Genomic DNA, 57,096 nt, shown 5'->3' with positions numbered 1-57,096 from the left:
TCTGCAGTTCCTCGGAACTGCCCACTTCACCGGCCACTGGGGCATGATGAATATCACCATCAAGGATCCACGCATTGAGCTGACCTCAGGCCATGGAGTTCTCTCCATTGCACAAGGTGGAATTCTCTCTCCTGAGGCCCACGTTCCTTTTGTGAACGTGAATGTGGTTCCGGGTTCTCACCCGCTCATGCTCACCACAGCACTCACGGCAGGGGGACGCGGCGTCATGGGCGAGCAATACACCGTGGGTCAGGAACTCAGCCCACTCACCTTGAACTGAAAATAACCCTTGCGAACAGGGTTATTTTTCTGAGAAACTCAAATTCTTCGGGTGGGCCCCTGCGATGGGACCTGCTCGAAGCTATTTAAGCCGGCTTCTCACCCTCGGTTGTTGCTTTGAACTCAGCAGTCCCGGTCTTGCCAATGAGGTTCTCTTGGTAAGAATCAGCAGCCGCAACGAGGGGTTCGGCAACGGCTCTGAGTCGTTTGCCTTTCATAGCGCGGACGAAACGCACGACGAGGCCGACAATGATGGCAGCCCAAAAGGCACCAATCAGAATTGCAATGAATTGATCCATGGTTCCCCCGAACCAGGTTTAGCCGAAGTACTTGGGCAGTGTCTCGTTGCTGCGCTGACGAATCTCGTCAACAGAAACTTCGAACAGTCCCTGAACGTCGAGCTTGGCATCTGATCCACCCTGGTCGGTCACACCGATACGCAGGACGGGGTAGTTGCGAGCTTCGCACAGACCTAAGAAGCGAACGTCATCTTCGCGAGGAACAGAGACGATCACACGACCGGTTGATTCAGAGAACAACGCAGTAGCGGCGTCCACACCGTCACGCTCGATGATTTCATCGAGCCAGACGCGTGCGCCAACGCCGAAGCGCATCACGGACTCAGCCAGTGCCTGTCCCAGGCCACCATCGCTGAGGTCGTGAGCAGAAAGAATAAGGCTCTCAATTGCAGCACCATGAAGCAGGTCTGCGAGTTCCTTTTCCTGACCCAGGTCAACCATGGGAGGAACACCACCAAGGTGGTTGTGGATGGTGCCAGCCCAGGCTGAACCATCTAGTTCGGTGCGGGTGTAGCCAAGGAGGTAGATGTTGTTGCCTTCGTCCTGCCAGGAGGAAGGAATACGACGAGCAACGTCATCAATGACACCCAGCACACCCACAACAGGAGTGGGGTGAATAGGTGCATCACCGGTCTGGTTATAGAAGGAGACGTTTCCACCGGTGACGGGGATCTCAAGCTCCAAGCAACCGTCAGCAAGACCAGCAACAGCTTCCTTGAACTGCCACATCACTTCGGGGTTCTCAGGAGAGCCGAAGTTGAGGCAGTCAGTGACAGCTGCAGGAACAGCACCAGAAACAGCTACGTTGCGGTAAGCCTCTGCGAGTGCAAGGCGAGCACCGTTGTAGGGGTCAAGCTGGCAGTAACGGCCGTTCGCGTCGGTGGCGATAGCGAAGCCGAGACCGGATTCTTCATCCACGCGGATCATGCCGGCGTCGTCGGGGAAGCTCAGCGCAGTATTACCCATGACGAAGTAGTCATACTGGGTGGTGATGAGGGACTTGTCAGCCAAGTTAGGGCTGGCAACGAGCTTCAGGAACTGATCCTTGAGGTCTGCTCCCGAGCTGGGGCGAGCCAGTTTGTCAGCTGAGTCAGCCTGCAGAGCATCAATCCAGGTGGGGTAAGCGACGGGACGTTCGTAGACAGGGCCGTCGATAGCGACGGTGCGAGGGTCGACGTTCACGATTTCTTCGCCACCGTGGTGGATCACGAGGCGACCGGTGTCGGTTACTTCACCGAGAACACTGGTTTCTACGTCCCACTTGTTCACGACAGCCATGAACTGATCCAACAGCTCAGGCTTGACCACTGCCATCATGCGCTCCTGGCTCTCCGACATGAGGATTTCCTCAGCAGTGAGGGTGGGGTCGCGCAAGAGTACGTGGTCGAGTTCGACGAACATACCGCCGTCACCGTTGGAAGCAAGCTCACTCGTTGCACAGGAAATACCGGCAGCACCGAGGTCCTGAATACCTTCAACCAGGCCTTCGCGATACAGCTCGAGGCAGCACTCAATAAGCACCTTCTCAGCGAAGGGGTCACCCACCTGCACAGCAGGACGCTTGGTGGGGCCGGTGGAATCGAAGGAGTCTGAAGCAAGGATCGATGCTCCACCGATGCCGTCGCCACCGGTGCGTGCACCGAAGAGAACAATCTTGTTGCCCACACCCGAAGCGTTAGCCAGGTGAAGGTCTTCGTGGCGGAGAACACCGACAGAGAGTGCGTTCACTAAGGGGTTGCCCTGGTAGCAGGAGTCGAAGTAGGTCTCGCCACCAATGTTGGGAAGGCCGAGGCAGTTGCCGTAGAAGCTAATACCGCCGACCACACCGTGGAGTACACGAGGAGTGTCGGGGTGGTCAATGGCACCGAAGCGCAGCTGGTCCATCACAGCAACCGGACGGGCACCCATCGAGATGATGTCACGGACGATTCCACCCACACCGGTGGCAGCGCCCTGGAAAGGTTCAATGTAGCTGGGGTGGTTGTGGCTCTCCACCTTGAAGGTGACAGCCCAACCCTCGCCGACGTCCACAACACCAGCGTTCTCGCCCATGCCGACCATGAGCTTTTCTTTCATCTTCTCGCTGACCTTCTGGCCAAACTGACGAAGGTAAATCTTTGATGACTTGTACGAGCAGTGCTCACTCCACATCACGGAGTACATCGCCAGCTCGCCCGAGGTGGGGCGGCGGCCGAGGATCTTGCGAATCTCTGCGTACTCGTCATCCTTGAGGCCAAGGGCGCCGTAGGGCTGAACCTTGTCGGGAGTTGCGATGGCGTTTTCTACGGTGTCGGCGACGTGGGTGCTCACGCGTCGGTCCCTTCGTTGTGGGTGATGTGGAGAGAGTACGTGCTCATCGGCTTAGCGTCCTCCGGGAGGGCCAAGGAAAAGCAAAGTAGAGAAGACAGCGACAATTGCCAGCACAATGACAAGAATCAACAGCACGGGGCGGGCAAGGAACCAGCGGAAGAGTCGATCCAGTGCCTTTGCATCACGAGGGTCATCAGTAGCCTGGGTGCGCCAAGGACCTTCGAGTGCTCCACGCTTGGCCTGAACCAACTCGAAAGGGATAGTCGCGTAGGGGAGAATCGCGGTGATCACCGCGAGCAGACCCAGCCAGAAACCCCAACGCTGGTTGAACGCAATCAAAATTGAGGTTGCGCTGTAGCTAATGAACACCAGACCGTGTAAACCACCAATGGTGGTGAACAGGGTCTGGTCAATACCTGTGGTGGCACGAAGAATCAGGCCCGTGATGAGCAAGGTCCAGGTGCAGGCCTCGGCGATAGCCAGCACAAAGTAAAGCTTGCGAGGGGTGAACCCTGACTTCGTAGAAGTGCTCATGCTGCTTATGCCTTAGAAAGGATGGTGCTCTGAATAACTGAGGTAAAGAACTTGAGGCCATCAAGACCTGAACGCATAGCAACTGCGGTGTCTGGACCAAAGCCTGGCTCGACTGCGTGCTCGGGGTGAGGCATGAGCCCAACCACGTTGCCCGCTTCGTTAGAAACACCCGCAATGTCATCGAGGGAACCGTTGGGGTTCATGCCGACGTAACGGAAGGTGACCTGACCTTTGTCTTCAATGCGCTTGATGGTGTCTGCGTCTGCGACGAAACGGCCATCAGCGTTCTTGAGGGGAATGATGATCTCTTCACCCTGGGCAAAGTCTTTAGTCCAGGCGGTGTTGTTGTTCTCTACGATCAGCTTCTGGTCGCGACGAACAAAGGTGCCACAGTCATTACGGCCGTGAGCACCGGGAACCAGGCGGGCTTCTGCCAGCATTTGGAAACCGTTACATATACCCAAGACAGGCATACCCTTGTGAGCTGCGTCAATGACCTCAGCCATGATGGGGGCGTGGCTGGCAATAGAACCTGCACGCAGATAGTCGCCGTAGCTAAAGCCACCGGGAAGAATGATGGCTTCGACGCCTTCGAGATCGTGTGCACCGTGCCAGAGGGCAACGGGGGTTCCACCCGCGAGCTTTACCGCACGCTGAGCGTCACGCTCATCGAGTGAGCCGGGGAAGGTGATGACTCCGACGCGCATTACTTGGCCTCGGAGATGCTGACGACATCTTCGATGACCGAGTTCGAGAGGATGTCCTCTGCGATGGTCTTGGCTGCTGCGAGAGTCTCAGCGGTGACGGGGCCGTCAACGGTGAGCTCGAAGCGCTTGCCGATGCGAACACCGGAGAACTGGTTGTGACCAAGGCGGGTAAGCGCACCAGCGACTGCCTTGCCCTGAGGGTCAAGAATTTCAGCCTTGGGCATTACCTCGACGACGATGGTGGGCATGGGGGTAACTCCAGCGGTTTCGCGAGCAGGGAATACCTCAATCCTACCCGAGGGAGAGCAGTGTCTCTTTGACCCTTTCCATGCCAATGAAGACTTCTTCGAAAGAAGTTGTCAGCGGAGACAAGCCAATGCGCAAACCGTGTGGATCACGGTAGTCAGGAATGATGTCTTCCTTCCACAACAGCGCATTCAATTCACGCATGTGTGGGTGGTTCAGCGTGACGTGACCACCGCGATGGGCGGGATCGCGAGGCGTAGCCACGGTCACGCCCAGAGGTGCCAGCACTTCGTCCGTGTAGTCGATCACGAACTGGGTCAACAGCAGAGACTTGGCGCGAACTGCTTCGATGCTGACCTCGCCGATGAGCTCAACGGGATCAATCATGGCCTGCATGCCCACGACCGGTGTGGTACCGGTAATGAACCGGCGCAGGTCGTTCTCGGGGTCATAGCCAGGTCCCATGAGGAACATGTTCTTGGTGCCCCACCAACCCTGGATCGGCTGTTCAATGACGGTCTGCAGATCCTTGCGCACATAGGCCCAGGCCGGAGCACCGGGACCACCACACAGGTACTTATAGGAACAGCCCACAGCAATGTCGACGTTCCACTTGTCCAACTCGACCACGACAGAGCCCACGGAGTGGCTCAAGTCCCAGACGATCAATGCGCCGGCATCGTGCGTGATCTTTGTAATTGCGGGAGCATCTGCCATAAAGCCCGAGCGGTAGGCAACGTGGCTGAGCAGTACCAAAGCGGTGTTGGAGTTCACCACAGCAGCGACCTGTTCTGGAGTCACCCCTGAGGAAGTATCAACTTCAATCCAACGCAAAGTCATGTTGAGCTCATCCGCAATACCTTCGAGCAGGTAACGGTCGGTGGGGAAGTTGTCGGTATCGAGCACAATCTCGGTGCGACCAGGACGGGCGCCAATGGCAGCACGTGCCATCTTGTAAAGCAGCACACTGGTGGAGTCACCGACAAAGGTCTGCCCAGGTGCAGCACCCAGAGCAGCGGCACCGATTTTGTTTCCAAGTTCGAGGGGTAGGTCCAACCATTGCTCATCCCAGCTGCGAATGAGGCGGGTGCCCCAGTCGTGACGCAGGAATGCTTCAATACGGTCAAAGCTGGCACTCATGGGACGGCCCAGAGAGTTGCCATCGAAGTAGGCCAGGGGCATTCCGGGAGTTGAAGATTGCGTTGCCTCATCGGTGCCAAAGAACTTCGCGCGGTGGGCAGCTAAAGGATCAGCTGCGTCGAGTTCGGCGGCACGGGTGTCAAAGTTGGTGGTCATAGGAACTCCAATGTGTTGTGTTCGACGATACGTGCCGTGGCAAGCCAAGAGGCAAAGTCCTCACAGCTGTTGTCTGAGATTTCAGAGATGAAACTTCGGGGTTCTTCCACAACACCACCATTAGGGACTGGACGACGCCTGTCCCACCATTCCGTCATGGAGTCAAGGAGTTCTTCATGCCCTAACCCACACCTGCCCAGTGCTCTCAGCTCCCGCACATTGATACCCACGGGCAGAGGCCCATTGCCAAGATCGGTGCCATAAAACACCGTTCCGCCTGCCTCAATAAACTTCGACAAGTTCGTGGATGCGATGGAAAAGGCCTCTGTTACTTCTCCATAACCATGGATGTCCAGAGTGCTCATCCAGCCGTAATTGTTCTTGGCGGCATAAGAAATGAGGTCATCGGAAAGGAGCTCTGTAAAAGGAGTGTGAGCAAGTGTCACGGCTGGGCCAGCCGTGATTGCTCGTTCGGCTTGGCCGGCACCCTCAGCATGAACGATCGGAAGCAGCCCTGCTCTAAGTGCTTCGGTGATGAGTGAGTGAAGAACCTCATCAGAGTGCACAGGCCCCGCATCAGAGTTCAATGTGATCTTGAGGGCAGAAGCTTCAGAGGAAACCTGTGCGGATATAGCTTCAGAGACATCCTCTACAAACAGTGTTGCTCCAGGAGGAGCCCACGAACGGTCCGAGGGATACCCACCCTCTGCCGCTAAAAAGTTTCCGGCCCATTCGATGTCGAGGCCTGGGAGCTCAGCAACAATGTTTCGAAGTTCTGGTGTTGACCACCCCAAATCCAGCACTCGGCCAATGCCTCCAGAACGCAACTCACTGCCATCGAATAGTCCTAGGTGAACGTGAGCATCTCCAAGGAGGGGAAGAACAGTTCCCCATTCCCCGGTTGTGAGTTGTGCACGCCCACCAACCCCATAGGGGTTGGTGCCTTCAGGGAAGAGAGGCCCACACATAAAGAAGCGCTACTTACCAATCTCGGTGCGCACAGCAAAGAGCTCGGGGAAGAAGGTGAGCTCGAGTGCCTTCTGCAAGAAAGGTGCACCAGAAGATCCACCGGTGCCCATCTTCATTCCGATGATGCGTTGCACGGTCCGCAGGTGACGGAAGCGCCAGAACTGGAAGTTCTCTTCCAAGTCGACGAGTTCTTCACACGTTTCGTAGGCTTCCCAGTGCTCATCGTGGTTGTTATAGATCTCGATGAAGACAGGCATGAGTTCGTCGGTGAAAGTCCAGGCTTTGGTCACATCGCGTTCCAGAATCGAGGCAGGAACGGCATAGCCCTTACGAGCGAGGTATCGCAGGAACTCGTCATAGATGCTGGGTGCATTGAGAGCTGCGACGAGCATTTCTTGGGCGGCAGGGTCTGCGTCGAAGACGCGGATCATCTTCTCGTTCTTATTGCCGAGCATGAACTCAATCGCACGGTATTGGAACGACTGGAAGCCACTGGAGTTTCCGAGCTTGTCGCGGAACTGCGCGTATTCACTGGGGGTGAGCGTGGCCAAAACAGCCCACTGTTCGGTCAGGGTCTTCTGAATGTGCTTGAGGCGTGCCATGCACTTCAGTGCTTGGCCGAGGTCATCGTTGCGGAGGTAATTGGCTGCACCAATGAGCTCGTGCACCATCAGCTTCATCCAAAGCTCAGTGGTCTGGTGCTGAATGATGAAGAGCAGTTCATCGTGGTGATCGCTCAGGGGCTTCTGTGCTGAGAGAAGAGTGTCGAGATCGAGATAACCGCCATAACTCATGCGGTCAGTGAAGTCGGTGACGACGGTTTCTTCGATGTCGCGGGTGTTGTTTTCTACGCCCATGGGTGGGACCTCCTTGTGGGAACTCATTCACCCTAGCCAGAAGAGGTGATTCTTCGTCAGAGCTGGTGAGAAAAAAGTTTCTGAACTCCCACACACCAATAAAGTTGTTAGTTGAGACAACAAGGAGACACATGAGCATCACTCTAGGTAAAGACGACTGGTGGAAGGGTGCCGTCGTGTACCAGATCTACCCTCGCTCGTTCGCTGACTCGAACGGCGACGGCATCGGGGACATCCCCGGCATTACCTCCAAGCTGGACTATCTGGCAGACCTGGGCGTGGACGTGCTCTGGCTTTCTCCCGTCTATAAGTCTCCTCAAGATGACAATGGCTATGACATCTCGGACTACCAGGACATCGATCCTCTCTTTGGCACGCTCGACGACATGCGTCACCTCATCAATGAGACTCATGCCCGTGGCATGAAGCTCGTGATGGACCTCGTAGTCAACCACACCTCGGACGAGCACCCTTGGTTTGTGGAGAGTTCATCATCACTGGATAACCCCAAGCGTGATTGGTATATCTGGCGTGACGCCGTGGACGGCCGCGAGCCCACCGATCACCAGGCTGCGTTTTCTGGCTCGGTCTGGCAGTGGAACGAAAACACTCAGCAATACTTCCTGCACATCTTCTCCAAGAAGCAGCCTGACCTGAACTGGGAAAACCCCGAGGTTCGTGCCGCCGTCTATTCGATGATGAATTGGTGGTTGGAGCAGGGCGTGGATGGTTTCCGCATGGACGTGATTAACCTCATCTCCAAGCACCAGGACTTCTCGGCAGGTGATGACCTGTTCGGTCCTTGGATGAATGGTCCACGTATTCACGAATTCCTGCAAGAAATGAACCGTGAGGTTCTGCGCGATAAGGGACTCATCACTGTTGGTGAGATGCCCGGCTGCACGGTTGAACTTGCCCAGCAATACACCGCTCCCGAACGCCATGAGCTCAACATGGTGTTCACCTTCGAACACATGGACCTCGACACCAACCCTGAAGGGTATGGAAAATGGGACCTGGTTCCCTTCACTGTGAAGGCACTCAAGGAGAACCTGAACAAGTGGCAGAAGGGGCTCGAGCAGGTTGGCTGGAACTCCCTGTATTGGAACAACCACGACCAGCCCCGCATTGTTTCGCGTTGGGGTAATGACTCTGCCGAACACCGTGTGAACTCTGCCAAGGCTTTCGGAACTGTGCTGCACTTGATGCGGGGAACGCCCTATGTGTATCAGGGCGAAGAATTCGGTATGACGAGTGCTCACTTCACGAAGCTGAGCCAATACCGCGACCTCGAAACTTTGAACTGGGCAGCAGAAGCTCCCGAGATGGGAATCTCTGAGGACTACGTCCTTAAGGCTGTCGGTTACAAGGGTCGCGATAATGCCCGCACGCCCGTGCAGTGGGATGACTCAGTAAACGCTGGTTTCACCAGCGGTGAACCCTGGATCTCGGTCAACACCAACTACCCCGAGATCAACGCGGCAGCGGCAGTTGCCGATGCCGACTCGGTCTTCCACCACTACCAAAAGCTCATCGCTATGCGTCACGGCATGGATGTGGTGGTCAATGGCTCATTCGACATGTTGTGGATTGAACACGAGCAGCTCTTTGCCTACACCCGTGAACTCAACGGCCGCATTCTGACCGTGGTGGCCAACCTGTCTAATGACACAGTTGAGCTTCCTGGATCAGTCTCTGGTGATGCTGTTCTCGGCGTGAAGGCTGACGTGCTTGCTCCGTGGCAGGCGTTCGTGACGTTGCAGAACTAATTTCCATTCATGTCTGATTCCTTTGTTTTGCTCTGGGGTGCAACATCCCTGAGTGAGCAGGAATCTGATGAGTTATATCCATTACTCACTTCTTCAGAGCGCGCTCGTGCTGCTTCCCTAGGGCATGTGCTGTCACAGCGTTATCTCTCGGGTAGGTATCTCGCCAGAAAAGTGGGCGGGCAAATCCTGGGACAGGCGTGGACTTCTGTAATTCCCGTGGCACACTGCTGTGAATGTGGGATGGATCATGGAGCCATCACCCTTGAAGGCACTGATGTTCACATCAGCTTGTCCTCGAGTGGCGGGGTAGTGGTTGCCGCTGGCATCCGTGGCAAACAAATTGGTGTCGATATTGAACAGGGAAACCTAGGAGACTCTCGAGAAGTTGCGGGCCGGACAGGAACGCACTCAGTCACCCTTGGTTCGTGGTGTGAATACGAAGCCGTCGTGAAAGCTATGAGGGTCGGAAATGCTGTCAGTATCGATGAGCTAGACCCAGCTGAGGTATCTGGGCGGTTCACCGTTCACCACGCAACTCAGCAGGACAGGCTCGTTGTAGCTGTCGCCGTGAGCCGCTAGTTCAGGGCGGGTAGCGCTTTCTGAAAAAGCCAGCGCTCAAACAGGGGCCCGAGATTCTCAGATGTGCTTTTCTGGCACAACTCAATGAAATCTTCCGTCGTACCTAAAGCGTGAGCGTGATCGGCAACCCACTTCTTCACGATGGCGAAGAAGGTCTTGTCTCCGACTGCACGTCGCAATGCGTGAAGTGTGAGTGCACCTCGCTTGTAAACCCGGTCGTCAAACATGAGGTCAGGGCCAGGATCGGCCAGTAGAAGGTCTTGATCGAGCTGGCGCAGCAGCACATGGTGTGACTCGGCCATACCTTGCGTGGTAATTCCACCTGCTTTTTCAGACCAGAGCCACTCGGCATAGCAGGCAAAACCTTCATTGAGCCAAATGTCACTCCACTGAGCAATCCCCACGCTGTTGCCAAACCACTGGTGGGCAAGCTCATGGGCAACGAGTCGCTCTTCCGGGTTGGTTCCGTTGAGGTGGTTAGCCCCAAAGATGGCCATGCCCTGGGCTTCGAGAGGAATCTCAAGTTCATCTGCGGTGACAACAACGGTGTAACTCTGGAAGGGGTACTCGCCGAACGTCTCGTTAAAGAAAGAAAGCATGTCTTCGAGTTTGGAGAGGTCAGAAGTGATTTTGCTTTGATTAGCTGGGGGGAAGAACGTGTGAACAGTCACGCCAGATAATTCTTCTTCACGTTGACGGTAGCGCCCAATTTGAATGGAGGCGAGGTAAGTGGGGGTAGGAATGTTTTGACGGAAGTTCCAGGTTGCGAGCCCGGACTTCTCCGAGGTACTCATCAACTCTCCTGTGGCTGCTACTGAGTAGCTGCGTTCGGTTGTGAGTGAAATCTCAAACGTTGATTTGTAGCGGGGGAGATCGTTGCATGGGAACCAGGTGGGTGCACCCGTTGGCTGTGCTGCTACAACAACACCATCGTTCAATTCTTCCCATCCGACTGTTCCCCAGCGAGAACTGCGAGGGCGTGGGGTGCCGGAGTAGTGAATTTCTAGTTCGAAAGTGGAACCCGCAGCTAACTCTTCACCGAGTTTGACAGTGAGCTTGGTTGGGCTTTGCTTGAAGTTTTTATTAGCTTTGCTTTCAACGGAGACCTTTCCCACGTGAAGGCCAGAGATGTCTAAAGAGATTTGACGAACTGCCCTCAGTAACCTCACATTGAGAGTGGCAACTGCCTTGAGGTGTCCTGACGACATTCTGTAATGCAGATTGAGTGCGTAGTGCTCAATGAAGAAATCTGCACTGCCTGAATCTGGGGTGTAAGAATCTACCGCCACAATCACACCGTCTTCACAGAAGCTGTGTCTGAAAAGTACTTCCGCACAGTAACTTCACGCCACGGCCCGATCGGGTTCCCGCTCCAGCGGCTTCCCTCTGGAACAGCTTCACCACGCATGACGAGAGAAGCCGGACCAACAGTGCTGTGGGCACCAATACGTGCGGCAGGAAGTATCACGCTGTGCGGGCCGAGGGTTCCGCCCGCTTCCACCGATACCGTGTCCATACTCATCACTCTGTCATGGAACAGATGTGTTTGCAGAACAGTGCCTCTGTTGACGGTGGCGCCGTCACCGAGGGTGACCAAATCCGCTTCAGGAAGCCAATACGTTTCACACCAGACCCCGCCACCAATTTTTGCGCCCAAACTGCGCAGCCACCAGACAAGTCCGAGCGTGCCATTCATGTAGTTGGCGAACCAGGGTGCGGCTACCATTTCGACGAAGGTGTCGGCCACTTCGTTGCGCCAAATAAAGGAAGACCACAGTGGCTTTTCTTGGGGCTTAATTTTGCCCACAAGAACCCACTTTGCAATGGTGCTGATGGCAGCTGCGATGATTCCGGCTGCCCACAACAAGGGACCACAGAGTAGGACGGCAGCCCACATTCCCCACAGGGAATCCGCAAGCAATATGCCACACACCACTGCGAAACCAATCAGGGCGGTAACAAGCACGGGTACAAACCTGGTCAGCTCCCACAAACTACGGGCAATCCGCAGCCAGATTGAAGGTTTATAGGTGCGCTCGCGGTCTCCCTCAGCGATCAGTCTGCGCAAGCGCATGGGCGGAGAACCCAACCAGGACGATCCTTCTTTCGCCTTTCGAGGAGCACTCGAAAGGACAGCTACCAGGGCATCTTTGGGAACCTTGCGCCCTGCTGGTGCCAAGCCAGAGTTGCCGATGAATGCGCGCTTACCAATCTCTACCGGCCCAATGAACATCCAACCGTTACCCAGTGCGTAGGGGGCAACCATGGTGTCATCAGCTAAGAAGACGTCGTCTCTGATGGTGGTCATCTTGGGAAGCATCAACACAGTTGATGCTTCGACGTTGTGTCCTACCTTGGCTCCCAGCAGGCGAAGCCAAATGGGTGTGAACAGACTCGAGTAGAGAGGAAAGAGGAATGTGCGGGCCAAATCGAGGATTCTCTCAACACTCCATGCTTGCCACCCGGCCCAGCTGTGAACCGGGAAGATGCCTTCCCTCATCGTGAGGCTGAGGAAGCGAACAGAGGCAAGAACGAGAACTGTGAAGATGAATCCGGCGAGCATTGTCGCAGGGATGAATCCCACCGCGACAATGCTCAGTACGTCAGAGACAGACTGATTCTGTTTCAATGCAACCAACACTAAGGTCGCACCTCCCAGCAAGGACAGCAGCGGGAAGAGGGCATAGAGGCCAGAAGATAACGCAAAGAGCGCACTCCAGGCTCGTGACTGCTTGGCGGCTACTTGAGGCCACCACGCCTTGACCTTGCCTTCTCGCTTAGCAGGTGATCCGCTCCAGAGCTGCCCTGCCGGAACCTTACCGAACACGCTCGAGCCAGGAGCAATTTCAGCAAACTTGCCAATACGAGTTCCCGGGGCGAGGGTGCTGCGTGCGCCAATGGTTGCGTGAGCGCCAATGCGGATTTCACCCACCCGAACAACATCGCCGTCGATCCAATAACCCGTAAGATCGACCTCTGGTTCAATCGATGCACCTGCACCAACCCAGAGCATCCCAGTGATGGGTGGGAGGGTGTGCATGGTGACACCCTTACCAATTCGTGCACCCAGTGCCCGTGCATACGCCGTGACCCAGGGCGCACCAGCCAATGTCACCGCACCGATATGTGAAGCTGCCTGTTCCGCGAACCACAAGCGCAAATGGGCGGAGCCACCACGGAGATAATTACCGGGTCGCAACCCAGCGAGAACTGTTCTGGAAATCGCAACGCTCAGCAACATTCGACCCCACGGGGAGCCAAACAACAAGATGCCTGGAATCAAAATGGCAAGCGGAGCAGACGGTAGAAAGTCAACAACGTCCAGCAAGCCCAACAACGTAGATGCAGTCAGGGCATAAAACAGCCAACGCAGTCCCGCCAAGGCAAATAAGGGGATGGAGAGCACTGCCTGGATGAGCTGGGGAGACTGAGGAACTTTTGGAGATTTGTGAAACGACCCGGTGGGAACAAGTTCTCCTGCTGTGCTGACATCAATGAAGTCAGACATGGATCCCAACCGAGGGTGGGCGTAGATATCTGCGACCGTCATGCTGGGGTACAGGGTGCGGAGCCTGCCAACAAGTTGGGCAGCGGCCAAAGAACCACCACCAATATCAAAGAAGTGAGTGTTGAGGTCCGTCACGGGAACACCGAGAACCTCAGCCCACTCGCTGGCGACGCGTCGCTCGATCTCTGTGAAATCGAGTTCGTCAAGGTCGGCGGTAGCGAGCGGCCAGGGAAGAGCCGCCTTATCGACTTTGCCGGAAGTCCTGACAGGAAGTTCAGCAAGAGGAACCAGTAGTGGAATGAGAGGCGCTGGGAGAGATTCACGCAAGGTCACCAGCGCTTCTGAAACAGAGAAAGCCTCAACGTCATTGACACTGATATAGCCGACAAGAGTCTTGTTGCCTGCTTGTGTTGTCTGCACAACCACAGCTCCTGCGGTGACATTCGGGAGAGCGCTCAAAGCACTTTCAATTTCACCCAATTCAATTCGGCGGCCACCGACCTTAACTTGGTCATCAACGCGACCGACAAAGATCAGTCCTTCAGCTTCATAGCGAACCATGTCGCCGCTGCGATAAGCACGATCCCACCCCAATGTGGGGAAGGGCGCATAAACGTGGGCGTCCTTCTCTTCGTCGAGGTATCTCGCAAGCCCCACTCCGCCGATGATCAGCTCACCGGTTTCGCCTTCTGTAACACGATGCCCATCGGCGTTCACCACAGCGAGGTCCCACCCGTCCAGGGGGAGGCCAATTCTCATCGGCCCGATGCCTGTGGTCTGAGCTCCGCAGGCAACCACGGTTGCCTCGGTGGGGCCGTAGGTGTTCCAGACTTCTCGGCCGGAAGAAGCCAACTTTTCTGCCAACTCGAGAGGGAAGGCTTCACCGCCAAAAATTAGCAAGCGAATGTTCTCGAGGGCATCCTCGGGCCACATCGCAGCCAGGGTAGGCACAGTCGAGACAATGGTGATGCCATTAGCCATAAGCCATGGTCCAAGGTCAGAACCTGATCTGACCAATGAACGAGGGGCTGGAACGAGACAGCCTCCGTGGCCCCAGGCAAGCCACATCTCTTCACAGGAGGCATCAAACGCAACGGAGAGACCAGCGAGCACTCGATCTTGGGCATTGATGGGTTCTGCTTGGAGGAACATCCGAGACTCGGCATCAACAAAAGCAGCAGCTGAGCGGTGGGAGACAGCCACACCCTTGGGTTTGCCGGTAGAACCAGACGTAAAGATTATCCACGCGTCATCGGTTTCTCGGGGAGCAAATTCTTCAGGAAAGAGGGTCTCGCGGTAGTCAAAATCAATCTGGCCAACTTGGCTGAGTTCCCCTCCGGGTATCTCAGATTGAAGGAACTTACCGCCGGTAGCGATAACTCCGTTGACTTCTGCTTCAGAAAAGACAACCCGCGCACGTTCATCAGGATCATCGGCATCAACAGGAACGTAGGCAGCACCCGCATGCAGAATTCCCAAAATTGCGATGTATAAATCAACACTGCCGGACTCAATGCGCACTCCCACACGATTTCCCCGCTTCACGCCATAGGAATGGAGTTGGTGGGCCACAGCCAGAGCCTGTTCAGTTAAGTCTCGATAGCTCAGACGAGTAGTCCCGTCGTCCAAAGCTGTTTCGTCAGCATTGAAATTGGTGATCTCGCGGAAGATGTCGATGAGTGTCCTAGGAGCCGGGGCACTACTCAGACGGGAGAGCACAGACTGTGCTTCAAGGCTCTGAGAGGGGGTTTCGGACATGTGGCACATTATTGCGTGTGCCAGTGAACGCTAAATGAACAAGTTGACGACACGGCACAAAGTCGGCGGTTTGTTAACCTTCGCCCCATAACTTTTTCTCGCAAGCAAGAGAAACGAAACCCCTGAAGGAATTCTCATGGCAAATGCTCAAGATAAGAAAGAGCTTAAGAAGAAGCTCTCCAAAAGACTGACTGAAGCTCGCAGCCTCGCAAAGAACCTCGAGACCAAGGCAAAGAAGTCAATCAAGAAGGCCGCTAACGAGGCAGAATCCCTCGCTAAGAAGGACCTAAAAAAGGCAACCAAGACCGCAAAGAAAGTTGTCGTCAAGGCCACAGCAAAGGTTGAAAAGGCCAAGAAGGCAACCAAGGCAGCTGCGAAGCCAGTTGCTGCAGCCACCGCGAAGTCCGCTGCGAAGCCCGCAACAAAGTCTGGTGCGAAGCCAGTAGTGAAAACTGCTGCGAAGCCCGCTTCAAAGCCGGCAGCCAAGAAAGCACCAGCGAAATCAGCGGCTAAGCCCGCCGCGAAGCCTGTCGCGGTCTCAACAACGCCTTCTGCGAGCTGGACAGTTGTTGCACTTCGTGACTACGCACGCACCAGGGGAATTGCCGGTTACACCGGCCTGACCAAAGCTGCGCTCCTGGCCAAGATCAAGGCGTCAGGAAAGTAAGACTGATTCAATAAGTAGAGGCGTCGGGGAACCGGCGCCTCTACTTATTTAAGGCCCTTGGTGTATTTCTTGAGCCACTTATTGAATGCAGGGCCAAGGTCTTCGCGTTCGCCAGCGAGCTGAACGATGGCTTTGAGATACGAGAGTTTGTCACCAGTATCGAAGCGGCGATATTCGTGAACTAAACCAAACACAGGTCCGGCCAGTGAGGTGTCCTGCGCCATCCGGTCAAGAGCATCAGAGAGTTGAATCTCGCCACCAAAGCCTGGCTCAAGTTTCTTGAGGACATCAAACACACCTGGTTGCAGAACATAGCGGCCGATGGCTACGAGGCGAGAGGGTGCTAATTCAACTTCCGGTTTTTCCACGAACCCCTTGATTCCAAAAATGTGTTCACTCTCGGTGGGGACCACATCCGCAACACCGTAACGGGAGAGATGTGATTGTGGAACTTCCATGAGCGCAATTACTGAAGCGCGTTCTGTATGAGCAATCCACATCATCTCGGCGAGAAGGTCATCGCCGTGTTCGATGATGTCATCACCCAGGAGCAACGCGAAAGGCTCTCCTGCAACAAATGTTTCTGCCTTGAGAACGGCATGACCAAGACCTAGAGGGTTGCCCTGTCTGACGTAGTGAAGATCAACATCCTCGGTGATGGTGGTGATTTGTTCTAGTTTTGCCACGTCGTTTCGGGCAGTGAGGATGGTCTCTAATTCCACATTGCGATCAAAGTGGTTTTCCAGAGCTTGTTTGTTTCGCCCGGTGATGAGGAGAAGGTGATTGAGGCCGCTGCCGATAGCTTCTTCAACAACATATTGAATTGCAGGCTTGTCAATGACGGGGAGCATTTCTTTAGGCATGGCCTTGGTAGCGGGAAGGAATCGTGTCCCCATTCCCGCTGCAGGAATGACTGCTTTAGTAATTGACGTGATCACGATGTTCGATTCTTGAGTCTGTTTCGGATGATTTCAATGGGAAGTGGCAACGAAGAAATTATGACGAAGCTGATCACCACTACTTCGATGTTGTGTCGAACCCAGGGAATTGTTCCTAAGAAATAGCCAGCTGTCATCAGGCCAGCAACCCACGCGACGGCGCCTGCAATGTTGTAAACCAAATAGCGACGCCAGCCAAAGTCGGACATCCCCACTGTCAAGGGCACAAGTGCTCGGAGAACCGGGACAAACCGGGCCAAGATAATCGCACGCGACCCGTAGTGGTGATAAAACTCTTTTGTTTTCTCAACGACTTTCTTGTTGAAAAACCAGGTGTCATCTCGGTTGAACACTCGAGGACCCAACTTGTGTCCTAACCAGTAACCAACCTCAGAACCTGCCACCGCGGCAAAGAAGACAAGCCCTATTGCGGGAATCAGTGGGATGCTGGTCAACACCGTCGACAGGGTCAGCCCCAGCAGAAAGAGTAATGAGTCTCCGGGGAGGAACGAACCCAGAATTGTGGCTGTTTCAGCAAAAATCAGCGCCGCTACTCCCACGACTGCGAGAGCCCCGAGAGCCTCAATGATTCCTTGGGCATCAAACCAGTTCAGAACTGGACTCCAACTCAGTGCCGGTGAAGGCTGCCGCTGCGCGGTAGGTCTTCAACAAGCTTTCGTTGTTAGCTTTCCATGACTTCTTCAGCACAGATCGTCGACCTGCTTCACCCATGCGGGCCGCAAGACGAGGGACAGACAAGATTTCGGTCACGGCATCGATAAAGCCAGTCTTGCTCTCGGGGTCAACCAGCCGGCCGTTTTCTCCATCTGCGATTAGAAATCGTTGGCCACCGATAGTAGGTGCGACCACTGGAACGCCACTTGCTTGCGCTTCTTGGATAGTTTGGCCGAAGGTTTCTTCGGTGCCATAGTGAACAAAAGTATCCAGCGCAGCATAGGCATTGGCAAGTTCCTTACCTCGGAGAGAGCCGGTAAAAGTAACAGGTTTTCCGGCAAATAGGGTTTCAAGTTTTTTTCTTTCAGGACCGTCACCCACGATGACCAGCGCTGTATCTGGAAGGTCCGCAAGCTCAAGCATTTTGTGTACTTGCTTTTCAGGCGCTAAGCGACCAACAAATCCGATGAGGTTCTTTCGGCCTTGAAGCAGCTGTGCTCGGAGTTCAATGGTGTGCTCGCGGGACTTGTTTCGGGGGTGAAACAGTTCGAGATCTACACCGCGCCCCCATACTCCTACGCGTTGCACGCCAAGCTTGAGGAGGTAAGCAGCTGATTCAGGAGTGGGGGCAAGGTTCATCGTCGCAGGTCCGTGAATCGCTGCAATAAATCGATCAACAACGGGTTTGGCGAAGTTCATACCGTAGCGCTGGAGATACCCCGCGATGTCTGTCTGATAGATCGCAACGGTCGGAATACCGAGTTTGTTAGCGATGGCTATGGCCTGACCACCCAAGAAGAACGGGGAAGCGACGTGGATGACGTCAGGCTTGAATTCTTCCAGTGTTGCTTGAAGAGCCAACGGAGGAAGTCCCACCTGGAATTGCATGAAGGGCAAGGCCAAGGTTCGGACTACCTTGAACCCCAAATACCGCTTGGTGGGGGCAGTGGGGGCAATGATGATGACCTCATGTCCTGCCTCTTTGAGAGTGTCAACGACTCGAAGTACGGAGTTGGTAACTCCGTTCAGTGAGGGGAGAAATGACTCTGTCACAATGGCAACCCGCATGCTCATGTCCCCAAGCTACATAGGCTTATTCGGCGAGAATCGACGCGGGGGGAAATGGCGAGTGAACGAGTGGTGAAGACTTTGAACGTCGCACCGTCCAGGGGTGATCGTGAACACGGGACATCACAGGTCTTTTGGGATTAATGCCGTCGCCGGCAGCAATCCCACGCAGTCTTCTGCCGACAAACGGAGTCACATGGGTGGCAATCCATGAGACATGTTCCAGTAGCGTCATGCTGTCTTTGAGGCGAGGCTGAAGGACAGGGGTTTCGATTCGGTAAGGCAAACCGAGAAGTTTTGCTGCCTTATTGGCAACGTGTGCATGACCGCGTGCGCCAAAGTGAACACAATCTGCGGACCAGACTCGTAAGCGACGTAACGTCGGGCTGCGGTAGACATCCACGACCAAGACATTCTGTTCGGATGCGACTTCTTCGATGAGTTTTGTGAGTTCTTTAGCCCGCAGTGCACCGCCACGAAAAGACCAGTGATGTACTGGATTGATGCAGTTAGCTAACACGACAGTGATGCCTGCTTCTTTGAGTAGGCGGACGGCTTCAGTGAACTGAGCCCTGACAAGGTCCCAACTTTTCCGTGGACGCCACAGGTCATTTGCCCCAGCCATGATGGTGACCAGGTCGGGCTCAAGTTGAAGAGCTTCGTGAACTTGTTCTGAGAGTATTTCGGAGGAATTCCTACTGCGCACGGCCAGATTGGCGTAGAGAAAATCTTCACCTGCAGCCATAGCATCCTCGTTGAGCAGAACAGCAAACCGATCAGCCCAACCGGCGAATATTCGATCCTGTTCGAAACGGTCGTCGCCGAGGCCCTCGGTAAGCGAATCACCCAGGGCTACATATCGTCGATAGACAGCTGTGGCCACACTTCAATCGTCGCGATGGGGATTAACTCGCGACCACCTGACACGAAACAGAAGGCAAACAGTGGGGGCTATTTTTTCTCCACTGCGGAGTAACCAGCCTTATCGATGGCAGTGATGACCTCATCCGCAGGGATGGGGGCATCGCTTTCCACCGTGACTTTTCCTGTGGGGAGGTCAACAGTGACTGAGGTGACGTGATCGAGCTCACTCACTTCTTTGGTGACGCTGGCAACACAGTGCTGGCAGGTCATTCCTGTTGCGGTGAAGGTTGCAGTCCTCATCATTTCTTCTTCCTATGCAGGGTTAGCTTCAATAATGCCCATCATTCCTTGATCTTCATGATCAAGAATGTGGCAGTGGTAAACCGCGTTGCCTTCGAATTTATCGAAGTGAACTCGAATCACGCTGCGAGAGTTTGCCGGAACATTCACAACGTCTTGGTATTCCACAGCGGTTACAACTAAACCTCCAATGGAGAGAACTTGCATGGGCCAGACGTGGAGATGGAAGGGGTGATCCATCGTGGTGTCATTAATAATGGTCCACTCCTCGACGGTGCCAAGCTTCACAGAGGTGTTAATCACATCCATATTGAAGGCTTGGCCATTAATGGTGAAGCCACCATTCATATTGCCCATGCCACCCATTCCGCCCATGTTGGGCATCTTGAGGGTGAAGGAGCGCGCATCGGCTATCGCTTCACTTCGCAGGTCTGGTCCTGCTGTCTGGGTTGGAAGAGCTCCAACTGTGGCTGCCGTGGTTGATCCTGGGATGAACTGAGCCAGAGGGTAGTTTGTGTAGGTCTGAGTCGAGCCCATCATCATGGCATCTGGATGGGGAACAGTTGTGTACGAGAGTGAAACTGGTTCTGATCCTAACTGCACGAGCAGGTCTGCGCGGTTTCCAGGCGCCAGGGTAAATTCGGTCACTTTTTGCGGTTGAGCATAGCGACCGGAATCCTTCCCCAACAAGGTTGCTGTTCCGCCAGGAACGCTGAGCTTCATGTAGCGGGAGGTGCATGAGTTCACAATGCGCCAGCGTTCGAGCGCGTTCTGATCGGAGGCATAGCTGGGCTGAACCTGCCCATTGAGAAGGAGAATGTCACCTTCGCGTCCCATCATCTTGCTCATCATGTTTGCTCCAGCGACATTGCCATCGGTTTGAAGAGAGATGTCTGAGAGAACAAGGACACGTTCTTTTGTGGCGGGAATGGGTTCAGTATCTTCCACCACGATGGCACCGTACAGGCCAGCAAAAACTTGATCAGCTGCCATGCCATGGTGGTGTGGGTGATACCAGAACGGGGCAGAGGGGTGATTGTCTGCCAACGTATATTGGTAAGTGAACGTTTCACCGTCTGCCACTTCAACAAAAACGTTGTCGCTGTTGCCTGCAGGGGAGACGTGGAAGCCATGGGTGTGGAGATTGGTTGGCTCACCGAGGTTGTTGGTGAAGTTCACGGTGATGACATCACCTGGCTTCACCATCCACGTGGGGCCTGGGGTGGTGCCATTGTAGGTTTTTAGCTTGGCTGGTTTCCCTCCAATCTGAATCTCGCTGTATGCCGCGACGAGATCGACTGTGAGCTTCCCTCCGGAGCTTCGGAGAATCTCCGGTTCTATCCCAAAACCTGGGAGAGAGCTCTGTGTCGGATTGCCTGAAGTCAATGTTTTCGAGACGCTAGTTCCCAGCCAAAAAGCACCACCAGCCAGTGCCAGCGCTCCCGCGCTGGCACCTCCGGCGATTAATATGGTTCTTCTGGAAATGCGGGTATCTTGCGAAGCCATTACAGCGCCTCCAGCATCTGCTTCATCTTTTCGATTTCAGCGCTTTGGCTCTTAATAATGTTGGCTGCGAGTTCTTTCGCTTCGGAGTTGGAAGAGTTCTCAATCATCGTGGCCATCTGCAGGGCACCTTCATGGTGACCAATCATGCCTTCGAGGTAGAGCTTGTCGAACGCAGCGCCTTGGGCATTTTCTAGAGCAGTCATCTGTTCATCGGTGAGCATGCCACCCATTCCCATGTCATGGCCCATGTCCGTGCTTGATCCTGAGGACTCAATCCATGCCTTCATCTGCTTGATTTCAGGTGCTTGGGCATCCTTGATCTGCTTGGCCAGAGCCAAGACTTCAGGGTTGGTGGTGCGAGTCTCAGCGAGGGTGGACATGTCCACGGCCTGCTGGTGGTGAGGAATCATCATCTGGGCAAACATGATGTCGGTTCCCGAGAATGCGGACGCACTCTTGTTGTTTCCCATCATGCCGCCATCCATCGTTCCGTTGGAGTCGTTTCCTCCGAGGTTGGTGGTGCAGCCAGCTAATGAAATCGCACCAGCGAGAGCAACAGCAGTAATTCCAGCAATACGGTATTTCTTGTTAAACATTCTTAATCCTTAAGGTCTTTATAAAGTGTGAGAACTTCTGTGCGCACCAGCGACTGACGTCGCCTGCGCACTAAGACGTAAGGCTTATGTTCGGGAAATACACAAAGAGTTGAGATCAACGTGGCTAGGTGGCCTTGCTCGGGCAAGACTCACCTCAGAAAGTTTCACCAACATTGGCTTCGGGATTTCAACGACAAACCCACGAGCTAGTGCCTGCTTGCAATATCGCAATCCAAAGAATGTCAATAACGTCAGCCCAGCAGTAATCATGATGCTGCCAACGAAGTTCGATGCCGTCATATCTGGATTCGAGATTGCATCTGCCTTCATCTCAGTTTCAGAGGAGGACATGTTCATGACAGCAGGAGGCACTTCAGCTGTCATCTCCATAACGGTTCCGTCCGCCATGACATGACTCATATCTGCTGTGGAACTGGGGCTCATGGCTGAAACACACACCGCGTGAAATACGGGGGCTAAACCAAAGAGGAACGCCACTGTCACCATCGCGAATAACGCGGGGAATACCGACAGCCGTTTCATAGTCCATATTGTGACAGAACAACCTATGAAAGAGCTATGAATCGCTTCCGCCTAGTGGCCTTCGAGATCTTCTGGCTCTTTCACCTTGTCCAAATTGAACCAGGGGAGCATCACGTGGACCACGGGACCGATACTGAAGGCATAGATCACGGTTCCCAAACCAACGGTTCCACCCATCACCCAGCCGAGTCCCAACACAACTACTTCGATAGCTGTTCGAACAAGCCAGAGAGGGCGCTGGGTAATACTAACCAGGCCGGTCATCAGGCCATCTCGAGGACCAGGGCCTAAGCCGCCGCCGATATACATCGAGATGCCCAGACCATTGATCAAGATGGCCACGATGAAATAGCCCAAGCCCCACCAGAAATCGGGTGCCTTGGGGATCAAGGTAATAAAGAAGTCAATGGAGAGACCAATGGTGATGGCGTTAAGGATGGTTCCAATGCCGAGCTTCTGCTTGAGGAAGATCCACAAGAACATCACCGCAAAACCAACAATGACCACCACGAGTCCGATGGAGACACCGGTCGCCTTAGAGAGACCTAAGTGGAAGGCATCCCAGGGGTCCAGTCCAATAGCGGCTCGCAGCATGATGGCGAAGGCAAGACCGCAGACAATGAGACCAATCTCGACCAGAATGATGCGCTTCCACAGTGGTGCACCCGTGCGGGGCACTTCAAAGATGGTGTTGAGGAATCGGCGCATAGTCTCAGGCTAGGTGTTCACGAGTATCTGGGAGAAACGTCGCCCAAGAATTGTTACGTGGCTAACCCAGCATGCGAGTAATCAGCTCGCGATAGCGGTCGGAAGTGCGCTCGACAATGTCTGCAGGAAGCACGGGTGGCGTGCCGTTCTTGTCCCAGTTCGCGGAGAGCCAGTTGCGCACAATCTGCTTATCAAAGCTGGTCATCTTCTCGGCAGGGGTGGTGCCAGCTGCATAGGAAGCAGCATCCCAGTAGCGCGAAGAGTCGGAGGTCAGAACTTCATCTGCGAGGGTGATGACACCGGTCTCGCGGTCACGACCAAACTCGAACTTAGTGTCAGCAAGGATGATGCCCTTGGCGGCAGCCAGCTCAGTGGCCTTGTTAAAGATCTGAAGGGAAAGATCACGCAGAGCAGTGGCGTCTTCGAGGCCGACCAGTTCCACGGTCCGCTCAAAGGTGATGTTCTCGTCGTGCTCACCAAAGGGGGCTTTCCATGCGGGGGTGTAGATGGGCTCGGGGAGCTTGTCGCCGTCGTGAAGTCCTGCGGGAAGTGGAATGCCACACACGCTCTGGCTCTCCTGGTATTCCAACCAGCCACTGCCGGAGAGGTAGCCGCGCACAACGCACTCAACGGGGAACATGTCCAAGTTGGCAACCAACATGGCCTTGCCCTGAACCTCGGCAGGGATCTCTCCCTCGCGCAGGTGGTTGGGGACACCGAGCTGATCGAACCACCACAGACTGAGTGTGGTCAGAAGCTCTCCCTTGCCGGGAATGCCAGGTTCAAGAACATGATCGAATGCGCTCACACGGTCACTGGCCACAACCAGCACTCGAGGAGTCGACTCCAGCGTCTCGCCCGTGGGGACATAGAGGTCACGAACTTTGCCCGAATAGGCGTGGATCCAGCCCTCGAGGTTGAGCTTCTCGCCCCCGGTGAAACCTGACATTACTTGACGACCTTCTTGGCGATGTCGGTGCGGTACTGACCACCCTCAAGCTGAATCTTGGCGAGGCCTTCGTAAGCACGTGAACGTGCTTCGGCGAAGTCTGCGCCACGGCCGACCACGCTCAGGACGCGACCACCGGTTGCAATGAGGTCACTGTCAGTCACAGCAGTTGCTGCGTGGGTGACGTGAACACCCTCGATGCTGTTGGCGTCATCAATACCGATGAGAACACGACCAGTAACTGGTGTCTCGGGGTAGTTCTCGCTGGCGAGAACGACGGTGACAACTGCTTCGTCGGAGAACTCGGGACGTTCACGTCCGGCCAGGGTTCCTTCAGCAGAGGCAAGCATCAAATCAGAAAGTGGAGTCTTCAAGCGGGGAAGAACAACCTGGGTCTCAGGGTCACCAAAGCGGGCATTGAATTCAATAACGCGGATGCCCTTGGACGTGAGAATCAAGCCGCAGTAGAGCAGTCCTTGGAAAGGGGTGCCTTCTGCTTCAAGCTGGCGCACGGTGGGAAGAGCAATGGTCTCGATGACTTCGGTGACGAACGCCTCTTCGCTGCCGAACTGGTCAGTTAGCCAAGGCAGGGGAGAGTAGGCGCCCATGCCCCCGGTGTTGGGCCCTTCGTCATTGTCTTTGAGGCGCTTGAAGTCCTGAGCAGGCGATAGCGGGAGAACATCGTGACCGTCGGCGAACATAAACAGAGAGACCTCCTGGCCGTCGAGGAATTCCTCGATCAGCACAGATCCCTGAGTTAAGTAGTGCGAGGCGTGAGCAACGGCGGCATCGCGGTCGTGGGTGACCAGAACACCCTTGCCGGCAGCAAGTCCATCGGCCTTGATGACATAGGGAGCGCCGTAGTCATCGAGCGCTGTTTCTGCATCTAGAAGTGTCGACACCTTGATGGCGCGACCGGTGGGGACACCGGCTTCATCCATGATGCGCTTAGCAAACGTCTTGGAGCCTTCGAGTGCTGCAGCTGCCTGGTTAGGACCAAAGACAGGAACACCCATCTCACGCAGTGGGTCAGCAACACCGGCAACCAGGGGAGCTTCGGGGCCAACAACAACCAGATCAACATCTAGGCCTTCGGCGAGGAAGGCGACTGCTTCAGGGTCCAGGATGTCTGTGGTGACACAAGGAACATCGTGGGCAATGCCCGCATTGCCGGGGGCAACCGTAATCTCGTGGTCTGCATTTTCAGCGAGCAGGGCGGTAACAATTGCGTGCTCACGTGCGCCGGAGCCAAGAACCAGGATTTTCACCTCTTAAGCCTATTGCCCCCAGCTAAACTGGGGATTCACTTGACTAACACGTATGAGGATTTATACCCCGTGAACAAGCTTCGTCTGGCCATTGTTGGCGCCGGTCCCGCTGGTATTTATGCAGCAGATATTGCTCTGAAGGCAGAGCGCGATTTCGATATCTCTATTGATCTCTTCGAATCTCTTCCTGCCCCTTACGGCCTGGTCCGTTATGGCGTTGCTCCTGACCACCCCCGCATCAAGGGCATCATCGGGGCATTGCGTGAAGTTCTCGACCGCGGCGATATTCGTCTTTTTGGCAATGTCGAATACGGCGTGGACATCACTATGGATGACCTGAAGAAGCACTACAACGCCGTGATCTTCTCCACTGGTGCAACCAAGGATGTTCCGATGAACATTCCCGGTATTGAACTGAACGGCAGCTATGGTGCTGCTGACTTTGTCAGCTGGTATGACGGACACCCAGATGTTCCTCGCACCTGGCCGCTGACTGCGAAGTCGGTTGCTGTGATTGGTAACGGCAACGTGGCACTGGATGCTGCCCGCATGCTAGCCAAGCACGCGGATGATCTGCTCGTCACCGAGATTCCTGACAATGTTTACCAGGGCCTCAAGGCATCGCCTGTGACCGACGTTCACGTCTTCGGCCGCCGCGGTCCAGCACAGGCTAAGTTTTCACCTCTTGAACTGCGAGAACTGGGTGAACTTCGCGATGTGGACATGATCGTCTATGACGAGGACTTCGACATCGACCCTGCAAGCCAGGCACTGATTGATTCCAACAAGCAAGTCTTCGTTCTCAACAAAGTCATGAACGAATGGCGCACCCGCGAAACCGGCAAGGCTTCTCGCCGTCTTCACCTGCACTTCTATGCCAACCCGCTCGAGGTACTGGGTGACGCTGACGGCAACGTCACCGGCTTCCGTTACGAGCGCACGAAGCCAGATGGCAACGGTGGTGTTGTGGGAACAGGCGAGATCCGCGAGATTGAGATCCAGGCCTACTACCGTGCCATTGGTTACTACAGCTCACCGCTGAAGGATGTTCCTTTTGACGCTGCCAAGGGTGTTATTCCTAACCACGAAGGTCAGGTCATCGACGCCGAAGGCAAGCACATCAACGGTGTCTATGCCACGGGCTGGATTAAGCGTGGACCTGTTGGCCTCATTGGCCACACCAAGAGCGACGCGATGGAAACCATCGCTCACGTTCTTGCTGATCAGGCAACCTGGTGGACTCCGGAGGAGCCTGAAGAAGGCGCCATCGTGGATCTGATGGAAAGCCGTGACATCGAATACACCACTGCTGAGGGCTGGTCTGCTCTGGATGAATACGAGCAGAAGCTCGGTGAACCAGAAGGCCGTGACCGTATTAAGGTCGTTGACCGCGAGACCATGCTCAAGGCATCACGAGCTGAATAAGTAGCACTTAACGAACTATGGCCACCCGCGGGTGGCCATAGTTTTTCAATCTGAGTTCTTAGAACTTCTCGTCAATCTCTGCAATGAGTGCTTCGATCTTGCCGCGGATCTCGTCACGGATGGGGCGGACAGCGTCCACTCCCTTGCCTGCAGGATCGGCCAGAGGCCAGTCCAAGTACTTCTTGCCGGGGAAGAAGGGGCACTTGTCGCCACAGCCCATGGTGATGACGTAGTCAGAGGCGATAACTGCCTCATCAGTCAGCACCTTGGGGGTTGAGCTGGTCAGGTCGATGCCTTCTTCGGCCATGACTGCAACTGCTGACGGGTTGACTTGGTCGCGAGGCTCTGTGCCGGCGGAGAGAACCTCAATGCGGTCACCGGCGAGGTGCTGGAGGTAACCGGCAGCCATTTGGGAACGGCCTGCGTTGTGAACGCATACGAAAAGAACGGTGGCTTTCTTATCCGACATGATTTTCTTTCTTGTTGGTGGAGTTGATGATGGCCCAGGCCAGCACAGCACCAAGTGCTGCGCCGATGAGCTGGGCAAGAACAAAAGGGCCAACAGATGCAGGTGCAATGCCGGCAAAGCTGTCACTGAATACGCGACCAATTGTCACGGCAGGGTTAGCAAATGACGTGGACGAGGTGAAGAAGTAAGCAGAGCCAATCCATGCGGCAACAGCGAAGGGAACAAAGCGGGCTTGGTCGCGAGCAATGAAGACAAGAATGACAACGAGCAAACCAGCGGTGGCAACAATCTCACCGATAAATAGACCAGGCGAGACACGTTCGGTTGTCGCAATCTGGATAGGTGCCTGGTCGAACATAACATTCGCCAAGATTGCCCCGCCGATGGCGCCAGCAACCTGGGCGATGACATAGGGAAGTACGTGAGTACCCGGCTGCAGCTTCTTTGCCCACATCACCAGGGTCACGGCTGGGTTGAAGTGGGCGCCACTGATGGGGCCCAGAATCAGAATGAGCAGTGCCAGCACAAAGATGGTGGAGAGAGTGTTGATCAGCAACGCAACACCAGGATCACTCGACATTTGAGTGCCCATGATTCCTGAGCCCACGACGGTGGCAACAAGAACGAGAGTTCCGAAGAACTCTGCGAGGGCAAGTCTGAGTGTGTTCAAATTTCTATTCTGGGTGCAGTTGTGAAGTTCTAGACAAGAGTGAAGCCCCATCGGTTCCAAGAACTGGTGGGGCTACTCAGCGAGGGTTTAGCAGCAGCCGGTGTCGCCGCAGCAACCGCCGTCGCCGCCGGAGATGACGTTGAGCTTGTTCATGGCACTTCCTTTCTCTCATGTTGAGATGAATGGATTATGAATCGAAGTATATCGATTCGTTAATACTTTAGCACTGTCATATCGATAAATGTCAATATATACTTTTGCTATGTCGATAACACAGGAACTCGCCTCAACTGCACTGCTTGCGCAACAGCTCAAAGCATTAGGGGATGAAACCCGATTGAATCTGTTACTCAAGATTGCAGGTGCCAACTGTGTCGATGGTGCGTGCATCTGTGATCTCACTCCCGATACCAACCTTGCCCAAAGCACGGTGAGCCACCACATGAAGTTGTTAGTTGATGCAGGGCTCCTGACCCGAAGCCAAAAAGGCAAATGGGCTTATTTTTCGCTCACGCCAGCTGCAAGCAATATCCTCATAGCCCTCAATTTAGGGCCTGTCAACACGTCAGACTCTTGCTGCGTGGATTAACACTCGTGATATAGCTCTAGGCGTCGAAGCGGTAGCCCAGGCCACGCACGGTCACGAGGTTCACGGGCTCAGCAGGGTCTGCTTCAATCTTGGAGCGCAAGCGCTTAATGTGAACATCCAGAGTCTTGGTATCGCCGTAGTAGTCAGTTCCCCAGACGCGGTCAATGAGTTGACCACGAGTGAGCACGCGGCCCACATTGCTCATGAGGTATTCCAGAAGTTCAAACTCTTTAAGTGGAATAGCAACAAGGGCGCCCTGAACGTGGAGGGTGTGGCGATCTGCATCGAGACGAATACCAGCTATATCGATGACACCGTCATCCTCGAAGGCGTCTTCCTTCACGTTACGGCGAAGAACAGCCTTGATGCGGGCGAGTAACTCACGGGTTGAGTAAGGTTTGGTGACATAGTCATCAGCACCGAGCTCAAGACCCACAACCTTGTCCACTTCAGTGTCCTTGGCGGTGAGCATGATGATGGGGATGTTGGAGGTGGTGCGAATCTGGCGGCACACCTCGTTACCAGGAACTTTGGGAATCATCAGGTCGAGCAGGATGATGTCGAAGTTGCCGTTGGCAAAGATATCGAGTGCGATCTGGCCGTCTTCAGCTATCTCTACTTCAAAGCCTTCACGAGTGAGAAGGAAAGAAAGAGTTTCGCTCAAGGAGCTTTCATCTTCTACGAGCAGGATGCGGGTCACGCGGAGGTGTCCTTTCCGGAGGTTATTGCTTCGGGAATTCTGATGGTGAACGTGGAGCCCTTCCCGGGGGAAGACCAAACTCGGATGTCCCCACCGTGGTTAGACACAATGTGCTTAACAATGCTGAGCCCTAAGCCACTTCCGCCAGTGGACCTGGAACGGGCTTGGTCAGTTCGATAAAAGCGTTCAAATACGCGTTCTGATTCATCCTTGGTCATGCCGATTCCTTGGTCGGTGACGGCAATCTCAATGAAGGAATTACGGCGGACTGCGCCTATGCCCACCTGAGAATTGTCAGGGGAGTAATGGACCGCATTAGCAATGAGGTTATTCAAGGCGACGGTCAGGCTTTCGGCATCACCATAAACAACAGCATCCAAATCGCCACCGGTAGCGAGCTTGATCTTGCGTGACTTAGCCATCACACGATTTTGTTCCAGCGCATTCATGACGACGGTCTCTACCGTGACTGGCGCAAACTCGGCAAGTGCACCCTCTGCTTGGAGGCGAGAAAGTTCGATGATCTCTCGAGTGATTGCTCCGAGTCGTTGAGATTCTTTCGTGAGTCGTTCTGCGAAGTGACGGACGGTGTCTGGTTCATCAGCAGCTTCGACAAGCGCTTCAGCCAGAAGGCCAACTGAGGCAATCGGTGTTTTCAGTTCGTGGCTCACGTTGGCAACGAACTCACGACGGACATCATCTAGGCGCTGGTATTCCCCGCGGTCGATCACTGAGAGCAGCACGAAGCGATTGCGAAAAGGTGAGGCATGAACGGTCACGGTGAGGGTAGCATCACCAAGCGGTCCGCGAGAGATCTCGAAATCTTCCCGAGAAACACTTTTACCCTGGGCAGCTTGTTCCGCGATCAACACAAGCTCAGGGATAAGGAGGCGACCATTGCCTGAAAGACCCAAACGGCTGGTTGCATCAGAAGCAATGAGGACGTTGAGAGATTTATCTAAAACCAGGACGGCACCATCGAGTTTGCTGACGAGTTGCGCAACTCCACGAGGAAGGTCACCGGATGTTTTCTCGTTATCCATTCTGCGTTGGCGAAGCACCCAGATAATGAGAAGCACAACGGCGACACCCGCAACGGCTCCAACCCCGAGGGCGAGCAATACAACAGATGCCGACATGATGCTCTAACGGTAACCCACCACGTGCCTCTCTCAAAAAGAAAAAGGGCAGGAGTAGGGTTGAAACGTCAACTGTTAACCAGACTCGCTCTTTACGTTAACCTTCGTGACACAGCGGATTCACCATCACGGGGCTTACTTAGAGTGCGGTTGACCACAACTATTTAAGGAACCATCATGCGCGACGTATTCCAGCAGGAACTTCACGAAGTTCAGCAGCGCCTTGTAGAAATTGCCGAACTCGTTGCCGAAGCAATGCGTAAAGGTACAACTGCATTCCAGACCAGTGACATTGCACTTGCCGAACAGGTCATCGAAGAAGATGCCCGCATCGACGAACTTGCACTCACCCTCGACGAACTCTCTATCCAGATTCTCGCTCGTCAGCAGCCCGTAGCCCGCGACCTTCGTGTTGTCGTCAGCGCACTTCGCATGAGCGCTTCGCTGGAGCGTATGGGTGACATGGCAGAGCACCTTGCTCAGCTCACTCGCTACCGCTTCCCTGACAAGGTCATCGCCAAGGGTCTGCGTTCAACCTTTAAAGAGATGGGTGAACTCGACATCAAGGTTGCTGAGAAGCTGATCAAGATGCTCAAGACCCAGGACATGAAGTTCGTTGACGCCATTCGCGACATCGATGACCAGATTGACGCACTTCACTTGTCCGTCTTCGACAAGGTTCTCAGCGAAGCCTGGGGTGGCACCTCAATGGACACTGTTGATGCCACCTTGGCAAGCCGCTACTACGAGCGCTTCTCAGATCACGCTATCTCCATTGCGCGCAAGGTCAAGTACCTGTCGACTGGTGAATGGGCTCCTGAACTTTCTTCTGAAGAGGCCTAACAACTCTCACTCAAAAACCCCGGTTTTCCCGGGGTTTTTGTGCATTAACCTGTCAAATATTAACCGTTCATCTTCTGTTTACCTTGCGTGTGCCGATACGTCACCCAAGTCTCTTACTGTGAACTCAGGGTTCAAAACGAGTCCACACACCAAGAAAAAATCCTGAAAGGATTTCACGTGAACATCACGCGTTTCGGCCGCCCCATGGCAGCCATTGCAATGGCAGCAACTGCTGCACTCGCACTTGCCTCTTGTGCAGCTAACGAAGAGGCAGCTCCCGCAGAGGTCAGCACTCTCGCTGGTTCTCTCGTCGGTGCAGGCGCATCCAGCCAGGGCTCAGCTCAGGAAGCATGGATCGCCGCATTCCAGACCGCTAACCCAGACGTCACCATCACTTACGACCCCTCCGGTTCCGGCGCTGGTCGCGAAACCTTCATTGCTGGTGGATCTAACTTCGCTGGTTCTGACTCGTACCTCAAGGACGAAGAGCTCGCTCTCCCCTTCGCAGCATGTGCAGCTGGCACCCTCCCATTCGAGGTTCCTGCTTACATCTCTCCCATCGCCGTTATCTACAACGTTGATGGTGTAACCGACCTGAACCTTGACGCATCCACCATTGCGAAGATCTTCTCGGGTGCAATCACCAACTGGAACGATGCAGCAATCGTTGCACTCAACCCCAAGGCAAAGCTTCCTGACCTGGCAATCACTGCAGTTCACCGCTCTGACGACTCGGGCACCACCAAGAACTTCTCTGACTACCTCTTCCAGACCGCTAAGGCTGACTGGGCAATCGAGAAGCCTGCTGACCCATTCCCCTTCCAGACCGGTGAAGGCGCACAGGGCACCTCAGGTGTAGTTGACGCAGTCAAGAACGGTACTGGAACCATTGGTTACGCAGACGCTTCGAAGGCTGGAAAGCTTTCTGTTGCAAACATCAAGGTGGGCGACAAGTTCATCAAGTACACCCCTGAGGCAGCAGCAGCAGTTGTAGCTAACGGTGCAGCAGTTGACGGCCGTGACGCATCTGACATGGCAATCAAGATTGACCGCACCACCACTAACCCAGCTGAGTACCCCATCGTTCTCGTTTCTTACCTCATCGGTTGCAACGAGTACGCAGAAGCTGGTGTAGCTGACCTGGTCAAGCCTTACTTCGAGTACATCCTCAGCGAGCAGGGTCAGGCTGATGCAGCAGCAGCAGCTGGTTCCGCTCCACTCGATGCAGCAACTGCCAAGAAGGCATCTGCAATCGTTTCAGCAATCAAGTAACACCCTTTGATGCCCGGTCTGGGGAATCTCCAAGATTCTCTGGGCCGGGCATTACCAAATTCACTCAATTTGCAGTAGGAATGACTCGTGGCTATCGAAGTTCAGGAATCGACCCAGGCTAAAGCTCCTGGTCGTATGGGAGACAAAGTCTTCTCTACCTCTAGCCTTGCCGCAGGATCACTCATCCTCGCTGTCCTCGCTGCTGTCGCAATCTTTTTAGTTGCACAAAGTCTTCCTGCGTTCCTCGCAGATCCCGCAGATGTCAATGATGGACAAGGTTTCTGGACCTACGTCATTCCATTGGTCTTCGGAACAATCTGGGCTGCTGCCCTCGCTCTCGTAATTGCTCTTCCTTTCGCCATCGGAATCGCACTCTTCATCTCCCACTTCGCTCCCCGCAGACTTGCTCAAGGCCTGGGTTATGTCATTGACCTTCTCGCAGCGGTTCCTTCGGTCGTCTTCGGCCTGTGGGGCATCACTGTTCTGGCTCCTGCTGTGCAGCCGTTCTACTCATGGTTGGTTGACAACCTGGGTTGGATTCCTCTCTTCGCTGGCCCCGTTTCGGGTACCGGTCGCAGCATCCTGACTGTCGCGGTTGTGCTTGCCGTCATGATCCTGCCCATCATCACTGCGCTCTCTCGGGAGATCTTCCTGCAGACTCCTCGTTTGCACGAAGAAGCTGCATTAGCACTCGGTGCTACCCGCTGGGAAATGATCAAGGTTGCCGTGCTTCCTTTTGGTCGCCCCGGCATAATCTCTGCCACCATGCTGGGTCTCGGCCGTGCACTTGGCGAGACCATGGCCGTGGCCATGGTGCTCTCACCCTCGGTGATTATTTCTTTCGCACTGATTCAGTCGCAGAACCCCACCACCATTGCTGCCAACATTGCGTTGAACTTCCCCGAGGCACACGACCTGGGTGTAAACGTTCTGATCGCAACAGGTTTGATTTTGTTCCTCATCACGTTGCTGGTGAACTCACTGGCTCGTATGGTCATCAACCGCCGCAAGGCATTCTCGGGAGCTAACTAATGTCCGCCCTCGTTGTTCCTGCACCCACGAGCTCACGTCACCTGTCCAAGACAGTGATGTGGATCACTGCTGGCGTGAGCGCACTGGTTGCATTCGGAATCTTTGGAGTTCTCACAGCCGCAGGAATTTCTGAAGGCTTCAACCTTGTTGCCGCTGTCTTTGTCTCTGCTGTGTTGTTTGTGCTGCTCTCCTACGTGCTCTCACGCATCGTTGAAGGGCGACGTAAGGCCTCTGACCGCCTCGCCACGGGCTTGGTCACCACAGCTTTCGTTGTTGCACTGTTGCCTCTGGTGTCGCTCGTCTCGACCGCATTCATCAATGGTTTGCCTCGTCTTGATGCCACCTTCTTCAACTCGTCGATGCGTAACGTCGTCGGTGAGGGCGGTGGTGGTCTTCACGCCATCATCGGAACCCTCGAGATCACCCTTGCAGCGACGGTCATCTCGGTTCCTATCGGAATCATGACCGCCATCTATTTGGTCGAATACGGCACCGGCCGTCTTGCTAAGGCCATCACCTTCTTCGTGGACGTGATGACGGGTATTCCTTCAATCGTTGCTGGTCTGTTTGCCTTCGCACTGTTCGCGATTGTCTTGGGCCCCGGTATCCGCTTCGGTATCGGTGGATCTGTTGCACTCTCGATCCTGATGATTCCTGTGGTGGTTCGTTCCACTGAGGAAATGCTCAAGCTTGTACCTAACGAACTGCGCGAGGCGTCCTACGCACTCGGTGTTCCAAAGTGGCTCACCATTGTGAAGATTGTGATCCCTACCGCCATCGGTGGAATTATCACCGGTGTGATGCTCTCCATCTCTCGCATCATCGGTGAGACCGCACCGCTGCTCATCATCGTGGGTATGAGCACGAGCATGAACTACAACCTGTTCTCAGACCGTATGGCCACCCTGCCAGTGTTCGTGTACACCCAGTACGCCAGCCAAGGCTCAGATGCTCAGGCATACATTGACCGTGCCTGGACCGGTGCGCTCGTCTTGATCTTTATCGTGATGGCCCTCAACCTCATTGCCCGCCTTGTATCTAAGCTCTTGGCTCCCAAGGGCCTCCGCTAAGTTTCACCCCCACCGAAGAAGGAAATCTCGTGTCTAAGCGCATCGAAGTCAAAGACCTCAACGTGTACTACGGCAAGTTCAAGGCCGTAGAAGACGTTTCGCTCACCATCGAGCCCCGCACCGTCACCGCCTTCATTGGTCCTTCTGGTTGTGGCAAGTCCACCTTCCTCCGCACTCTGAACCGCATGCACGAAGTCATTCCCGGTGCTCGCGTTGAAGGTGAAGTCATGATCGATGGCAAGAACCTCTATGACGCAGACGTTGACCCTGTATTGGTCCGCCGCCAGGTCGGTATGGTGTTCCAGCGCCCGAATCCTTTCCCCACCATGTCGATTGCAGACAACGTTCTCGCCGGGGTCAAACTCAACAACAACAAGCTCTCCAAGTCAGACGCTGAGCACCTGGTTGAAAAGTCCCTCAAGGGAGCAAACCTCTGGAAAGAGGTCAAGGATCGCCTGAACCTTCCCGGTTCTGGTCTCTCCGGTGGTCAGCAGCAGCGTCTGTGTATTGCACGTGCGATTGCTGTGTCCCCTGAGGTCATTCTCATGGATGAGCCCTGCTCCGCTCTGGACCCCATCTCCACCCTTGCTATTGAGGACCTCATTGAGGAACTCAAGGCGAAGTACACGATCGTCATCGTGACCCACAACATGCAGCAGGCTTCTCGCGTCTCTGACAAGACCGCCTTCTTCAACATTGCCGGTACTGGTGAGCCCGGAAAGCTCATCGAGTTCGATGACACCACCACGATCTTTGAGAACCCTCACGTTCAGGCAACCGAGGACTACATCTCCGGTCGTTTCGGATAACCACTCAACTCACACAAGAAGCCCCCTCCTCTGGCGAATTCAATTGGTCGTTGCAACACTGGCGTGATTTAGTTCGACACTAGTAGGTCTCTTAAACACTCGGCTGGATTTTTCCAGCCGAGTGTTTTTCTTGGCCGGCCGTTGAGTTGCAGGGCGACTCTTTCAAGGTCTTCAGGACCGAACACTGACAGGTCAGTTCCCTTGGGGAAATACTGTCTGAGGAGTCCGTTGGTGTTCTCGTTTGATCCGCGTTGCCAAGGACTTGCTGGATCACAGAAATAGACAGGCATGTCTGTGGCGATACTGAATTCTTTATGCCTGGCCATTTCAACGCCTTGATCCCAAGTCAACGACCCCCGCAAATGCTCAGGCAGGGTCTGCATCGTTGTGATTAGTGCATCGCGAACAGTTTCTGCCGTGTGATCACCGGGAAGGTGTGCAAGCATCACAAACCGTGTGCTGCGCTCCACCAACGTCGCAATAGCTGACCTGTTTTGCGTGCCAACAATCAGATCACCTTCCCAATGTCCTGGAACGGCCCTGTCTTCGATCTCGGCAGGACGTTCAGAAATCATCACCATCGGATCAACAAACCGAGGCTGTCTTTCCAACCCCGTGTTGTGGGGTTTGCGCCTGGTGCGACCCGTGCGAAGAGCCGCCTGGATCTCTTTCTTCAAACCACCACGAGCCTGCAAATACAGGGTTTGATAAATCGTCTCCGGTGACACTCGCATCTCCTGACTGCCGGGAAACTCTTTAACCAGCGTGTTGGAAATCTGCTCCGGAGACCACTGATTATCTAATCCCTCTTGAACAAACACCTGCAAAGCCGGCTGAGTCAAAATCTTACGAGTTTTCGGCCTCGGCCTGCGCATAACAGAAACCCGATGAGCCGCATAAGGCTCATAAACACCCTCGACACTATTGCGTTTGAGCTCCCGACTAATACTCGAAGCAGCCCTGCCCAACGCTGTGGCCATGGAACGAACACTCACCCCCTGCGACTGAAGCCCACGAATCTTTTCCCGCTCAGCAAGTGAGAGAAACCTCGGATCCAGAACCTGCTCCAGAGCAGAAACACGAACACCGCTAACAAGTCGCTCTTGAACATTCACACTCTTGTTGTAGTCGATAACACGGCCATCAGGATAGATGCGTGAATGGATTTTCTTCACTATCCCTCTGTCCCAATCTTGGGCAGTACGAATATGAACACCCGCCTGCTTGGCCGCATCCGATCGGTGAACGCCCGCAGCACGCAAACTGAAATAGTGCTCACGGACACGGCTGTGGCGTTGACGACGCGGCGCACCAACATCAACACCTGCAGCAACAAGCCACTGATAGCTGGTGAGGAAAGGTAAATCTAACTCCCTAGCGGCAGCTCTAGCATTTCCTAAACGCTCAAAAGCCTCAAAAAATGCGGCCTTCTCAGCCTGGGAATAACGCCTTCGGGAACCTGTGGGTGGCGGGGTAAAAGACATGGTCGTTGCAACCTCCAAAAAGATGGAGTGTTGCAACGACCATTAGAACCCAAGTCTGGAGGGGGCTTCTTTATGCCAAGTCCGTGATTTTCTCGATTGCTTTGTGCACACGACGTTCTTTGGTTTCTGGGGCCTTAGCTTCCGAAACAGATCTCGCGTATTCGCGTCGATGAGAGTAGCTCAACTTGGTGAACACTTCGGTGAGGTTGTGCTGTTCTAGAGCAGAAGCTAGCTCTGGTGGAATATCAACTTCTCGGTATCCGGCATCAAGCTCGAGATCGACGGTCACTGTTTCCCCAGAAGAAACACCCGCTGCTGTTCGTTCTTTCAGAGGAAAGACCACTCTGCATTCTCCGGCCACACCAACTGCCGTGCTTCGGTAAGTGTGGCTATTGATGGTAACTTTCACGGGGGCGCGTTTATTGGTTCCCAACTCGGCGAGTACCCAGTCTGGAATCAAAAGTGAAGCGTGGTTTCCTTCGCCGAGAATCTCGGTTGTGTAGCGAACACCCATCACGATTCCTTGAGAGTAGTTAGCTCAGCTCTGTGAGAACTGCATCAATGATGGCAAGACCTTCACGAGCTTCGTCTTCGGTGACCACGCAGGGTGGCACAACGTGGAGTCGGTTATCTGCCATGAAGGGCAAGAGCTTGTGAGCAAGCAGAGCAGCCTTGAGCTTGCCCATCCAGGCAGCGTCAACGGGTTCTTTAGTGTCGCGGTTGGTGACGAACTCTACGGCCCAGAACACACCTGAACCTCGAACATCTCCAATGACGCTGTGCTTGTCCTTGAGTGCGTTGAGGCCTGGTCCAAGAACGGTCGCACCGATGTGCTTGGAGTTCTCGACGACCTTCTCTTCTTCCATGGCTTCAATCGTGGCCACGATGCTCGCCATGGCCAGAGGGTGGCCAGAGTATGTAAGTCCACCGGGGAAGACGCGCTCGTCGAAGGCGTGAGCAATCTCATTGTTGATGATCACACCACCGGCGGGGATGTAACCGGAGTTGACACCCTTGGCGAAAGTGATGAGGTCAGGAACCACATCGAAGGCGTTGAAGGCGAACCATTCACCAGTGCGACCAAAGCCAGCCATGACCTCATCCAAGATGAGAACAATGCCGTACTTATCAGCCAGGGCACGAACACCCTTGAGGTAGCCAGGTGGGGGAGTGAGAATGCCTGCTGTGCCTGGAACGGATTCAATCAGGAAGGCAGCAATGCTTGCAGGGCCTTCTGCTTGAATGGTGCGCTCGAGGAAGTGCAGTGCGCGCTCTGATTCTTGTTCTGGGGTGGTTGCCCAGTATTCGGAGCGGTAGAGATAGGGGCCAAAGACGTGCTTGTGACCGCGTGAGTATTCGTTCGGAATACGGCGCCAGTCACCAGTGGACACAATCGCAGCACCAGTGTTGCCGTGATACGAGCGGTAGAACGAGATGACCTTGTCACGGCCGGTGTGCAGACGAGCCATGCGGATAGCGTTCTCGTTGGCATCAGCACCACCGTTGGTGAAGAACACCTTCTCGAAACCAGCAGGAGCGTGGGAGAGGATCTTCTGCGCAGCGAGAGCACGCATGTTGTTGGCGTGAGCTGGTGCCACGGTGGTCAGCACATCAGCTTGCGCCTTGATGGCCTCAATCACCTTGGGGTGCTGGTGGCCTATGTTGACATTGACCAACATCGAAGAGAAGTCGAGGTAGGTATTGCCTTCATAGTCCCAGATGCGCGCACCCTTTCCGCTGGCAATCACAAAGGGGGCAAGAGTGCCCTGTGCTGACCAGGAGTGGAAGACGTTGCTGGTGTCTGCTTCGCGGACTGATGCGTTGTCTGCAGGGTGAAGTAGGGGTGAATCGGACATCGATGTCTCCATCTATACGTAAGCGAACTTCACCAGCCTACGACCTCTTCGTTTGGAGCGTTATGATAATTTGATACCAAAGTGGTATCATTTTCTCATGGCAATGACATTGCGTCTGACAGACGAGCAAGAAGCGCATCTAGCGGCACTTTCCGAGCGCGAAGGTGTGAGTAAACAGCAGGCTGTTGTGATGGCAATTGATGAGGCCTACTCGCGTCGTGTTCACAGGGCAAAGCTGGATTCTGCAATCGACATTGTTTTGGACCGTTATGCCGACGCGCTTGAGCGTCTTGGTAAATGATCGAAGTTATATACCTCAGTACCGAGGACTTACTTCATCTTGCGGCGCGTATCGGAGTTCTCGATGTGAGAGATATGGGTCTACTCGATTCAGCTGCGATGCGCCCACAGTCAGTTGTTTTCGGGACTGAGTCTTATCCGATGCTGGCCGATAAGGCAGCAGCATTGATGGAATCGATTGTGGGCAATCATCCACTTGTAGACGGCAATAAAAGATTAGGTCTTGCTGCAGTTTCGCTGTTCTATGAAATGAATGCTGTCCCGCTCAGAATCACTAATGATCAAGCGTATGAGTTCACAATCAAAGTTGCTTCTGGCGAAGCCAAATACAAAGAAATTGCTCAACAGCTCGCAGAGTGGACAAACTCCCCCCGTTAGCCGAAGCTAATTCACATACACACAACATCTTTCGTAGGTGAGAATGGGATTGTGGAAAAGACAGTGACGTGGAAAGAAGACGTCCTCGGTGACGGCTTCGTTCAAGCAACGCTGGAGCTCACTCCAGATTCTGAAGGACCCGTTGTTGCCACGATTGTGAAAGCTCCAGCTCCACAGCAGCCCGGCTTTCTCGACAGACTTCTCGGGCGATCCGCTCAGGTTGCCGCCAACACTGATGTGCTGTACATCCATGGTTGGTCTGACTATTTCTTCCAAAAGAACTTGGCCGACTACTGGCGCTCTCAGGGCGCACAGTTTTATGCCCTCGATTTGCGCAAATACGGCCGCAGTATTCGTCCCGGCCAGTCCGAGGGTTTCATTGAAAACCTTGCTGACTACGACGAAGACATCGAGGCAGCGCTCGAAGTGATGGGCCACGGCTCCAAGAAGTCAGGCGCCAACGACAAAGCTTTGGAAGGTCGCAAGCTCGTTGTGATGGGCCATTCCACTGGCGGACTCATCTTTAGCCTGTGGGCAAACCGCTACCCCGACCGGGCTGATGCCGTCGTGCTCAACAGCCCCTGGTTGGAGTATCAACTCACTGCTGCAGCGCGTGCACTGGTGGCGCCCGTGCTTCGCGCAGGAACAAAGATTAACCCCAAGTCCAAGATGCCCAGCATTGACTTTGGTTTTTACTCCCGCACGGTGGATAAGAACAAAGACGGCGAATGGGAGTTCAACTACGACTGGCGCCCTGAGCATGGATTCCCCGTTCGTCCCGCCTGGCTCAATGCCATATTGACTGGTCATGCACAGGTTGCTGCTGGACTGGATATTCCTGTGCCCGTGTTCACGTGGCTTTCCACCAGAAGCCTGCTCGTGCCCAGATGGAGTCCGGACATGATGAAAGCAGATGTCGCCATTGATGTGAACATCGTGGCGGCACGTGTGCATCAACTAGGCAAGCTCGTCACTCTTTCACGGATTGAGAACGCCATGCACGACGTGGTGCTTTCTGCGCGCCCGGTGCGCAATCATGCATTCGATGAACTGACTCGCTGGCTTAAGGCATACCTTTAGAACTATGGACGCATTCGCAGACCCAACCCTTCTCGTTCCCACCACGGCAGGCATTGTTCGCGGATCCCGCGATGGCAATGCTCACCGCTGGCTCGGCATTCCCTATGCCACCCCTCCTGTGGGAGAACTGCGACTGAAGGCCCCGCTTCCTGTTCAGCCATGGACTGGTGTGCGAGACGCTCTGGAGTTCGGCAGCGCAGCTCCTCAAGAACCCACCAAGGTCATTCCACTTCCTGTGGGCGTCGAGATCAACGAAGACTGCCTCAACCTCAACGTGTGGGCTCCGCCCCGCGCCGAAGGTGACACTCGACAGCGTCCCGTGATGTTCTGGATTCACGGCGGAGCCTATTTCATCGGCTTCTCTGCCCAGCCTGTCTATAACGGACGTGCGCTCGCCGAAACTGGTGACGTTATTGTTGTCACCATCAACTACCGCCTTGGTGCTCTGGGTTTCCTCGACTTCACCTCGTTCAGTGATCCTGCAGATCCGTTCGATTCCAACCTGGGCATGCGCGACATTCTGCTTGCCCTGAACTGGGTCAAAGAGAACATTGCTGCCTTCGGTGGCAACCCCGACGATGTCACCATCTTTGGTGAATCTGCCGGGGCGGGTTGTGTCACCACATTGATGACCATGCCCTCGGCGGAAGGGCTCTTCCACCGCGCTATTGCTGAGAGCTCTCCAGCAACGAGTGTGTACAAGCCAGAGCGTGCGGCTCTTGTCGCGAAGGCATACCTCGACCTCATCGGGGTTGAGGCGAAAGATGCAGCTCAGCGCCTGCGTGAAATAGACGCGGTGACACTGGCTCAGCAAACCACGCACCTACTTGACTACGTGGCCACCACCTGGCCGGGCACCGTGGCCTTTGCGCCCATTGTGGATGGCGACTTAATTCCGGGTTATCCGGTTGCGGCATTCCGCGCCGGCAAGCAGATTAAGGTTCCGCTGATTATTGGAACCAACCATGACGAGGCAGCCCTCTTCAAGATGATGAAGTCACCTCTGATGCCCATCAGTGAATCTTCCATCAATGAAATGTTTGAGCTTGTTGCCAAAGATAACCCCAAGCTCAAAGATCTCGAGCCCGGCATCATCGCCGAGTATCCGGATTTCCCCAAGCAAAAGGGAGGCATGGAAATTGCCCGCGATGCGGGTTTCCGCATGCCTTCCATTTGGGTGGCCGAAGCACATTCCAAGGTGGCACCCACTTGGATGTATCGCTTCGACCAGGCACCACCCCTGATGAAGTTGCTGGGAATCGGTGCAAGCCATGCAACCGAACTTCCTTACGTCTTTGGCACTTTGCCCGACAAGCTCTCAGAAAAGAAGGCACTGCAGTTCCGTTTGGGCGGGCTCAAGGAAGCCAAGCAGATTTCACGCCGCATGATGGCGCGCTGGTTGAGCTTCGCCCGAACAGCTGACCCCGTGACGGTGGATTCAGAAACGGGACAGGATCTTGCTTGGCCACGTTATGACGAGAAGACGCGAAGCACCCTGATTATCAATGGCACCGACACCATTGAGAATGACCCTGATGGTGACATTCGTAAAGCCTGGGGCGAAGAAGTCCTTGGGTTTAAGTAACTAGTTCACGGGCAGGGGAGTGGGAGATTTTGTCACTCCGAATGCGAAGGATGTTTCTATCGACGCAATTCCCGGCAGAGTTCGGACATCGTCCCGAATGAATTCTTCAAACTCGGTGAGGTCTTTCACCATCACTTTGAGCAGATAATCGGCACCGCCTGACATTAGATATGCCTCAACGATGCGGGCAACGCCGCGGATGCGCTCTTCCAAATCAGCAACAACATCTGCACTGTGTGAATTCATTGTGATGCGGACAAAGGCCGTCACGTCGAGATCTACTGCACGGGAACTAATGCGTGCGGTGTATCCGGTGATGACACCACTTTCTTCGAGCTGTCTTACGCGGCGTAAGCAAGGCGAGGGGGAAAGCCCAACCCGGTCTGCAAGATCTTGGTTGCTCAAGCGGCCATCTAGCTGAAGTTCCCACAAAATCTGCTTATCTATGCTGTCCATAAAGATATATTGGCAGATTATTGCTTAAATTGCCTCTGTTGCGCGATAAATGGCAATCGCCTGCTTCGCGTTTTTGCTTAGCGTTGAGGCATGAAGACAACACGGATGAAGTGGGGATATCTCGCAATGGGGGCGGTAGTTCTCATTTGGTCAACTTTTGCCTTGAGCATTCGTGCTGCTGGCAATACGTCTCTCACTCCGGGAGATGTTGCCCTGTTGAGGTTCGGCGTTCCCTCACTCCTCCTCATCCCGGTCATTCCGAAGACAATCCGCATCATGCGTCGCCAGCCCTGGTACTGGACAGTGCTCATTGCCATCGGTGGCGGGTTCCCCTTCCTCATGCTGGTTCAGCTAGGAGGCGCGGCGACTTCTGCTGCACTGGTGGGAACAATTCCACCCGGAACGATCCCGGTCTTTATTACGATCTTCGGGGCAGTTCTCGGCACGCATTTCGCCACGGCCAGGTGGTTCGGCATAGCGTGTATTGCGGCGGGGGTCGTCGTGGCGATGCAGGGTAGCGGAGCTGCACATCTTGCGGGAGTGGGATTGCTTCTCACGGCCGGAGCACTGTGGTCTCTCTATGTTTTGGCGGTTTCTAAAACGAGTTATCGACCACTCGACATTGTTGTCTTGTTGGCAGTGCCTTCCAGTGTGATGTCTGGCGTCTTCATCGAAACGGGACTGCTTCACACGACCCTCTTCACCGGCGGTGCAGTCCTCTCAGAGATGTTGACCTACGCAGTGCTCCAAGGTGTTGTTATTGGGATCATTTCTACGCTGCTGTATTCATTCGCCATCACGAACCTCGGTGCCAGTCGCGCGGCACTGATGGGAAGCGTCAGTCCCGTGCTCACAACGTTGGGTGCCATTCCCCTTTTGGGTGAAACCCCTTCAATGATCACCGTGATCTGCTTGGTTTTGGTTTCTGCCGGGGCGCTGACGGCAAATCTCTGGGGAACTGCTGTGCCGTTAACGCACACGCGCAGCCGGCTAGGAGCCAGGCTGCGCGTGAAGAATGCGATTGTTTAGCGGAAGTTCACAAACTGCAGAGCTACCGGAAGGTCTGCTCCCTTGAGCAGCGCCATGGTCTCCTGCAAGTCGTCACGACTCTTGGAAGAGACACGCACCTCGTCACCCTGGATCTGAGACTTGACCGATTTGGGGCCTTCGTCACGAATGAGCTTGGTGACCTTCTTGGCGTTTTCCTGATCGATGCCCTCTTTCATCTTGGCTTCGATGCGGAATTCCTTACCGGAAGGGAATGGGTCTCCGGCGTCGAGGCTGCGCAGCGAGATGCCGCGTTTGATCAGCTTCGCTTCGAAAACTTCGAGGATTGCCTTCACGCGCTCTTCCGAGTTGGCTTTCATGAGGATCTTCTCGCCGCTCCACTCGATGGAGGCGCCAACGTTCTTGAAGTCGTAACGTTGCTCGACCTCTTTGATCGCCTGGTTGAGGGCGTTATCGGTCTCCATTTTGTCGACCTTGCTTACTACGTCAAATGATGAATCAGCCATGAGTCCATGTTATCCAGCCCGTCCTCGGCTGATTGTCAGCCGGGGCTTAGAGAATGGATATAGATGGCATCTAAGAAAGTAAGACGGAACCGCACACTCATGGTGATTGCGGTGCTTGGTCTTGCCACGTGGGGATTTGTTGCTTGTAGCACTGGGGGAACAACAGCAGGTGACGAAGGCCCATTCGCTCCGGTCCTGGCCACCCCACCTCACGTTGAAGGTCTTACTCTCGACCAACTTGCTCACACTGCAATCGCAGAACTTCCAGACCCCACGTGGGTGAAACAAACAGCACAGCAGACAGGCATTCCTGAGCGTGCACTTACCGCTTATGCCGGTGTGGCGATTGGTCTTTCTGTTGTCGACCCCGAGTGTCACCTGTCGTGGAACACTCTCGCCGGAATTGGCTGGGTGGAATCCCACCATGGCGCCATCTTCGGCGGAAAGATTCTGCCCGATGGCAACATGTCTGAGCCCATCTACGGCATTCCCCTTGATGGGAAGAATGACACCAAGGCAATGCCTGACTTCGATGACGGAAACTTCGATGGAACCGCGGAGTTTGACCGGGCGGTGGGACCCATGCAGATTGTTCCACCGACTTGGGCTGCCTGGCACAATGACGGCAACAACGACGGCAATGAAGACGGACAGAATATCGACGACGCCGCTTTAGCTGCGGGTCGCTACCTCTGCTACTCGGGAGGAGACCTCTCCACTCCACAAGGTTGGCAGGATGCTGTCTTTGGATATAACCAGGTGCCGAAGTACATGCAGGACGTTGCAAACAAGGCAAATGAATACGCCAGCAAGGTTCCTACTGCCAGCTAACCGGAAGACGATTTTCAACTATCGCCTTGCCCCGGTATTGTTGAAAAGCACTCATGAGAAATCGTGGGTTCCGAAAGGCGAGTTACCCTAGCGGCCAAAGGGATCTGACTGTAAATCAGACGGCTCAGCCTTCGGGGGTTCGAATCCCTCACTCGCCACTTTCGGAAAATGACCCCCATTCGGGGGTCATTTTTTCTTTCCCCCTGGGTCTTTGGTGACGTGAGCTAGCGTTTGACGTGAACTGATTGGAACGACCATTTCAGTTTTCAACGCTGCACTCTAACTGACTTGGTCATGTTGATTACAGGTTGGAAACACTTTCCGGTTTCACAGAATAATCTACTCAAGCAACAATGTTTCAGCTGTAGGCCACAAGCAAGGTCACAAGAGTCTTATATTCTGACGCTGTTACAGTGCTCGCCGAAGCAGAATAAGTGCCGTTCCTATCATTGCCAGGGCCAGAGAAGAGAAAAGAACCCCCAGCCCATTCGTTCCCGTATCAGCAAGTTCTGCAGCAGGAGTTGGTGTGGCCACCGATTCCCATTGTGCGAAGAGCGAGAGATCACTAGTGGGAGTCAAATTTGCGCCTGAGGAATAGTTCGTTCCTGTTCCATCTGCAGAGGTATTCCATCCGGTGAAGTTGTAGCCACTACGGATGAGAGAACTTCCTGAAGGAAGGGTTAGTGCCGGGCCAACAGTTGAGTAGGTAGTAGTACTTTCAGAGCCACTGCCACCGTTTGCTGAAAAACTTACGGCGTAAGAACTTGAAGAGTTATTCGCTTGCACAATTGTGTTTGAACCGTTGTTGCGAGTCCACGTGAGATACACGTTGCCCCGTCCATCAATTCCAAGTTGAGGCTCTGCCGCATTGCCACCAACTACAGAAAGATCAACTGCTGGTCCCCAGCTACCGTTGGCTAATTTGCTGGAAGTTTGAATGATGTAATGAGTGCCATTTGAGCGGCTCCAGACTGCTGTGACCTTTCCAGTTGTGTCACTTTTTAGCTGTCCCTTGGTTGTGCCGTTTTGACTTGAATCAGATAGGGCAGAGGGAGAAGTCCATGAACCGTTGACTGTTTTAGAGGCAGAGTAAACAACATATTTGCCTGAGATAATTGATGCCCACAACGCGCTGAGATTCCCCAAAGGGTCACTTACAATTTTCGGCTCACTTGCGTTAGCTAGCGGTGTCGAAATATCTGTTGGAGAACTCCAAGTTCCCCCGGCAGACTTCGAGGCAGTTTGTACAGTGCTTCCCCGTACCCAGGCTGCATAAATGTTTCCATTTGCATCCTTAGTCAAGGTTGGCAGGATTGCATTTGCCCCAGCGGCGCTAACGTCAGAAATTGTCTCCCAACTTCCTCCAACGGTCAGAGTGGTTGACTGAATGATTTGGTTTCGACTCCACATTGCAGTGAAGTTTCCTAACGAGTCGCTCATTATCTGGGGGCCGGATGCGTTACTTCCAGGAAGAGAGAGTTCTGTAGCAGCACCCCAGCTTCCTCCCCAGGGCTTAATTGCCACCTGAGTTTTGCCATCTTGAATCCAAATGGCTGCGAGATTTCCGTTGGGGTCGGCTGTGACGGATGCGGAGTGAGTGTTGGATGTAGGACCAACGGTTAGGTCTGTAACTGCACTCCAACTGCCGCCAGCTGGTTTGTAGGCTGTTTGAATAGTGTCGTTTCTATACCAAATGGCAGTTACATTACCTGCGGCATCGGTGGTGATCTTGGGCTCCCAAGCATCCGCACCGGCGGCAGAAAGCGTGGACACCGCACTCCAGGCGCCACCAAGAGTCTTACTTGCCGATTGAACAAGAAAGTTGCTTCCGTTGTAGCGATACCAAACAACGGTTGTGTTTCCATTGGGATCTGTCGCGACCTGGGGCTCATAGGAGCTACCGCCGGTTGAAGATATGTCGGTTGGAGTGCTCCACGAGGTGGTTGATGCACTCGCGCTCAAAGGGAACAGAACGATTAAGGCTACGGAAGCGAAAACCACAGAGGCTTTGCGGCGAATATTTTGAACCGTTGGGATTCTCAAGCTCATTTGTAACTCCAATTATATTGGACAGATGAAACGACCATACCCAATACAATTGGGATAATGCAATTGACCAACTCCCAAGTCATTTCAAAACCTCATTAGGCAAACATGATTCTTAACGCCCGTGTACTTTAGAAACAGATTCGCAGCGGTGAAACAAGGGGGAATATCGTGGTGAGGGCAAAGAAAGAATCGACGAGCCTATCTCCTGTCCTCAACCAGGAATACTGGACTCAATTTGGCCTTGTAGAGAGTTCCGCAACGCGAGAAAAGTTGCTTTACCTCGCATTTTCTGAGATTTCCAGGCGGGGAATTTTAGATGTCAATGCTCGTTGGCTTTGTGATTTACTCGAGTTAGACCCTTCAGCAGTCAACTATCACTTCGGTTCATTTGATGCACTGGTGGCGGAGGTTTTTGTACTTGCACATCGCCTTTGGGAAGAATCAATTTTTACAGGGGTTTCACAACCCGCTTCTTCACCAGAGGAGCGACTTCGAAATCTCCTCAATGCACAGCTGGAGCGAGCTGTAAAGTTCGGATCCGTCATCGGGTTAGCTCATTTGCCACATGTCTCTGAGAGAGTAACCGCTGAGCTCGATACCCGTCATCCGGGTGAATTGGCGAGGGTAATTACTTATGCCGTAGCAGTGACAGCAGTTCTCATTGAGGATGTGAATGTGGGTTCAATCTCTGAGATAAACCTCTCAGCTGAAGCTATCCCAACACGGTTTATCCTCGAGTCCAAACCTGACCCTGTTAGAAAAGCAGAACGTGTGCAATGGTCAATAGTTGGCCCCACTATGTGGATGACCGGGGCAGGGGCTGGTGCGAATGAAATAGCACAGGTTCCAGAAGAATATAGAGCTGAGGTTATTTGGCCTGACTTTGTGGAGTTCCTGATATCTACGGTAAATACTTGATGGACTAAACCTTTCACGCAAAATCTAACGGAACAAAAATAGCTCGATATCAAGATACTTTTGGGTAGACTGGTCAAAGATTTTTCAAGCCCTGACCTTATAAAGAATGGCAAGCACGTGAACGATTCGACCATTGTCTACACCCACACTGATGAGGCCCCTGCGCTAGCTACAGCCTCTTTCCTGCCGACTGTTCAGGCATACGCGAAGGCTGCTGACGTTTCCATCGAAACTCGCGATATTTCGCTCTCTGGTCGCATTCTCTCTGCATTCCCTGAGCGCCTCAAGGAAGACCAGAAGGTCTCCGACGCACTCAAGGAACTCGGCCAGCTGGCGACCAAGCCAGAAGCCAACATCATCAAGCTTCCCAACATCTCGGCTTCAATCCCTCAGCTCAAGGCAGCAATCGCTGAACTCCAGGCAGCAGGCTACGACGTTCCTGACTACCCCGAGGATGCTTCCACTGACGAAGAGCGCGAAGCACGTGCTCGATATGACCGCATCAAGGGCTCGGCAGTAAACCCTGTTCTCCGTGAAGGAAACAGCGACCGTCGCGCACCTCTCTCGGTGAAGGCATACGCTCGCAAGCACCCTCACGTCAACAAGCCCTTCGCAGCTGGTTCCAAGACCCGCGTTGCAACTATGGGCCACGATGACTTCTTCTCCAACGAGAAGTCAGTAGTTATTCCCGCCGCGGACACCCTCAGCATTCGTTTCACAGCTGCAGACGGTACTGAGACTGTTCTCAAGTCAGGACTTGCAGTTCTTGATGGTGAGATCGTGGACGCCACCTTCCTGTCCGCCTCTGCTCTGGACGCATTCCTGGCAGAGACTCTCAAGCAGGCCAAGGCGGACAACGTTCTCTACTCCGTCCACCTCAAGGCCACCATGATGAAGGTCAGCGATCCCATCATCTTCGGTCACGTCGTAAAGGCTTTCTTTGCAGACGTATTCGACAAGCACGGAGCTGCGCTTGAAGCTGCAGGGCTCACTCCCAACGATGGTTTGGGTTCGATCCTGGCTGGTCTGAGCGATGTTGTCGGAGGTGAGCAGATTGCTGCTGACTTCAGCGCAGCAATCGCAGCAGGTCCTCGCCTGAGCTATACCAACAGCGACAAGGGCATCACCAACCTGCACGTTCCTTCCGATGTGATCGTGGACGCATCCATGCCTGCCCTCGTTCGAAACGGCGGCAAGCTGTGGGGTGTTGATGGTGGCGAAGACGACACTCTCGCAGTGATTCCAGACTCTTCCTACGCAGGTGTCTACCAGGCAACCATCGAAGACGTTATTGCAAATGGTCCTCTTGATCCTGCAACCATCGGCACCGTTCCTAACGTGGGCCTCATGGCTCAGGCAGCAGAGGAATACGGTAGCCACGACAAGACCTTCGAGATCGCTGCTGACGGCCGCGTCGACATCGTCAACTCTGCGGGAGACGTTCTCATCTCCCACAACGTGCACAAGGGAGACATTTGGCGCGCTACTCAGGCTAAGGATGTTCCTATTCGTGACTGGGTCAAGCTTGCTGTGACCCGTGCGCGCGCAAGCAAAACTCCTGCTGTCTTCTGGCTGGACGAGAAGCGTGCACACGACGCTCAGATTATTGCCAAGGTCAAGACCTACCTGAAGGATCACGACACCTCCGGTCTCACCATTGAGATCATGGCTCCCGCCGAGGCAACCAAGTACTCACTGGCTCGTATTCGTCAGGGCCTCGACACCATCTCTGTTACCGGCAACGTGCTCCGTGACTACAACACGGACCTGTTCCCCATCCTTGAGGTGGGCACCAGCGCCAAGATGCTCTCGATCGTTCCTCTGCTTAACGGTGGTGGCTTGTTCGAAACCGGTGCAGGTGGATCCGCTCCTAAGCACGTTCAGCAGTTGGTGGAAGAGAACTTCCTGCGCTGGGATTCACTCGGTGAATTCTTCGCACTTGCTGCCTCACTTGAGCACCTCTCCGACACCACTGGTAACAAGAAGGCACTCGTGCTTTCCACCACCCTGGACCGCGCTACCGGAACCTTCCTCGAAGAAGACCGTTCACCCGGTCGCAAGGTCGGCACCATCGACAACCGTGGCAGCCATTTCTACCTCGGCCTCTACTGGGCACAGGAATTGGCCACACAGACCGATGATGCAGAACTCGCAGCAATCTTTGCTCCGATTGCGGAAGCACTTGCTTCCCAGGAAGAGACCATCGTTGCTGAGCTCATCGCCGTTCAGGGTAAGCCTGCTGACATCGGTGGCTACTACAAGCCAGATGCTGTGAAGATCGAAAAGGTCATGCGTCCTTCCGCAACCTTGAACAAGGTCATCGACTCGATCAACTAGTAATCAGATACACAAGGAAGAACGCCTCCATGTGGGGCGTTTTTTCATGCGCCTACTTAGTGAGCAACAACCTCAGGCTTTTTGTTCAATCCGCCTCGCCAGAACAGTCCTCGTTCAATAGCCAGAACGATGAGGCAGGCAACTGCCGCAATGATGGTGGCATAGAGACGATCGTGAGAAACAGCGGTCAGCTCAGAGGGCTTGCCCGAGATCAACACCACGCCAGGGGTGAGGAACATGACGTATTCCCAGTACTTCTTGCCGGGAGCGATGCGCATGAGGAGGGCAATCTCCAAGAACACGAATGCTGTTGCATAAAAAAGGAAGTCAGGAAGTCCTGAGGCGCCCACACCGATAGCGATGAGGAAACCCAGGATAGTTCCAGCCGCTCGCTGAATTGCTCTGCTTGTGCTCTGACCTGCATAGGGATAGATCAAAATAATCACGATGGTGAGAGTGAGCCACACACCAATTTGTTCGTGGCGATAGATCGAGGTGAAATATCCGGACACTGCCAGCAGCACTCCGAGGTTCACGGCGTACATCACGTTGACCTTGGTCGGGTAAACCGTGGTCTCTTTCTGGCGAGGTTCCTTCACCAGAATCATGGTGAGCAGCGCAGCGAGAATCAATGACCCCATCGCAATTCCACTGGTGAGCAAGGCATTGGGGAGTGCACCAGAGGCAACCTTGGGCGGTTGGGCAATAACAGCAGCAGCAAAGACCGGGAACATAAAGTTCCACAACGACAGTCCCCACTTGTTGACGGCACCAAGACCTGCACCACACAGCAACATCAGTGCTGCGGATGCCCAGGGGTTCTCACTCACAAATGAGGCAGCAAAAGTGGTGACGCCTGTTGCGATAATCAGGAGCAGCATGCCGCGCCCGTGATAACCGATCATGGAAAACAGTCCACCCATGGCGGCAAGCATGGCCAACGAAGCGGCTGTTGGCCATCCCACAAAGACCACCAGAATTGTGGGCACGAGCATAAACACGATGGAAGAAAAGAACATGATGTTTGCTTTGAGCGCTGGTCTAACCATGGGCTAAGTCAATCAGAAGCCGGCATGGTTGGGGAATTCGTTTAATACTTTGTATTCATCATTGAAAAAGAATTCCGTAGACCATTCGTTCAGTATTCACTGATACGTTGAAGGACGAACGAAACGAAGGAGTTCTCTCATGGCTGCAGGTTGCTGCACAGCACACCCCGTCACTCAAGACCACCTCGGCGCTGCACTCAGCTCTGCTGGAACAACCGTCACCGCCGCTAACCACGCTGCAGGTCTTTCGGTTGGACAAGCTGCCGAGATTCTGGTTGTGGGCATTATCGCAACGGGTAACCCCGCTGCGCCACTTGCCGAAGCGATGGCGATCTCGGGAGGCGCCATCATCGGTATTGGTGCGCTCAAAGATGTTGAGGGACTCGTTGACTCTTCCACCAAGACCGTGAAGCCTGAAGGTGTTGTTGTTCCCGGCCTCATTGAGCCCCACATGCACATCTGGACTTCACTGCTGAACCTCACCTGGACCGATGTGTCCCACGAAGTGTGTGCAACGTTCGATGATGTTGTGGCCGCGATCAAGGCCTCTGCTGCGCAGACTCCTGCCGGTCAGTTTGTCTACGCCAAGCTGTTTGACCCCAGCCTCTACCCAGGCGAGCCTGACCTCACCCTCGACATTCTTGATGCAGCTTGCCCCAACAACCCTGTTGTGGTGATGAACGCATCCATGCACTACCTCTATGCCAACTCCGCTGCATTTGCGGCAGCTGGCGTGACCTATGACACTCCAGACCCAGCAGGTGGCAACTTCGGTCGATCCAATGGAAAGTTCACTGGTGTTATCGGTGAAGCTCCCGCCATGATGATGATGCTCGGTGCTATGCCCAAGCCAACACCAGCTCAGATTGGTGCTGGCATCCTCGAAATTTTGAATGAGTGTGCCAAGCAGGGTGTTACCTCACTGCGTGAGGGTGCCACCGGCAGCCTTGCCGGAGTGAGCGAAGTGGCCATGTTGCACCAGCTCAACAGCGCCAAGCGTTTGCCCGTTCGTGTGTCTACCGCTCAGTTCGCCATCATGCAGGGTAAGACTCCTGAACAGGTTGCACAAACCTGGAAGGACGCAGGAGTCACTCCGTTCAGTGGTGACGAAATGGTTCGTGCGGATGCGTGGAAAGTCGTAGCCGACGGATCTAACCAGGGTCGTTCGGGCTACTTCATGCAGCCCTACCTGGGTGAGGACAACGGCGGTCACGGCGACTGGACCCCCGAAGGTCTCCGCGGTGCAATCCGTGCAGGTCTCAACGATGGCTGGCAGATCAACGTGCACACCAATGGTGACGCTGCGGTTGAAATGGCACTTGAAGCGATGGAAGAAATCCTTCCTGGTAGCGCTAACGCAGATCTGCGTCACTCCTTTGTTCATTTCTCCGTCACGACAGATGACCAGCTTGCCCGCACGGCTAAGGCTGGTATCTCGGCCACCTTCTTGATGAACCACGTGCTCTACTGGGGTGCTGCGTTCCGCGACACCATCCTCGGTCCAGAACGTGCAAACCGACTCGACCGCGTTGCCTCGGCACTCAAAGCCGGCATCAACGTCAGCCTGCACTCCGACTACAACGTGAGCAAGGTTCACCCACTGCTTAGCGCACAGACCGCAGTATTGCGTCGTCTGCAGGCAGATGGTTCTATTCTCAACGCAGCTGAATGCGCAACACCAGCGCAAGCGCTTGCTGCAATCACGAGAGATGCCGCCTGGCAGATCCACGCTGATGACCGTGGCTCGCTTGAAGTGGGTAAGCGTGCTGATTACGCCGTGCTGGATAGCAACCCCTGGACCTCTGACCCAGAAAGCTGGGACAAGATCGTGGTCAACGAAACCTACATCGACGGAACTCTCGCCTTCCAGGCATAGCGGGTCCGGCTAGAACACCGGCATTTCATCAAGGAGCTTTTCGGCTAGTCCGAGAAGCTCCTTGGCGTAGGTGATGGCGGTGCGTGCATCCGACGCGTCAGCAGTCGGATTATCAAAACTCGGATATTCAGAAGCATTGCGCAGTGTGCGCATCCAGCCAAAATTGTTGAGTTGCGATTTCAGGGGTGGAACCAGCTGGGCTCGGAGGGCATCCTCGACGGCGCGATGCCCACCTTTACTGGTAGCGCGAAGACCCTGATTTTCCAGAAGTGCAGCGCAGGATTTTCTCGCTGCGTCGTAGGCAATCTGAAAACTACCAGTGGGGTCTGTTGCTTGAACTTGCGTTGCGGTGTGGAGGTGAAGCCGAGCATGTTCTAGGAAGAGTTCCGCAAGCTCACGATCGGGCGATACTTTCTGGAGGTAGCCGGCCTTCACCATTGTTTCTATTTCGGTTCGTCCTTGCTTCCAGTGGGTAATCACTACTTCTCCAGATTCAACTCCAGCAAAGGTCGGCTTTTCACTGTGGTAACAAATCCATCTGTCTGGTTTGCCCAGCGTTCGGGGGTTATCACGTTGATGTTGACCTCTCGACCGACAAGTGCAGAGGCCTTGTGTGCGACCTCATAGAGGTCACCATATTCGGAGCCACCGACAATGAGCACGTCAATATCTCGGGGGCTTTCGCCACTTTCACCCAAGAATCTTGCTGCCCACGAACCATAGATATAGGCATGTTCTATGCCAGGCAGATCACTGAGTAAGCCGGGAAGGAGTGCGGCTGGTCCGTATCCGAACATAACCACGTTCCACAGGGAGGCGTAGATGGGGTGTTCTGTGTTGATGCGAACAAGACGGTTTCTGCCGACTCGACGTGCGGAGACGTAACCCCCGTCAACAAGTCGATCAACGTCGCGCAAAATGGTTGGAACGGCAACATCGCATTGGGCTGCCAATTCAGTAAGAGAAAGTTCCTTTTCTGCATCGCGCATCAGGGCAGCGAGCATTCTCCCTTGCGTATCAGAACGCAAAATAGGGGAGAGCAGAGGAGCTGAGGATTTCATAACACCTATCATAACTTAGGTTATATGAAATCCTTATGTTGGAGTGAGGTAATCTTGGAGCATGGCTGTTTCCCCCACAGAACTTCTCGACATTGCTCGCACAATTGCACTTGAAGCCGGTGAACTGATTGCACGCCGTCGCAGCGAAGGCGTTGTGGTGGCTGATACAAAGTCCAGTTCTATCGATGTGGTGACGTTCGCAGACCGCGAGTGTGAAGAGTTTGTGAAGTCCCGTCTGGCCGAGCTTCGCCCCGAGGACGGCTTCTATGGCGAAGAGGGTGGAGACTCCACAGGAACTTCAGGTCTCACCTGGATTGTTGACCCAATCGATGGCACCGTGAACTACCTCTACGGCATTCCCCAATTCGCCGTCAGTATTGCTGTGGTTGAAGGAACACCAGACCCTGGGACGTGGAAGCAGCTTGCCGGCGTGGTCTTCAACCCGATGAATGACGAGCTCTACTTCGCTTCGCTTGGTGGTGGAGCGTTCCTGACTAAGGCAGGTATGACTTCACCTCTTGCCGTCAACCAAGAGACCCTGCTCGCCCACACTCTGCTGGCAACGGGCTTTGCCTATAGTTCAGAGTTGCGAGCTGAACAGGCAGATGTTCTCACCCGCATTCTTCCTGCCGTGAGGGACATTCGCCGTGCTGGAGCAGCGTCACTGGATCTGTGTGCAGTTGCAGCAGGCCAGCTAGATGCCTACTACGAGAGAGACACCAAACCATGGGACTATGCAGCAGGTAGCCTCGTACTGCGTGAAGCAGGAGGGGTTGTGGGCGGTCTAGACGGTGCTCCAGAGGGCCGGGAAATGCTGCTTGCCACAAATACTCACCTGTTTTCTCAGATTGAAAAACTCCTGTTGAGCTAAGGAAATTCACCTTCATTTGATCTTTTCTGGGTGGTCTTTCTCAGGGTTTATCTGTAGCGTTAACCATTCCGTTATCTTTCATCCCGCAGGGCACTAGCCCCGGGTCATGATTATGTGAGGAAAAGTTTTAGTGGTTCACGATTCCAACGACTTCTCTGCTGATAACCAGCAGAGCGCCTTGGGGAACCCAGAACAGCCCCTCACCCGACGTGAAATGCGTTTGCGTGAAGCACGATTGGCTGAAGAACGGCTCGCTGAAGAGCTAGAACGTCAGATGCAAGGTATGCGTACCCCATCTCGAGAACTGAGTATTCCGGCGGAAACCCAGATAGAAGAAGCCGTAGCTTCTTCGGTTGCTGCACCACCCGCATTTGCAGAAGAAGCACCACTGCGTCGACGAGATCTTCGTAATCGACCACCTCGTGCAGAAGAAGACGCCACTGCTGTCCTGCCAGAACCTGCACACGATGTTCCCGTGTTGACGGATCCTGTTCAGGCAGAGATGAACACGCCCGCTGAGGGAATACCTGTTATCCCCGCAAAGCCAGTGCTCACTGAGCCACCAGTGAATACTGCTCAATTACCTGCACCCATTTCACTCATTGCACAGGCTTCAACTCCTCGCACTCCTGCTCCAGTGGTCAAGGTGAGGTTGAAGCATAAGCGTCGCAGTACTGAACCAAAGATTGTTGCACCGAAGTCTCGCAAACGTCGCGGTGCACAGATTTTCAGCATGGTTGCCATGGCATTTGTTGCTGGTTTGGCTATTGCCACCAGCATTCCAGCCAATGCGCTGCTCTCTCCAGAAGACGTCGCGCTGCAGTCTGAGCAGGCCCGCCTGAGCACTATGGCCATTGGAGATGGGCAGACCGTTGAAGGCACGGGTGGTGATGTCAACGCCGGGCGTGACGGTGTGAGTGTGACAGCCGCACAGGCAGCTCCCACAGCTGGAGCTTATGCACCCAAGAAACTCAACGTGAACGTGCCTGTCTCTACTAACGGCATGCGCTGGCCGGTGGATGAAGTGAAAATTTCCTCACCCTACGGCCCTCGCAACTTGTTTGGAAGTTACAACTTCCACACCGGACTCGACATTGACCCTGCCTATGGCACCCCCATCTACTCAGTAGCTGATGGCATTGTGTCCCTGGTTGAAAACCCAGGTCCCACTTGTGGTGTGGCGGTATTCATTGAGCACAACGTTGATGGCACCAAGTTCACCAGTGTCTATTGCCACATGGCCCTGGGTTCTCCCACGGTCACCGCAGGGCAGACCGTCAAGAAGGGTGACTTCGTCGGAAATATCGGTCAGACCGGTCTTACCACCGGTCCTCACTTGCACCTCGAGATTCGAGTGGCAGATGCTCCGATTGACCCCTATTCATTCCTGGTGCAGCACGCAGGTATGGCACCGAACGAGGTTAGGCACTAAACCATCCAGACAGCACTTGCGGGTGTGAGAACACCAGAGCTGCTGTCAGCGCTGTCGAGAATGATGTCCCCGTCAGGCAACACAAAATCGTCTTGGCTGTAGTTGATGAATACCGTTACGTCACCATTGCGGAACCCCAGCACGTTTTCTGGCGTTCCTTCAATCCACTCAAGAATGCCGTCACCCAGCGCCCGATCCTTACGAATCGCCAGCGCTGCTTTGTAGAGCTCGAGGGTTGAGCCTGGAACGCCCTCTTGGAGGTCACGTGCAAAGTCGCGATAGACAGCAGGTTGTGGCAACCATGGTTCACCTGCAAGACCAAAGCCGTAGTTAGTGGCCTCTGCCTCCCAGGGGATTGGGACACGGCACCCATCGCGGCCATAGGACTCACCTGCGGTGCGGAAGAAAGTGGGGTCCTGACGCTTGTCATCAGGAATGTCCATTGCTTCAGGAAGTCCAAGTTCTTCACCCTGATACATATAGGTCACTCCGGGCAATGCCAGCATCATGGCTGATGCTGCACGGCCACGAGCTAGACCTAGTGCATTATCTGGCTTGGGTTCAGTCAGTGGCCCAATACCGGTGATGCGGTCAGCAGTTTTCGCGTTGGGATCCAGTGCAAGACGAGTTGCGTGACGTATCTGGTCATGGTTGGAGAGCACCCAGGTGCTGGGTGCGTCTACGGCATGGAATGCCGAAATGGAGTCCTTGATGACCTGACGCATCTGTTCGCCATTCCAGCGGGTCACCAGGAAGGGGAAGTTAAATGCTTGCTGCATCTCATCGGAACGAACCCACTTCGCCATCT

The 57,096-nt window shown here is 54.4% G+C and carries 57 protein-coding genes and 1 tRNA gene (2 of these 58 running past the window's edge); 23 read left to right on the top strand and 35 right to left on the bottom strand.

Features of this window, described 5'->3' with window-relative positions:
* Window positions 1-280, top strand: the 3' portion of a protein-coding gene (locus AURMO_RS08025; RefSeq protein WP_110234664.1) for an HtaA domain-containing protein. 173 nt of this gene lie to the left of the window's left edge; 280 of the gene's 453 nt are visible here — the last part of the coding sequence; the start codon falls outside the window, past its left edge; its stop codon occupies window positions 278-280.
* 85 nt (window positions 281-365) lie between these two features.
* On the opposite strand, the gene AURMO_RS08020 is transcribed toward AURMO_RS08025, so the two are convergent.
* From AURMO_RS08020 to kynA, 8 genes are read right to left on the bottom strand one after another with little or no spacing between them, the layout of a single operon-like run.
* The gene (locus AURMO_RS08020; protein ID WP_110234663.1) at window positions 366-578 is read right to left on the bottom strand and encodes a hypothetical protein; all 213 of its coding nucleotides are present in this window, start codon (window positions 576-578) and stop codon (window positions 366-368) included.
* An 18-nt stretch (window positions 579-596) separates the two neighbouring features.
* A complete protein-coding gene (gene purL / locus AURMO_RS08015; protein ID WP_110234662.1) occupies window positions 597-2,888 on the bottom strand; it encodes a phosphoribosylformylglycinamidine synthase subunit PurL in 2,292 nt (763 codons plus the stop codon).
* Window positions 2,889-2,939: 51 nt separating this feature from the next.
* Complete coding sequence (locus AURMO_RS08010; protein ID WP_110234661.1) at window positions 2,940-3,422, bottom strand: DUF3817 domain-containing protein; 483 nt, start codon at window positions 3,420-3,422, stop codon at window positions 2,940-2,942.
* A 5-nt stretch (window positions 3,423-3,427) separates the two neighbouring features.
* Window positions 3,428-4,129 carry a phosphoribosylformylglycinamidine synthase subunit PurQ gene (gene purQ / locus AURMO_RS08005; RefSeq protein WP_110234660.1) on the bottom strand — a complete coding sequence of 234 codons (702 nt, stop codon included), beginning with the start codon at window positions 4,127-4,129 and terminating at the stop codon, window positions 3,428-3,430.
* Window positions 4,129-4,377 (bottom strand): phosphoribosylformylglycinamidine synthase subunit PurS, encoded by a 249-nt coding sequence (gene purS / locus AURMO_RS08000; RefSeq protein ID WP_110234659.1) that lies wholly within the window; start codon window positions 4,375-4,377, stop codon window positions 4,129-4,131. Before purS ends, purQ begins: the two co-directional genes overlap by 1 nt.
* Before the next feature lie 43 nt (window positions 4,378-4,420).
* The gene (locus tag AURMO_RS07995; RefSeq protein WP_110234658.1) at window positions 4,421-5,671 is read right to left on the bottom strand and encodes a kynureninase; all 1,251 of its coding nucleotides are present in this window, start codon (window positions 5,669-5,671) and stop codon (window positions 4,421-4,423) included.
* On the bottom strand, window positions 5,668-6,639 hold the full coding sequence (locus tag AURMO_RS07990) for an amidohydrolase family protein (protein ID WP_110234657.1): 972 nt from the start codon (window positions 6,637-6,639) through the stop codon (window positions 5,668-5,670). Before AURMO_RS07990 ends, AURMO_RS07995 begins: the two co-directional genes overlap by 4 nt.
* A gap of 9 nt (window positions 6,640-6,648) precedes the next feature.
* Complete coding sequence (gene kynA, locus AURMO_RS07985) at window positions 6,649-7,497, bottom strand: tryptophan 2,3-dioxygenase (protein ID WP_110234656.1); 849 nt, start codon at window positions 7,495-7,497, stop codon at window positions 6,649-6,651.
* A gap of 131 nt (window positions 7,498-7,628) precedes the next feature.
* Here kynA and AURMO_RS07980 point away from each other — a divergent pair, with 131 nt between their 5' ends.
* The gene (locus AURMO_RS07980; protein WP_110234655.1) at window positions 7,629-9,266 is read left to right on the top strand and encodes an alpha-glucosidase; all 1,638 of its coding nucleotides are present in this window, start codon (window positions 7,629-7,631) and stop codon (window positions 9,264-9,266) included.
* 9 nt (window positions 9,267-9,275) lie between these two features.
* On the top strand, window positions 9,276-9,845 hold the full coding sequence (locus tag AURMO_RS08945; protein ID WP_162532711.1) for a 4'-phosphopantetheinyl transferase family protein: 570 nt from the start codon (window positions 9,276-9,278) through the stop codon (window positions 9,843-9,845).
* Here the strand turns inward: AURMO_RS08945 and AURMO_RS07970 are convergent.
* Window positions 9,842-11,134 carry a M1 family metallopeptidase gene (locus tag AURMO_RS07970; RefSeq protein WP_239406825.1) on the bottom strand — a complete coding sequence of 431 codons (1,293 nt, stop codon included), beginning with the start codon at window positions 11,132-11,134 and terminating at the stop codon, window positions 9,842-9,844. The genes AURMO_RS08945 and AURMO_RS07970 overlap by 4 nt on opposite strands.
* A 2-nt stretch (window positions 11,135-11,136) precedes the next feature.
* On the bottom strand, window positions 11,137-15,111 hold the full coding sequence (locus AURMO_RS07965) for a Pls/PosA family non-ribosomal peptide synthetase (RefSeq protein ID WP_239406824.1): 3,975 nt from the start codon (window positions 15,109-15,111) through the stop codon (window positions 11,137-11,139).
* Between the two features lie 136 nt (window positions 15,112-15,247).
* Between AURMO_RS07965 and AURMO_RS09025 the strand changes: the two genes are divergently transcribed.
* Entirely contained in the window at window positions 15,248-15,778 is a 531-nt protein-coding gene (locus tag AURMO_RS09025) for a hypothetical protein (protein ID WP_204163611.1), read from the top strand.
* Window positions 15,779-15,822: 44 nt separating this feature from the next.
* Here AURMO_RS09025 and AURMO_RS07955 read toward each other — a convergent pair whose 3' ends face one another.
* The 11 genes from AURMO_RS07955 to purD all read right to left on the bottom strand — a co-directional run bounded on the left by AURMO_RS07955 (window position 15,823) and on the right by purD (window position 25,193).
* Window positions 15,823-16,716 (bottom strand): UTP--glucose-1-phosphate uridylyltransferase, encoded by an 894-nt coding sequence (locus tag AURMO_RS07955; RefSeq protein ID WP_110234652.1) that lies wholly within the window; start codon window positions 16,714-16,716, stop codon window positions 15,823-15,825.
* A complete protein-coding gene (locus AURMO_RS07950) occupies window positions 16,713-17,276 on the bottom strand; it encodes a DedA family protein (RefSeq protein ID WP_162532710.1) in 564 nt (187 codons plus the stop codon). The genes AURMO_RS07955 and AURMO_RS07950 overlap by 4 nt, the downstream gene beginning before the upstream one ends.
* A 40-nt stretch (window positions 17,277-17,316) precedes the next feature.
* Window positions 17,317-18,465 carry a glycosyltransferase family 4 protein gene (locus tag AURMO_RS07945; RefSeq protein WP_110234650.1) on the bottom strand — a complete coding sequence of 383 codons (1,149 nt, stop codon included), beginning with the start codon at window positions 18,463-18,465 and terminating at the stop codon, window positions 17,317-17,319.
* Window positions 18,466-18,484: 19 nt separating this feature from the next.
* Window positions 18,485-19,342, bottom strand: coding sequence for an SGNH/GDSL hydrolase family protein (locus AURMO_RS07940; RefSeq protein WP_110234649.1), 858 nt, complete (start codon window positions 19,340-19,342; stop codon window positions 18,485-18,487).
* 68 nt (window positions 19,343-19,410) lie between these two features.
* Window positions 19,411-19,626, bottom strand: a complete 216-nt coding sequence (locus AURMO_RS07935) for a heavy-metal-associated domain-containing protein (protein WP_338021092.1) — start codon at window positions 19,624-19,626, stop codon at window positions 19,411-19,413.
* Between the two features lie 9 nt (window positions 19,627-19,635).
* Window positions 19,636-21,129, bottom strand: coding sequence for a multicopper oxidase family protein (locus AURMO_RS07930; RefSeq protein ID WP_110234648.1), 1,494 nt, complete (start codon window positions 21,127-21,129; stop codon window positions 19,636-19,638).
* Window positions 21,129-21,725 (bottom strand): DUF305 domain-containing protein, encoded by a 597-nt coding sequence (locus AURMO_RS07925; protein ID WP_110234647.1) that lies wholly within the window; start codon window positions 21,723-21,725, stop codon window positions 21,129-21,131. The genes AURMO_RS07930 and AURMO_RS07925 overlap by 1 nt, the downstream gene beginning before the upstream one ends.
* An 84-nt stretch (window positions 21,726-21,809) precedes the next feature.
* A complete protein-coding gene (locus tag AURMO_RS07920) occupies window positions 21,810-22,268 on the bottom strand; it encodes a hypothetical protein (protein ID WP_162532709.1) in 459 nt (152 codons plus the stop codon).
* 51 nt (window positions 22,269-22,319) lie between these two features.
* Complete coding sequence (gene yczE / locus AURMO_RS07915) at window positions 22,320-22,976, bottom strand: membrane protein YczE (RefSeq protein WP_110234645.1); 657 nt, start codon at window positions 22,974-22,976, stop codon at window positions 22,320-22,322.
* A gap of 61 nt (window positions 22,977-23,037) precedes the next feature.
* A complete protein-coding gene (locus AURMO_RS07910) occupies window positions 23,038-23,925 on the bottom strand; it encodes a phosphoribosylaminoimidazolesuccinocarboxamide synthase (RefSeq protein ID WP_110234644.1) in 888 nt (295 codons plus the stop codon).
* A complete protein-coding gene (purD, locus tag AURMO_RS07905; RefSeq protein WP_110234643.1) occupies window positions 23,925-25,193 on the bottom strand; it encodes a phosphoribosylamine--glycine ligase in 1,269 nt (422 codons plus the stop codon). Before purD ends, AURMO_RS07910 begins: the two co-directional genes overlap by 1 nt.
* Window positions 25,194-25,262: 69 nt before the next feature.
* Here purD and AURMO_RS07900 point away from each other — a divergent pair, with 69 nt between their 5' ends.
* Window positions 25,263-26,618, top strand: a complete 1,356-nt coding sequence (locus AURMO_RS07900; RefSeq protein WP_110234642.1) for an FAD-dependent oxidoreductase — start codon at window positions 25,263-25,265, stop codon at window positions 26,616-26,618.
* A gap of 58 nt (window positions 26,619-26,676) precedes the next feature.
* On the opposite strand, the gene AURMO_RS07895 is transcribed toward AURMO_RS07900, so the two are convergent.
* Window positions 26,677-27,087 carry an arsenate reductase ArsC gene (locus AURMO_RS07895; RefSeq protein ID WP_110234641.1) on the bottom strand — a complete coding sequence of 137 codons (411 nt, stop codon included), beginning with the start codon at window positions 27,085-27,087 and terminating at the stop codon, window positions 26,677-26,679.
* Window positions 27,077-27,757, bottom strand: a complete 681-nt coding sequence (locus AURMO_RS07890) for an MIP/aquaporin family protein (RefSeq protein WP_239406823.1) — start codon at window positions 27,755-27,757, stop codon at window positions 27,077-27,079. Before AURMO_RS07890 ends, AURMO_RS07895 begins: the two co-directional genes overlap by 11 nt.
* Window positions 27,758-28,019: 262 nt before the next feature.
* Between AURMO_RS07890 and AURMO_RS07885 the strand changes: the two genes are divergently transcribed.
* Window positions 28,020-28,346 (top strand): ArsR/SmtB family transcription factor, encoded by a 327-nt coding sequence (locus AURMO_RS07885; protein WP_110234639.1) that lies wholly within the window; start codon window positions 28,020-28,022, stop codon window positions 28,344-28,346.
* A 16-nt stretch (window positions 28,347-28,362) separates the two neighbouring features.
* On the opposite strand, the gene AURMO_RS07880 is transcribed toward AURMO_RS07885, so the two are convergent.
* Window positions 28,363-29,046 (bottom strand): response regulator, encoded by a 684-nt coding sequence (locus AURMO_RS07880; protein WP_110234638.1) that lies wholly within the window; start codon window positions 29,044-29,046, stop codon window positions 28,363-28,365.
* Complete coding sequence (locus AURMO_RS07875; RefSeq protein ID WP_239406822.1) at window positions 29,043-30,185, bottom strand: sensor histidine kinase; 1,143 nt, start codon at window positions 30,183-30,185, stop codon at window positions 29,043-29,045. Before AURMO_RS07875 ends, AURMO_RS07880 begins: the two co-directional genes overlap by 4 nt.
* Before the next feature lie 177 nt (window positions 30,186-30,362).
* On the opposite strand from AURMO_RS07875, the gene phoU reads away from it, so the two are divergent.
* From phoU to pstB, 5 genes are all read left to right on the top strand, one after another.
* Window positions 30,363-31,028 carry a phosphate signaling complex protein PhoU gene (gene phoU / locus AURMO_RS07870; protein ID WP_110234636.1) on the top strand — a complete coding sequence of 222 codons (666 nt, stop codon included), beginning with the start codon at window positions 30,363-30,365 and terminating at the stop codon, window positions 31,026-31,028.
* A 177-nt stretch (window positions 31,029-31,205) separates the two neighbouring features.
* The gene (gene pstS / locus AURMO_RS07865; RefSeq protein ID WP_420807769.1) at window positions 31,206-32,300 is read left to right on the top strand and encodes a phosphate ABC transporter substrate-binding protein PstS; all 1,095 of its coding nucleotides are present in this window, start codon (window positions 31,206-31,208) and stop codon (window positions 32,298-32,300) included.
* 135 nt (window positions 32,301-32,435) lie between these two features.
* On the top strand, window positions 32,436-33,332 hold the full coding sequence (gene pstC / locus AURMO_RS07860; RefSeq protein WP_110234924.1) for a phosphate ABC transporter permease subunit PstC: 897 nt from the start codon (window positions 32,436-32,438) through the stop codon (window positions 33,330-33,332).
* Window positions 33,332-34,402 (top strand): phosphate ABC transporter permease PstA, encoded by a 1,071-nt coding sequence (gene pstA, locus AURMO_RS07855; protein WP_110234635.1) that lies wholly within the window; start codon window positions 33,332-33,334, stop codon window positions 34,400-34,402. The genes pstC and pstA overlap by 1 nt, the downstream gene beginning before the upstream one ends.
* A gap of 29 nt (window positions 34,403-34,431) precedes the next feature.
* Entirely contained in the window at window positions 34,432-35,211 is a 780-nt protein-coding gene (gene pstB / locus AURMO_RS07850; RefSeq protein ID WP_110234634.1) for a phosphate ABC transporter ATP-binding protein PstB, read from the top strand.
* Window positions 35,212-35,279: 68 nt separating this feature from the next.
* Here the strand turns inward: pstB and AURMO_RS07845 are convergent, their stop codons facing one another.
* The 3 genes from AURMO_RS07845 to AURMO_RS07835 form a co-directional block, all read right to left on the bottom strand.
* Window positions 35,280-36,695: an IS30 family transposase gene (locus AURMO_RS07845; RefSeq protein ID WP_420807768.1), complete on the bottom strand. Its 1,416-nt coding sequence runs from the start codon at window positions 36,693-36,695 to the stop codon at window positions 35,280-35,282.
* Window positions 36,696-36,765: 70 nt separating this feature from the next.
* The gene (locus AURMO_RS07840; RefSeq protein ID WP_110234633.1) at window positions 36,766-37,209 is read right to left on the bottom strand and encodes a YdeI/OmpD-associated family protein; all 444 of its coding nucleotides are present in this window, start codon (window positions 37,207-37,209) and stop codon (window positions 36,766-36,768) included.
* 19 nt (window positions 37,210-37,228) lie between these two features.
* Window positions 37,229-38,551, bottom strand: a complete 1,323-nt coding sequence (locus AURMO_RS07835) for an aspartate aminotransferase family protein (RefSeq protein WP_110234632.1) — start codon at window positions 38,549-38,551, stop codon at window positions 37,229-37,231.
* 97 nt (window positions 38,552-38,648) lie between these two features.
* On the opposite strand from AURMO_RS07835, the gene AURMO_RS07830 reads away from it, so the two are divergent.
* From AURMO_RS07830 to AURMO_RS07815, 4 genes are read left to right on the top strand one after another with little or no spacing between them, the layout of a single operon-like run.
* Entirely contained in the window at window positions 38,649-38,852 is a 204-nt protein-coding gene (locus tag AURMO_RS07830) for a CopG family transcriptional regulator (RefSeq protein ID WP_110234631.1), read from the top strand.
* Window positions 38,849-39,229 (top strand): type II toxin-antitoxin system death-on-curing family toxin, encoded by a 381-nt coding sequence (locus tag AURMO_RS07825; protein ID WP_110234630.1) that lies wholly within the window; start codon window positions 38,849-38,851, stop codon window positions 39,227-39,229. Before AURMO_RS07830 ends, AURMO_RS07825 begins: the two co-directional genes overlap by 4 nt.
* Window positions 39,230-39,280: 51 nt before the next feature.
* Complete coding sequence (locus AURMO_RS07820; protein ID WP_110234629.1) at window positions 39,281-40,309, top strand: alpha/beta hydrolase; 1,029 nt, start codon at window positions 39,281-39,283, stop codon at window positions 40,307-40,309.
* A gap of 4 nt (window positions 40,310-40,313) precedes the next feature.
* Window positions 40,314-41,894: a carboxylesterase/lipase family protein gene (locus AURMO_RS07815; RefSeq protein WP_110234628.1), complete on the top strand. Its 1,581-nt coding sequence runs from the start codon at window positions 40,314-40,316 to the stop codon at window positions 41,892-41,894.
* On the opposite strand, the gene AURMO_RS07810 is transcribed toward AURMO_RS07815, so the two are convergent.
* Window positions 41,895-42,350 (bottom strand): Lrp/AsnC family transcriptional regulator, encoded by a 456-nt coding sequence (locus AURMO_RS07810; protein ID WP_110234627.1) that lies wholly within the window; start codon window positions 42,348-42,350, stop codon window positions 41,895-41,897.
* A 90-nt stretch (window positions 42,351-42,440) separates the two neighbouring features.
* On the opposite strand from AURMO_RS07810, the gene AURMO_RS07805 reads away from it, so the two are divergent.
* The gene (locus AURMO_RS07805; protein WP_110234626.1) at window positions 42,441-43,379 is read left to right on the top strand and encodes a DMT family transporter; all 939 of its coding nucleotides are present in this window, start codon (window positions 42,441-42,443) and stop codon (window positions 43,377-43,379) included.
* Here the strand turns inward: AURMO_RS07805 and AURMO_RS07800 are convergent.
* The gene (locus AURMO_RS07800) at window positions 43,376-43,864 is read right to left on the bottom strand and encodes a YajQ family cyclic di-GMP-binding protein (protein ID WP_110234625.1); all 489 of its coding nucleotides are present in this window, start codon (window positions 43,862-43,864) and stop codon (window positions 43,376-43,378) included. The two genes, AURMO_RS07805 and AURMO_RS07800, sit on opposite strands and share 4 nt — an antisense overlap.
* Before the next feature lie 63 nt (window positions 43,865-43,927).
* Between AURMO_RS07800 and AURMO_RS07795 the strand changes: the two genes are divergently transcribed.
* Together AURMO_RS07795 and AURMO_RS07790 are read left to right on the top strand one after the other, a co-directional pair.
* The gene (locus tag AURMO_RS07795) at window positions 43,928-44,695 is read left to right on the top strand and encodes a lysozyme family protein (protein WP_162532707.1); all 768 of its coding nucleotides are present in this window, start codon (window positions 43,928-43,930) and stop codon (window positions 44,693-44,695) included.
* A 76-nt stretch (window positions 44,696-44,771) separates the two neighbouring features.
* A tRNA-Tyr gene (locus AURMO_RS07790) sits at window positions 44,772-44,853 on the top strand.
* Window positions 44,854-45,103: 250 nt separating this feature from the next.
* Here the strand turns inward: AURMO_RS07790 and AURMO_RS07785 are convergent.
* Complete coding sequence (locus AURMO_RS07785) at window positions 45,104-46,744, bottom strand: InlB B-repeat-containing protein (protein WP_110234623.1); 1,641 nt, start codon at window positions 46,742-46,744, stop codon at window positions 45,104-45,106.
* A 168-nt stretch (window positions 46,745-46,912) separates the two neighbouring features.
* Here AURMO_RS07785 and AURMO_RS07780 point away from each other — a divergent pair, with 168 nt between their 5' ends.
* Both AURMO_RS07780 and AURMO_RS07775 read left to right on the top strand, forming a co-directional pair.
* Window positions 46,913-47,662: a TetR/AcrR family transcriptional regulator gene (locus AURMO_RS07780; protein ID WP_110234622.1), complete on the top strand. Its 750-nt coding sequence runs from the start codon at window positions 46,913-46,915 to the stop codon at window positions 47,660-47,662.
* A 117-nt stretch (window positions 47,663-47,779) separates the two neighbouring features.
* On the top strand, window positions 47,780-49,999 hold the full coding sequence (locus tag AURMO_RS07775) for an NADP-dependent isocitrate dehydrogenase (RefSeq protein ID WP_110234621.1): 2,220 nt from the start codon (window positions 47,780-47,782) through the stop codon (window positions 49,997-49,999).
* Between the two features lie 56 nt (window positions 50,000-50,055).
* On the opposite strand, the gene AURMO_RS07770 is transcribed toward AURMO_RS07775, so the two are convergent.
* Window positions 50,056-51,048, bottom strand: coding sequence for an FUSC family protein (locus tag AURMO_RS07770; protein ID WP_110234620.1), 993 nt, complete (start codon window positions 51,046-51,048; stop codon window positions 50,056-50,058).
* Window positions 51,049-51,187: 139 nt separating this feature from the next.
* Here AURMO_RS07770 and AURMO_RS07765 point away from each other — a divergent pair, with 139 nt between their 5' ends.
* Complete coding sequence (locus AURMO_RS07765; RefSeq protein ID WP_110234619.1) at window positions 51,188-52,924, top strand: amidohydrolase; 1,737 nt, start codon at window positions 51,188-51,190, stop codon at window positions 52,922-52,924.
* Between the two features lie 9 nt (window positions 52,925-52,933).
* Here AURMO_RS07765 and AURMO_RS07760 read toward each other — a convergent pair whose 3' ends face one another.
* Window positions 52,934-53,404, bottom strand: a complete 471-nt coding sequence (locus AURMO_RS07760) for a HEPN domain-containing protein (RefSeq protein WP_110234618.1) — start codon at window positions 53,402-53,404, stop codon at window positions 52,934-52,936.
* A complete protein-coding gene (locus tag AURMO_RS07755) occupies window positions 53,404-53,985 on the bottom strand; it encodes a MarR family transcriptional regulator (protein ID WP_162532706.1) in 582 nt (193 codons plus the stop codon). Before AURMO_RS07755 ends, AURMO_RS07760 begins: the two co-directional genes overlap by 1 nt.
* Window positions 53,986-54,046: 61 nt before the next feature.
* On the opposite strand from AURMO_RS07755, the gene AURMO_RS07750 reads away from it, so the two are divergent.
* Together AURMO_RS07750 and AURMO_RS07745 are read left to right on the top strand one after the other, a co-directional pair.
* Window positions 54,047-54,856 carry an inositol monophosphatase family protein gene (locus AURMO_RS07750; protein ID WP_110234616.1) on the top strand — a complete coding sequence of 270 codons (810 nt, stop codon included), beginning with the start codon at window positions 54,047-54,049 and terminating at the stop codon, window positions 54,854-54,856.
* 130 nt (window positions 54,857-54,986) lie between these two features.
* On the top strand, window positions 54,987-56,288 hold the full coding sequence (locus AURMO_RS07745; protein ID WP_110234615.1) for a M23 family metallopeptidase: 1,302 nt from the start codon (window positions 54,987-54,989) through the stop codon (window positions 56,286-56,288).
* Here AURMO_RS07745 and AURMO_RS07740 read toward each other — a convergent pair.
* Window positions 56,285-57,096 carry the end of a glycoside hydrolase family 13 protein gene (locus AURMO_RS07740; RefSeq protein ID WP_110234614.1) on the bottom strand. Its footprint extends 832 nt past the window's final position, so the window shows 812 of its 1,644 coding nt (coding positions 833-1,644); its start codon lies off the right edge, out of view; its stop codon occupies window positions 56,285-56,287. The two genes, AURMO_RS07745 and AURMO_RS07740, sit on opposite strands and share 4 nt — an antisense overlap.

Origin of the sequence: Aurantimicrobium photophilum (assembly GCF_003194085.1) — a bacterium.
Taxonomy (GTDB): Bacteria; Actinomycetota; Actinomycetes; order Actinomycetales; family Microbacteriaceae; genus Aurantimicrobium; species Aurantimicrobium photophilum.
The sequence above is the reverse complement of the archived record's forward strand: the minus strand, read 5'-3'. Positions and strand labels throughout refer to the sequence as shown.

Bases quoted from the DNA above. Each gene is read 5' to 3' on its own strand.
- AURMO_RS08020 (WP_110234663.1), bottom strand. From the start codon at position 578: ATGGATCAATTCATTGCAATTCTGATTGGTGCCTTTTGGGCTGCCATC.
- AURMO_RS08010 (WP_110234661.1), bottom strand. From the start codon at position 3,422: ATGAGCACTTCTACGAAGTCAGGGTTCACCCCTCGCAAGCTTTACTTT.
- purQ (WP_110234660.1), bottom strand. From the start codon at position 4,129: ATGCGCGTCGGAGTCATCACCTTCCCCGGCTCACTCGATGAGCGTGAC.
- purS (WP_110234659.1), bottom strand. From the start codon at position 4,377: ATGCCCACCATCGTCGTCGAGGTAATGCCCAAGGCTGAAATTCTTGAC.
- AURMO_RS07995 (WP_110234658.1), bottom strand. From the start codon at position 5,671: ATGACCACCAACTTTGACACCCGTGCCGCCGAACTCGACGCAGCTGAT.
- AURMO_RS07990 (WP_110234657.1), bottom strand. From the start codon at position 6,639: ATGTGTGGGCCTCTCTTCCCTGAAGGCACCAACCCCTATGGGGTTGGT.
- kynA (WP_110234656.1), bottom strand. From the start codon at position 7,497: ATGGGCGTAGAAAACAACACCCGCGACATCGAAGAAACCGTCGTCACC.
- AURMO_RS07980 (WP_110234655.1), top strand. From the start codon at position 7,629: ATGAGCATCACTCTAGGTAAAGACGACTGGTGGAAGGGTGCCGTCGTG.
- AURMO_RS08945 (WP_162532711.1), top strand. From the start codon at position 9,276: ATGTCTGATTCCTTTGTTTTGCTCTGGGGTGCAACATCCCTGAGTGAG.
- AURMO_RS07965 (WP_239406824.1), bottom strand. From the start codon at position 15,111: ATGTCCGAAACCCCCTCTCAGAGCCTTGAAGCACAGTCTGTGCTCTCC.
- AURMO_RS09025 (WP_204163611.1), top strand. From the start codon at position 15,248: ATGGCAAATGCTCAAGATAAGAAAGAGCTTAAGAAGAAGCTCTCCAAA.
- AURMO_RS07945 (WP_110234650.1), bottom strand. From the start codon at position 18,465: ATGAGCATGCGGGTTGCCATTGTGACAGAGTCATTTCTCCCCTCACTG.
- AURMO_RS07935 (WP_338021092.1), bottom strand. From the start codon at position 19,626: ATGATGAGGACTGCAACCTTCACCGCAACAGGAATGACCTGCCAGCAC.
- AURMO_RS07930 (WP_110234648.1), bottom strand. From the start codon at position 21,129: ATGGCTTCGCAAGATACCCGCATTTCCAGAAGAACCATATTAATCGCC.
- AURMO_RS07925 (WP_110234647.1), bottom strand. From the start codon at position 21,725: ATGTTTAACAAGAAATACCGTATTGCTGGAATTACTGCTGTTGCTCTC.
- AURMO_RS07920 (WP_162532709.1), bottom strand. From the start codon at position 22,268: ATGAAACGGCTGTCGGTATTCCCCGCGTTATTCGCGATGGTGACAGTG.
- yczE (WP_110234645.1), bottom strand. From the start codon at position 22,976: ATGCGCCGATTCCTCAACACCATCTTTGAAGTGCCCCGCACGGGTGCA.
- AURMO_RS07910 (WP_110234644.1), bottom strand. From the start codon at position 23,925: ATGTCAGGTTTCACCGGGGGCGAGAAGCTCAACCTCGAGGGCTGGATC.
- AURMO_RS07895 (WP_110234641.1), bottom strand. From the start codon at position 27,087: ATGTCGGATAAGAAAGCCACCGTTCTTTTCGTATGCGTTCACAACGCA.
- AURMO_RS07885 (WP_110234639.1), top strand. From the start codon at position 28,020: ATGTCGATAACACAGGAACTCGCCTCAACTGCACTGCTTGCGCAACAG.
- AURMO_RS07875 (WP_239406822.1), bottom strand. From the start codon at position 30,185: ATGTCGGCATCTGTTGTATTGCTCGCCCTCGGGGTTGGAGCCGTTGCG.
- phoU (WP_110234636.1), top strand. From the start codon at position 30,363: ATGCGCGACGTATTCCAGCAGGAACTTCACGAAGTTCAGCAGCGCCTT.
- pstC (WP_110234924.1), top strand. From the start codon at position 32,436: ATGGGAGACAAAGTCTTCTCTACCTCTAGCCTTGCCGCAGGATCACTC.
- pstA (WP_110234635.1), top strand. From the start codon at position 33,332: ATGTCCGCCCTCGTTGTTCCTGCACCCACGAGCTCACGTCACCTGTCC.
- AURMO_RS07845 (WP_420807768.1), bottom strand. From the start codon at position 36,695: ATGTCTTTTACCCCGCCACCCACAGGTTCCCGAAGGCGTTATTCCCAG.
- AURMO_RS07840 (WP_110234633.1), bottom strand. From the start codon at position 37,209: ATGGGTGTTCGCTACACAACCGAGATTCTCGGCGAAGGAAACCACGCT.
- AURMO_RS07835 (WP_110234632.1), bottom strand. From the start codon at position 38,551: ATGTCCGATTCACCCCTACTTCACCCTGCAGACAACGCATCAGTCCGC.
- AURMO_RS07830 (WP_110234631.1), top strand. From the start codon at position 38,649: ATGGCAATGACATTGCGTCTGACAGACGAGCAAGAAGCGCATCTAGCG.
- AURMO_RS07825 (WP_110234630.1), top strand. From the start codon at position 38,849: ATGATCGAAGTTATATACCTCAGTACCGAGGACTTACTTCATCTTGCG.
- AURMO_RS07815 (WP_110234628.1), top strand. From the start codon at position 40,314: ATGGACGCATTCGCAGACCCAACCCTTCTCGTTCCCACCACGGCAGGC.
- AURMO_RS07810 (WP_110234627.1), bottom strand. From the start codon at position 42,350: ATGGACAGCATAGATAAGCAGATTTTGTGGGAACTTCAGCTAGATGGC.
- AURMO_RS07805 (WP_110234626.1), top strand. From the start codon at position 42,441: ATGAAGACAACACGGATGAAGTGGGGATATCTCGCAATGGGGGCGGTA.
- AURMO_RS07800 (WP_110234625.1), bottom strand. From the start codon at position 43,864: ATGGCTGATTCATCATTTGACGTAGTAAGCAAGGTCGACAAAATGGAG.
- AURMO_RS07795 (WP_162532707.1), top strand. From the start codon at position 43,928: ATGGCATCTAAGAAAGTAAGACGGAACCGCACACTCATGGTGATTGCG.
- AURMO_RS07785 (WP_110234623.1), bottom strand. From the start codon at position 46,744: ATGAGCTTGAGAATCCCAACGGTTCAAAATATTCGCCGCAAAGCCTCT.
- AURMO_RS07770 (WP_110234620.1), bottom strand. From the start codon at position 51,048: ATGGTTAGACCAGCGCTCAAAGCAAACATCATGTTCTTTTCTTCCATC.
- AURMO_RS07765 (WP_110234619.1), top strand. From the start codon at position 51,188: ATGGCTGCAGGTTGCTGCACAGCACACCCCGTCACTCAAGACCACCTC.
- AURMO_RS07755 (WP_162532706.1), bottom strand. From the start codon at position 53,985: ATGAAATCCTCAGCTCCTCTGCTCTCCCCTATTTTGCGTTCTGATACG.
- AURMO_RS07750 (WP_110234616.1), top strand. From the start codon at position 54,047: ATGGCTGTTTCCCCCACAGAACTTCTCGACATTGCTCGCACAATTGCA.